This window comes from Rhodobacter capsulatus, from assembly GCF_052363185.1.
GTDB classification, from domain to species: domain Bacteria; phylum Pseudomonadota; class Alphaproteobacteria; order Rhodobacterales; family Rhodobacteraceae; genus Rhodobacter; species Rhodobacter capsulatus_E.
Window position 1 is genome coordinate 1 of the sequence record NZ_CP198955.1, and the last position, 57088, is coordinate 57088.

The 57088-nt window shown below is 65.3% G+C and carries 48 protein-coding genes; 23 read left to right on the top strand and 25 right to left on the bottom strand.

Translation table 11 applies throughout. The features are described 5' to 3' along the window. Positions 1-350 precede the first annotated feature (350 nt). The 14 genes from dnaA to ACTTAG_RS00070 all read left to right on the top strand — a co-directional run bounded on the left by dnaA (position 351) and on the right by ACTTAG_RS00070 (position 16433). The gene (dnaA, locus tag ACTTAG_RS00005) at positions 351-1724 is read left to right on the top strand and encodes a chromosomal replication initiator protein DnaA (RefSeq protein ID WP_444463601.1); all 1374 of its coding nucleotides are present in this window, start codon (positions 351-353) and stop codon (positions 1722-1724) included. A gap of 103 nt (positions 1725-1827) precedes the next feature. Continuing rightward, on the top strand, positions 1828-2946 hold the full coding sequence (dnaN, locus tag ACTTAG_RS00010; protein WP_444463602.1) for a DNA polymerase III subunit beta: 1119 nt from the start codon (positions 1828-1830) through the stop codon (positions 2944-2946). 46 nt (positions 2947-2992) lie between these two features. Further along, positions 2993-4051 (top strand): DNA replication/repair protein RecF, encoded by a 1059-nt coding sequence (gene recF, locus ACTTAG_RS00015; RefSeq protein ID WP_444463603.1) that lies wholly within the window; start codon positions 2993-2995, stop codon positions 4049-4051. 81 nt (positions 4052-4132) lie between these two features. Beyond that, positions 4133-6583 (top strand): DNA topoisomerase (ATP-hydrolyzing) subunit B, encoded by a 2451-nt coding sequence (gyrB, locus tag ACTTAG_RS00020; RefSeq protein WP_444463604.1) that lies wholly within the window; start codon positions 4133-4135, stop codon positions 6581-6583. A 33-nt stretch (positions 6584-6616) separates the two neighbouring features. After that, positions 6617-7159, top strand: a complete 543-nt coding sequence (locus ACTTAG_RS00025) for a flavin reductase family protein (protein WP_444463605.1) — start codon at positions 6617-6619, stop codon at positions 7157-7159. A 98-nt stretch (positions 7160-7257) separates the two neighbouring features. Then, on the top strand, positions 7258-8109 hold the full coding sequence (locus tag ACTTAG_RS00030; RefSeq protein WP_444463606.1) for a flagellar motor protein MotB: 852 nt from the start codon (positions 7258-7260) through the stop codon (positions 8107-8109). A gap of 137 nt (positions 8110-8246) precedes the next feature. Next, positions 8247-9605, top strand: a complete 1359-nt coding sequence (locus tag ACTTAG_RS00035) for a flagellar hook protein FlgE (protein WP_444463607.1) — start codon at positions 8247-8249, stop codon at positions 9603-9605. A 31-nt stretch (positions 9606-9636) separates the two neighbouring features. Beyond that, a complete protein-coding gene (gene flgK, locus ACTTAG_RS00040) occupies positions 9637-11091 on the top strand; it encodes a flagellar hook-associated protein FlgK (RefSeq protein WP_444463608.1) in 1455 nt (484 codons plus the stop codon). A 1-nt stretch (position 11092) separates the two neighbouring features. Continuing rightward, complete coding sequence (locus ACTTAG_RS00045; protein ID WP_444463609.1) at positions 11093-12106, top strand: flagellin; 1014 nt, start codon at positions 11093-11095, stop codon at positions 12104-12106. After that, positions 12106-13203 carry a flagellar basal body P-ring protein FlgI gene (locus tag ACTTAG_RS00050; protein ID WP_444463610.1) on the top strand — a complete coding sequence of 366 codons (1098 nt, stop codon included), beginning with the start codon at positions 12106-12108 and terminating at the stop codon, positions 13201-13203. The genes ACTTAG_RS00045 and ACTTAG_RS00050 overlap by 1 nt, the downstream gene beginning before the upstream one ends. A 233-nt stretch (positions 13204-13436) precedes the next feature. Next, positions 13437-13865, top strand: coding sequence for a hypothetical protein (locus ACTTAG_RS00055; RefSeq protein WP_444463611.1), 429 nt, complete (start codon positions 13437-13439; stop codon positions 13863-13865). 2 nt (positions 13866-13867) lie between these two features. Next, the gene (locus ACTTAG_RS00060) at positions 13868-14386 is read left to right on the top strand and encodes an HlyD family secretion protein (protein ID WP_444463612.1); all 519 of its coding nucleotides are present in this window, start codon (positions 13868-13870) and stop codon (positions 14384-14386) included. Next, complete coding sequence (locus ACTTAG_RS00065; protein ID WP_444463613.1) at positions 14383-15300, top strand: ABC transporter ATP-binding protein; 918 nt, start codon at positions 14383-14385, stop codon at positions 15298-15300. The genes ACTTAG_RS00060 and ACTTAG_RS00065 overlap by 4 nt, the downstream gene beginning before the upstream one ends. Beyond that, positions 15297-16433: an ABC transporter permease gene (locus ACTTAG_RS00070; protein ID WP_444463614.1), complete on the top strand. Its 1137-nt coding sequence runs from the start codon at positions 15297-15299 to the stop codon at positions 16431-16433. The genes ACTTAG_RS00065 and ACTTAG_RS00070 overlap by 4 nt, the downstream gene beginning before the upstream one ends. Positions 16434-16463: 30 nt before the next feature. On the opposite strand, the gene xylA is transcribed toward ACTTAG_RS00070, so the two are convergent. The 5 genes from xylA to xylF form a co-directional block, all read right to left on the bottom strand. Further along, positions 16464-17765 carry a xylose isomerase gene (gene xylA, locus ACTTAG_RS00075; RefSeq protein ID WP_444463615.1) on the bottom strand — a complete coding sequence of 434 codons (1302 nt, stop codon included), beginning with the start codon at positions 17763-17765 and terminating at the stop codon, positions 16464-16466. Continuing rightward, positions 17762-19198 carry a xylulokinase gene (gene xylB / locus ACTTAG_RS00080; RefSeq protein WP_444463616.1) on the bottom strand — a complete coding sequence of 479 codons (1437 nt, stop codon included), beginning with the start codon at positions 19196-19198 and terminating at the stop codon, positions 17762-17764. The genes xylA and xylB overlap by 4 nt, the downstream gene beginning before the upstream one ends. Continuing rightward, entirely contained in the window at positions 19198-19959 is a 762-nt protein-coding gene (locus ACTTAG_RS00085; protein ID WP_444463617.1) for an ATP-binding cassette domain-containing protein, read from the bottom strand. The genes xylB and ACTTAG_RS00085 overlap by 1 nt, the downstream gene beginning before the upstream one ends. After that, positions 19956-21245, bottom strand: coding sequence for a sugar ABC transporter permease (locus ACTTAG_RS00090; protein ID WP_444463618.1), 1290 nt, complete (start codon positions 21243-21245; stop codon positions 19956-19958). The genes ACTTAG_RS00085 and ACTTAG_RS00090 overlap by 4 nt, the downstream gene beginning before the upstream one ends. Positions 21246-21343: 98 nt before the next feature. Continuing rightward, a complete protein-coding gene (gene xylF, locus ACTTAG_RS00095) occupies positions 21344-22363 on the bottom strand; it encodes a D-xylose ABC transporter substrate-binding protein (RefSeq protein WP_444463619.1) in 1020 nt (339 codons plus the stop codon). Positions 22364-22582: 219 nt separating this feature from the next. Here xylF and ACTTAG_RS00100 point away from each other — a divergent pair, with 219 nt between their 5' ends. Next, the gene (locus ACTTAG_RS00100; RefSeq protein WP_444463620.1) at positions 22583-23851 is read left to right on the top strand and encodes an ROK family protein; all 1269 of its coding nucleotides are present in this window, start codon (positions 22583-22585) and stop codon (positions 23849-23851) included. After that, positions 23848-25350: a CRTAC1 family protein gene (locus ACTTAG_RS00105; protein ID WP_444463621.1), complete on the top strand. Its 1503-nt coding sequence runs from the start codon at positions 23848-23850 to the stop codon at positions 25348-25350. Before ACTTAG_RS00100 ends, ACTTAG_RS00105 begins: the two co-directional genes overlap by 4 nt. Here the strand turns inward: ACTTAG_RS00105 and ACTTAG_RS00110 are convergent. Together ACTTAG_RS00110 and mgrA are read right to left on the bottom strand one after the other, a co-directional pair. Next, entirely contained in the window at positions 25347-26684 is a 1338-nt protein-coding gene (locus tag ACTTAG_RS00110; protein WP_444463622.1) for a cytochrome-c peroxidase, read from the bottom strand. The genes ACTTAG_RS00105 and ACTTAG_RS00110 overlap by 4 nt on opposite strands. Further along, positions 26657-27685 carry an L-glyceraldehyde 3-phosphate reductase gene (gene mgrA / locus ACTTAG_RS00115; protein WP_444463623.1) on the bottom strand — a complete coding sequence of 343 codons (1029 nt, stop codon included), beginning with the start codon at positions 27683-27685 and terminating at the stop codon, positions 26657-26659. Before mgrA ends, ACTTAG_RS00110 begins: the two co-directional genes overlap by 28 nt. 97 nt (positions 27686-27782) lie before the next feature. Here mgrA and ACTTAG_RS00120 point away from each other — a divergent pair, with 97 nt between their 5' ends. Further along, entirely contained in the window at positions 27783-28592 is an 810-nt protein-coding gene (locus ACTTAG_RS00120) for a YihY/virulence factor BrkB family protein (protein ID WP_444463624.1), read from the top strand. Here the strand turns inward: ACTTAG_RS00120 and ACTTAG_RS00125 are convergent. Continuing rightward, complete coding sequence (locus ACTTAG_RS00125) at positions 28586-29806, bottom strand: acyl-CoA dehydrogenase (protein ID WP_444463625.1); 1221 nt, start codon at positions 29804-29806, stop codon at positions 28586-28588. The genes ACTTAG_RS00120 and ACTTAG_RS00125 overlap by 7 nt on opposite strands. A gap of 78 nt (positions 29807-29884) precedes the next feature. Here ACTTAG_RS00125 and ACTTAG_RS00130 point away from each other — a divergent pair, with 78 nt between their 5' ends. Continuing rightward, positions 29885-30772 (top strand): LysR family transcriptional regulator, encoded by an 888-nt coding sequence (locus ACTTAG_RS00130; protein WP_444463626.1) that lies wholly within the window; start codon positions 29885-29887, stop codon positions 30770-30772. On the opposite strand, the gene ACTTAG_RS00135 is transcribed toward ACTTAG_RS00130, so the two are convergent. From ACTTAG_RS00135 to ACTTAG_RS00155, 5 genes are all read right to left on the bottom strand, one after another. Beyond that, positions 30769-34275, bottom strand: coding sequence for a translocation/assembly module TamB domain-containing protein (locus tag ACTTAG_RS00135; protein WP_444463627.1), 3507 nt, complete (start codon positions 34273-34275; stop codon positions 30769-30771). The two genes, ACTTAG_RS00130 and ACTTAG_RS00135, sit on opposite strands and share 4 nt — an antisense overlap. Then, positions 34275-36071 (bottom strand): autotransporter assembly complex protein TamA, encoded by a 1797-nt coding sequence (locus ACTTAG_RS00140; protein WP_444463628.1) that lies wholly within the window; start codon positions 36069-36071, stop codon positions 34275-34277. The genes ACTTAG_RS00135 and ACTTAG_RS00140 overlap by 1 nt, the downstream gene beginning before the upstream one ends. 120 nt (positions 36072-36191) lie before the next feature. Beyond that, on the bottom strand, positions 36192-36722 hold the full coding sequence (locus tag ACTTAG_RS00145) for an isopentenyl-diphosphate Delta-isomerase (protein ID WP_444463629.1): 531 nt from the start codon (positions 36720-36722) through the stop codon (positions 36192-36194). A gap of 127 nt (positions 36723-36849) precedes the next feature. Further along, positions 36850-37344: a protein-export chaperone SecB gene (gene secB, locus ACTTAG_RS00150; RefSeq protein WP_444463630.1), complete on the bottom strand. Its 495-nt coding sequence runs from the start codon at positions 37342-37344 to the stop codon at positions 36850-36852. Positions 37345-37393: 49 nt separating this feature from the next. Then, positions 37394-37873: an FxsA family protein gene (locus tag ACTTAG_RS00155; RefSeq protein ID WP_444463631.1), complete on the bottom strand. Its 480-nt coding sequence runs from the start codon at positions 37871-37873 to the stop codon at positions 37394-37396. A 110-nt stretch (positions 37874-37983) separates the two neighbouring features. Here ACTTAG_RS00155 and ACTTAG_RS00160 point away from each other — a divergent pair, with 110 nt between their 5' ends. Next, positions 37984-38643, top strand: coding sequence for a Tim44/TimA family putative adaptor protein (locus ACTTAG_RS00160; protein WP_444463632.1), 660 nt, complete (start codon positions 37984-37986; stop codon positions 38641-38643). 15 nt (positions 38644-38658) lie between these two features. Further along, positions 38659-39258, top strand: a complete 600-nt coding sequence (locus ACTTAG_RS00165) for a Smr/MutS family protein (RefSeq protein ID WP_444463633.1) — start codon at positions 38659-38661, stop codon at positions 39256-39258. Here the strand turns inward: ACTTAG_RS00165 and ACTTAG_RS00170 are convergent. From ACTTAG_RS00170 to regB, 11 genes are all read right to left on the bottom strand, one after another. After that, complete coding sequence (locus tag ACTTAG_RS00170; RefSeq protein ID WP_444463634.1) at positions 39255-40298, bottom strand: alpha/beta hydrolase; 1044 nt, start codon at positions 40296-40298, stop codon at positions 39255-39257. The two genes, ACTTAG_RS00165 and ACTTAG_RS00170, sit on opposite strands and share 4 nt — an antisense overlap. A gap of 105 nt (positions 40299-40403) precedes the next feature. Next, entirely contained in the window at positions 40404-41705 is a 1302-nt protein-coding gene (hslU, locus tag ACTTAG_RS00175; protein ID WP_444463635.1) for an ATP-dependent protease ATPase subunit HslU, read from the bottom strand. After that, entirely contained in the window at positions 41702-42259 is a 558-nt protein-coding gene (gene hslV / locus ACTTAG_RS00180) for an ATP-dependent protease subunit HslV (protein ID WP_444463636.1), read from the bottom strand. The genes hslU and hslV overlap by 4 nt, the downstream gene beginning before the upstream one ends. 112 nt (positions 42260-42371) lie before the next feature. Beyond that, positions 42372-42692 carry a thioredoxin gene (gene trxA, locus ACTTAG_RS00185; protein WP_444463637.1) on the bottom strand — a complete coding sequence of 107 codons (321 nt, stop codon included), beginning with the start codon at positions 42690-42692 and terminating at the stop codon, positions 42372-42374. Between the two features lie 52 nt (positions 42693-42744). Further along, positions 42745-46110: a double-strand break repair helicase AddA gene (gene addA / locus ACTTAG_RS00190; protein ID WP_444463638.1), complete on the bottom strand. Its 3366-nt coding sequence runs from the start codon at positions 46108-46110 to the stop codon at positions 42745-42747. After that, positions 46107-49046, bottom strand: coding sequence for a double-strand break repair protein AddB (gene addB / locus ACTTAG_RS00195; protein WP_444463639.1), 2940 nt, complete (start codon positions 49044-49046; stop codon positions 46107-46109). The genes addA and addB overlap by 4 nt, the downstream gene beginning before the upstream one ends. Next, positions 49033-49725 carry a nucleotidyltransferase family protein gene (locus tag ACTTAG_RS00200; RefSeq protein WP_444463640.1) on the bottom strand — a complete coding sequence of 231 codons (693 nt, stop codon included), beginning with the start codon at positions 49723-49725 and terminating at the stop codon, positions 49033-49035. Before ACTTAG_RS00200 ends, addB begins: the two co-directional genes overlap by 14 nt. Beyond that, complete coding sequence (locus ACTTAG_RS00205) at positions 49701-50702, bottom strand: aminoglycoside phosphotransferase family protein (RefSeq protein ID WP_444463641.1); 1002 nt, start codon at positions 50700-50702, stop codon at positions 49701-49703. Before ACTTAG_RS00205 ends, ACTTAG_RS00200 begins: the two co-directional genes overlap by 25 nt. Before the next feature lies 1 nt (position 50703). Then, positions 50704-51180 carry a tRNA (adenosine(37)-N6)-threonylcarbamoyltransferase complex ATPase subunit type 1 TsaE gene (gene tsaE / locus ACTTAG_RS00210; protein WP_444463642.1) on the bottom strand — a complete coding sequence of 159 codons (477 nt, stop codon included), beginning with the start codon at positions 51178-51180 and terminating at the stop codon, positions 50704-50706. Between the two features lie 39 nt (positions 51181-51219). After that, positions 51220-52827 (bottom strand): PAS-domain containing protein, encoded by a 1608-nt coding sequence (locus tag ACTTAG_RS00215; protein ID WP_444463643.1) that lies wholly within the window; start codon positions 52825-52827, stop codon positions 51220-51222. A gap of 84 nt (positions 52828-52911) precedes the next feature. Continuing rightward, positions 52912-54270, bottom strand: a complete 1359-nt coding sequence (gene regB, locus ACTTAG_RS00220; protein ID WP_444463644.1) for a sensor histidine kinase RegB — start codon at positions 54268-54270, stop codon at positions 52912-52914. Between the two features lie 129 nt (positions 54271-54399). Here regB and senC point away from each other — a divergent pair, with 129 nt between their 5' ends. The 3 genes from senC (at position 54400) to hvrA (ending at position 56047) form a co-directional block, all read left to right on the top strand. Then, the gene (gene senC / locus ACTTAG_RS00225) at positions 54400-55065 is read left to right on the top strand and encodes a cbb3 -type cytochrome c oxidase assembly copper chaperone SenC (protein WP_444463645.1); all 666 of its coding nucleotides are present in this window, start codon (positions 54400-54402) and stop codon (positions 55063-55065) included. Positions 55066-55117: 52 nt separating this feature from the next. Then, a complete protein-coding gene (locus ACTTAG_RS00230) occupies positions 55118-55672 on the top strand; it encodes an ActR/PrrA/RegA family redox response regulator transcription factor (protein ID WP_013065792.1) in 555 nt (184 codons plus the stop codon). 66 nt (positions 55673-55738) lie between these two features. Next, a complete protein-coding gene (gene hvrA, locus ACTTAG_RS00235; RefSeq protein ID WP_444463646.1) occupies positions 55739-56047 on the top strand; it encodes a trans-acting regulatory protein HvrA in 309 nt (102 codons plus the stop codon). On the opposite strand, the gene ACTTAG_RS00240 is transcribed toward hvrA, so the two are convergent. Beyond that, on the bottom strand, positions 56048-56926 hold the full coding sequence (locus tag ACTTAG_RS00240; protein ID WP_444463647.1) for a LysR family transcriptional regulator: 879 nt from the start codon (positions 56924-56926) through the stop codon (positions 56048-56050). It abuts the gene before it with no gap. Between the last annotated feature and the right edge of the window lie 162 nt (positions 56927-57088).

Genomic DNA, 57088 nt, shown 5'->3' on the forward strand with positions numbered 1-57088 from the left:
GCAAAGGGGCGACAGATTCGATTTGGGCAAAGTGGGCGTCAAGCGCGAAGTTCGGTTGCAGAAGCCCTCGCCGCCTTGCTAGCGTCACGGGGCGATTCACGTCGTCTTGGGGGACAAGACGCATCCGAAAGGTCGAAGCGGGGCCCTGTGCTGCCGTAACATAAGAAGCCGTGAGCTTCGATCTGGGGATGTGATCCGTTTCAAATGGGAGCCGTTGCTCCGGTTTGGCAGGTGATGCCGCCACCGGTTTTGCCGGGGGTTCGGCATGTCTTCATTTCCCGATTCTGCCGCAAGGCGGGACCGATGTGACGGGTAACCAGTGCCGGTATGCAACGCGGATGGAAAAAGACATGACGAACGAACTCTGGGGGCAGGTGTGCAATGAACTTCAACGGACCGTTGGCCGGACCAATTTCAACACCTGGATTGCGCCCCTTCAGCTGATCGAGCTGGCGGACGGCATCGTCTCTTTCGAAGCGCCGACGCGATTCATGTGCGACTGGGTGTCGCGCAATTACGGCGAGCCGATTCTGCGTGAGCTGCGCAAGACCGGCCTGCCGGTCGAACGCGTCGCGATCCGCGTGCCCGAGGGCCGCCCCATGGCCGCCCCCGAAAGCCGTCCCGCGGCCGAAAAGGCCCCGGTCGCGCCGCGCAGGCCGCAGCGGATGCACGACGAACAGGAGCTTCCCGCCGCGCCGCTCGACGCCCGTTTCACCTTCGACAGCTTCGTTGTCGGCAAGCCGAACGAGCTGGCCCATGCCGCCGCGCGCCGCGTGGCCGAGGGCGGTCCGGTGACCTTCAACCCGCTGTTCCTTTATGGCGGCGTCGGGCTGGGCAAGACCCACCTGATGCATGCGATCGCGCATGAGCTGCAAAACCAGCATGGCGAGCTGCGGGTTCTGTATCTTTCGGCCGAGCAGTTCATGTATCGCTTCGTGCAGGCTTTGCGCGACCGGCAGATCATGGATTTCAAGGAGCTGTTCCGCTCGGTCGACGTGCTGATGGTCGATGACGTGCAGTTCATCGCGGGCAAGGACAGCACGCAGGAAGAATTCTTCCATACGTTCAATGCTTTGGTCGATCAGGGCAAGCAGATCGTGATTTCCGCCGACCGCGCGCCGGGCGAGATCAAGGATCTGGAGGAGCGGATCAAGAGCCGGTTGCAATGCGGTCTGGTCGTCGATCTGCATCCGACCGATTACGAATTGCGTCTGGGCATCCTGCAGACCAAGACCGAAATCCATGCCGCCCGCAACCCGGGGCTTCTGGTGGCGCCGGGTGTGCTGGAATTTCTGGCGCATCGGATCACCACGAACGTGCGCGTGCTGGAAGGCGCGCTGACGCGGCTTTTCGCCTTTGCCTCGCTGGTCGGGCGGGAGATCACGCTGGATCTGGCGCAGGAATGTCTGGCCGATATCCTGCGCGCCTCGGATCGGCGCGTGACGATCGAGGAGATCCAGCGCAAGGTGGCCGAACATTACAATGTCCGGCTGTCGGACATGATCGGGCCGAAGCGGCTGCGCACCATTGCCCGGCCGCGGCAGGTGGCGATGTATCTGTCGAAACATCTGACCACCCGCTCGCTGCCCGACATCGGGCGGCGCTTTGGCGGGCGCGATCACACGACGATCATGCATGGCATCCGCAAGATCGACGAGCTGATGGCGACCGATCGGCAACTGGCCGAGGATATCGGGCTGCTGAAGCGGCTGATGGAATCCTGAAACCCTTGACGCCCCGCGCAAAGCGGCGGAATGTCCGGAAAAATCTTGTTCCGGCGCGGCGGCATGTTACCTTGCCGCCCCCGGGAACCGGCGAGGAATGGATATGAAGATCAGCATCGAACGCGCCGCCCTTCTCAAGGCGGTGTCTCAGGCCCAGTCGGTTGTGGAGCGGCGCAACACCATTCCGATCCTGGCGAATGTGCTGATCGAGGCCGAGGGTTCGACCGTTTCCTTCCGCGCCACCGACCTTGACATCGAGGTGGTGGACAAGGCCCCGGCGCAGGTCGAACGCGCGGGGGCGACGACGGTTTCCGCGGTGATGCTGCATGAGATCGTACGCAAGCTGCCCGATGGCGCGCTGGTGCAGCTGTCGGATGATGCGGCGGCGGGGCGGCTGTCGGTCATGGCCGGGCGGTCAAGCTTCAACCTGGCGACCTTGCCGCGCGAAGATTTCCCGGTGATGGCCTCGTCGGAATACAGCGCGAATTTCTCGGCCAAGGCGGGCGTGCTGAAGCGGCTCTTCGACAAGTCGAAATTCGCCATCTCGACCGAGGAGACGCGCTATTACCTGAACGGCGTCTATATGCATGTGGCGACCGGCGAAGACGGCCCTGCCCTGCGCTGCGTCGCGACCGACGGGCACCGGCTGGCGCGGATCGACGCGGTGCTGCCCGAAGGCGCCAACGGCATGCCGGGCGTGATCGTGCCGCGCAAGACGGTGAACGAGCTGCGCAAGCTGCTCGATGATGACGAGGCGCAGATTGCGGTTTCGGTCAGCGAAACCAAGGTGCGCTTTGCCACGCCGGAAATCACGCTGACCTCGAAGGTGATCGACGGCACTTTCCCCGATTACACCCGCGTCATTCCGATGGGGAACACCCGGCGGCTGGAGGTCGACGCGGCGGAATTTGCGAAGGCGGTGGACCGGGTGGCCACGGTGTCTTCGGAACGCTCGCGCGCGGTGAAGCTGAGCCTGGACGAAGACCGGCTGGTGCTCTCAGTCAATGCCCCCGATGCGGGCGCGGCCGAGGAAGAGCTGGCCGTGGCCTATGGCGACGAGCGGCTGGAGATCGGCTTCAACGCGAAATATCTGCTGGAGATCGCCTCTCAGGTGGACCGCGAGAATGCGGTGTTCCTGTTCAACTCCTCGGGCGATCCGACGCTGATGCGCGAGGGCAATGACACTTCGGCGGTCTATGTCGTGATGCCGATGCGCGTGTGACCGGGCGCGCAAGGGCGTATTTGGACCAAGAAGAAACGGGGCTGCGATGCTGCGGGATCTGACGCTTTTGCAGTTCCGCTCGCATCGGCGCGCGGTTCTGGCGGTGGATGCCCGGCCGGTGGCGCTTTACGGGCCGAACGGGGCGGGCAAGACTTCGGTGCTGGAGGCAGTGTCGCTTTTGTCCCCCGGGCGGGGGCTGCGCCGCGCCTCGGCCGAGGAATTGATCCGGCGGCAGGAGCAGGTCGGCTGGAAGATCCGCGCGACGCTGTCGGATTACGAGATCGAGACCTCGGCCCTGCCCGGATCCTCGCGCGAGGTGCTGATTGACGACAAGGCCGCCGCGCAGGTGGCTTTGGGGCGGCTGTTGCGGGTGCTGTGGCTGGTGCCCGCGATGGATCGGCTCTGGATCGAGGCGGCCGAGGGGCGGCGGCGGTTTCTGGACCGGATGACGCTGTCGTTCTTTCCGACCCATGCCGAAGCCGTGCTGGCCTATGAAAAGGCGATGCGCGAGCGCAACCGGCTGTTGAAGGACGAGATCCGGGATGCGGCCTGGTATGGCGCGCTGGAGGCCCGGATGGCCGAGGCAGGCGCCCTGATGACCGCGCATCGGCGGCAGGCTTTGGCGCAGATTGCGACGGCGCAGGCGGGGGCGGCGACGGCCTTTCCGGCGGCCGATCTGGGCCTGACGGCCGAGGGGCCGGAGGATCTGGCCGCGGCGCTGGCCGAGGGGCGACGGCGCGACATGGCCGCCGGGCGGACGCTTGAAGGCCCGCATCGGGTCGATCTGACGGCTGTTTATGCCGAAAAGGCGATCCCGGCCGATCAATGCTCGACCGGCGAGCAAAAGGCGCTTCTGATTTCGCTGCTGCTCGCCAATGCCCGGGCGCTTGCCGGGGAAAACACCGTGCTGCTTCTGGATGAGGTTGCGGCACATCTGGATGCCGGGCGTCGGGCGGCGCTTTATGATGAAATCTGCGCCCTGCCCGCGCAGGTGCTGATGACCGGCACCGGGGCCGAGCTTTTCGACGCCCTTGGCGACCGCGGGCGGTATTGGCAGGTGACCGAGGTCGCGGGAACCTCGGAACTGGTGGAAAGCCACCCCTGAACCGCTGAATATTGTGGCCAAGGCGTGACATTGCCTGCCCGAAACTCTATAAGTCCGCAACGATCAGCAGGATAGGCGCGGATGACCGAAACCCCGAAGAACAAAGCCGAATATGGCGCGGAGTCGATCAAGGTCCTGAAGGGCCTCGAAGCGGTGCGCAAACGCCCCGGCATGTATATCGGCGACACCGACGACGGCTCGGGCCTGCATCACATGGTCTATGAGGTTGTCGACAACGGCATCGACGAGGCCCTGGCGGGCCATGCGAATTATGTGGCGGTGAAGATCCACGCCGACAGCTCGGTTTCGGTGCGCGACAACGGCCGCGGCATCCCGGTAGACATCCACCCCGAAGAAGGCGTCTCGGCGGCCGAGGTCATCATGACCCAGCTGCATGCGGGCGGCAAATTCAACAACACCGATGACAGCGGCAATGCCTACAAGGTTTCGGGCGGCTTGCACGGCGTCGGTGTGTCGGTGGTGAACGCGCTCTCCGATTGGCTGGAACTCAAGGTCTGGCGCAATGACAAGGTCTATTTCGCCCGGTTCGAGAAGGGCGATTGCGTCGAACATGTGCGCGAAATCGGCGATGCCCCCGGCGAAAAGGGCACCGAGGTCCGGTTCATGGCCTCCTCCAAGACCAATGATCCCGAGGGGACCTTCTCGAACCTCGATTTCAGCTTCAAGACGCTGGAGACCCGGCTGCGGGAACTGGCCTTCCTGAACTCGGGCGTGCGGATCATTCTGGAAGACGAACGCCCCGCCGAACCGCTGCGCAGCGAGTTGCATTACGAAGGCGGCGTGCGCGAATTCGTCAAATATCTCGACCGCTCGAAAACCGCGGTGATGCCCGATCCGATCTACATGGTCGGCGAAGTCCGCGGTATCGGCGTCGAAGTGGCGATGTGGTGGAACGACAGCTACCACGAGACCGTGCTGCCCTTCACCAACAACATTCCGCAGCGCGACGGCGGCACCCATCTTGCGGGCTTCCGCGGTGCGCTGACCCGCACGATCACCAAATACGCGCAAGACAGCGGCATCGCGAAACGCGAAAAAGTCGATTTCACCGGCGATGATGCCCGCGAAGGGCTGACCTGCGTTTTGTCGGTCAAGGTTCCCGATCCGAAATTCTCCAGCCAGACCAAGGACAAGCTTGTCTCCTCGGAGGTCCGTCCGGCGGTCGAGAATCTGGTGAACGAAAAGCTCGCGGAATGGTTCGAGGAACATCCGACCGAGGCGAAGGGGATCGTCGGCAAGATCATCGAAGCCGCACTGGCCCGCGAAGCCGCGCGCAAGGCCCGCGAACTGACCCGGCGCAAGACCGCGATGGATGTGGCCAGCCTGCCCGGCAAGCTGGCCGATTGTCAGGAAAAGGACCCGGCGCTGAGCGAGGTTTTCCTGGTCGAAGGGGATTCGGCCGGTGGCTCGGCCAAGCAGGGGCGCGAGCGGAAAAATCAGGCCGTGCTGCCCTTGCGGGGCAAGATCCTGAACGTGGAACGGGCGCGGTTCGACCGGATGCTGTCCTCGGACCAGATCGGCACGCTGATCACCGCGCTGGGCACCGGGATTGGCCGCGACGAGTTCAACATCGCCAAGCTGCGCTATCACAAGATCGTCATCATGACCGATGCCGACGTGGACGGCGCCCATATCCGCACGCTGCTGCTGACCTTCTTCTTCCGGCAGATGCCGGAGCTGATCGAGCACGGCTATCTCTATATTGCCCAGCCGCCGCTTTACAAAGTTGCCCGCGGCAAGTCCGAGGTTTACCTGAAGGATCAGGCCGCCTTGGAAGATTACCTTGTGCATCAAGGGGTTGAGGGGGCGATTCTGCGGCTGGGCGACGGCACCGACATCATCGGCGCCGATCTGACGCGGCTGGTCGAGGAAGCCCGGCAGGTGCGCCGCATCCTGCAGGCCTTCCCGACGCATTATCCGCAACGCATCCTGGAACAGGCGGCGATTGCCGGGGCGCTGCTGCCCGGCCGGATCGACGCCGATGCGCAGGGCGTGGCCGACGAGCTTTCGGCGCGGCTTGACCTGATCGCTCTGGAATATGAACGCGGCTGGATGGGGCGACCTACGCAGGACCACGGGCTGCGGATGTCGCGCATCCTGCGTGGTGTCGAAGAGGTGCGCACGCTGGACGGCCCGGTGCTGCGCTCGGGCGAGGCGCGGCGGCTGTCGCACTTCACCACCAGCCTGCAGGAAAGCTACCGCACCCCGGCCCGGCTGATCCGCAAGGACCGCGAGCAGTTCATCCATGGTCCGCTTGATCTGCTGAATGCGATCCTGCAGGAGGGCGAAAAGGGCCTGACGCTGCAGCGCTACAAGGGGCTCGGCGAGATGAACCCGGAACAGCTGTGGGAAACCACGCTCGATCCCGCGGCGCGGACGCTGTTGCAGGTGCGGGTCGATGACGTGGCCGAGGCCGAGGACATCTTCTCGAAACTGATGGGCGATGTGGTGGAACCGCGGCGCGAATTCATCCAGCAAAACGCGCTGAGCGTGGAAAACCTCGATTTCTGAGGCCCGCTTGGGCCGCGACGGAAGGGGAAGAGCATGAGCGAAAGCGACGGGACCAGCCCTGCCGAGACGCTGGCTGGCGGCCATCGGCCCGATCCCGCGGACCCGCGGCTGTTGCGCGATGCGCTGGGGCGCTTTGCCACCGGGGTGGCACTGGTCACCGCCCGCGACGCCGATGACGGCAGTCCGATCGCCATCGTGATCAATTCCTTCGCCTCGGTCTCGCTCGATCCGCCGCTGGTGCTGTGGTCGGTCGCCCGCAGCTCGATGCGGCATCGCCATTTCACCGCCGCCCCGGCCTTTGCCATTCATGTGCTGGCCGAGGGGCAACGGGATCTGACCTCCCGGTTTTCGCGCTCGGGCCCCGGGTTCGAGGGGCTGGCCCTTGCCCGCAACGGGGAGGGCGTGCCGGTGCTGCCCGAGGCGCTCGCCCGATTCGATTGCGTGACCGAAGCGCAGCACGAGGGCGGCGATCACACCATCCTTCTGGGCCGCGTCACCCGCTTCGATCTTGCCCGCACCGGCCTGCCGCTGTGTTTCTTCGGCGGCGGTTTCGGGGGCTTCACGCCGCAGATCTGAGGGGGAACAGCCAATGATTGCTTGGGATTTTATCCGTTAAGCCGGCTTTAAGCGGCCTTTGCTACCTCTGGTTCCGGGTGAAATAGAGGTGGTGGGATATGGGCGCACACGATGGTGTCGCACCAGTCATCATCAAGCGCAAGAAGGTCGTCGGCGACGGCGGACACCACGGTGGGGCGTGGAAAGTTGCTTATGCCGACTTCGTCACAGCCATGATGGCCTTCTTTCTGCTGATGTGGCTGCTGAACGCGACAACGGAAAAGCAACGCAAGGGGATTGCGGATTATTTCAATCCGACGATTCCGATCAACCGGATTTCGGGCGGCGGCGAAGGCGCTTTTGGTGGCGATTCCGTCTTTTCCGAAGACAAGGTGGCGCAGAACGGCACCGGGGCTTCGGGGCAGGCGCCGACCGAGGAACGCCAGGCCCGCGGTGACAGCGGCATGGTCAAGCAGGAACAGAAGCCCGATCAGGCCGAATTCGACCGCATGGCCAAGGAAATCGAAAAGGCGCTTTCGGCAAGCTCCGGCGAATCGATGGTCAGCGAACAGCTGGCCCGGCATATCGTCACCAAGGTGACGGACGAAGGGCTGATCGTCGAATTCTTCGATCTCGAGAACGAGCCGCTTTTCGTGCCCGATACCGCCGAGCCCGAGCCGATTCTGGGCGAAATCGCGGGCATGCTGGTGCGGGTCTTCGGCCTGACGAAGAACAGTGTCGCGATCAACGGCCACACGCGGTCCTATCCCTCGATGCTGCGCACGAATCCGGTCTGGGACCTGTCCTCGGAACGGGCGCAACGGATGCGGGTCCTGATGGAAACGGCGGGATTCGACGCCACGCGGCTGCAGCGCGTCTCGGGCTTTGCCGATCGCAAACCGGCCGTCGAAGCGCGGATGTCGGTGCGCAACAACCGGCTTGAGCTGATCTTGCTGCGCAACGGGGTTTGATCCGGGGGGGCTGATCCGGAGGGGTCTGATCCGGGCGAAGAAGAAATCCGCGGCATTTTATGCGTTAGGCCGATCTTAACGGCGACTGCCGCAAGGTGGACTTCGACCGAGGGACACAGCAGCAGAAAGGCGCTTACATGTCCATTTCTTCTTCGCTCAACGCGGGTGTGGCGGGCCTTGCCGCCAACGCGACGCGCTTGGCAACGATTTCCGACAACATCGCCAACTCCGGCACCTATGGCTACAAGCGGGCGACGGCGGATTTCGAAAGCATGGTGCTGACGCAGGCGCGCAGTTCCGGGACCTATTCGGCCGGTGGCGTGCGCGCCTCTTCGGGGCGCCTGATCGACCAGCGCGGCTCGCTCGTCTCGACCTCGAACGCCATGGATATCGCGATTTCGGGCCGGGGCTTCCTGCCGGTGGCGACCACTGCCTCGCTCGCCAACGGCCTTGGCGATCAACCGCTGACCATGACCTCGACCGGGTCCTTCCACACCGACAAGGACGGCGTGCTGCGGACCGATTCGGGGCTTGTTCTGCTGGGCTGGGCGGCGCTCGCCGATGGCACGATCCCGGTCAATGCGCGTGACACGGTCACCGGCCTTCAGCCGGTCGTGATCAACGCCAACCAGACCGCGGGCGACCCGACGACGGCGATGAACTGGGGCATCAACCTGCCCGCCAGCGAAACCGCGGACACTGCGGGCGGGGAAACGCTGACCTCGTCGATCGAATATTTCGGCAACCTCGGCAATTCGAACACGCTGCAGGTCGCCTTCACGCCGACGATCCCGGCGGCGGGCGATCCGGACTCGAACCAGTGGACGATGACGATCACCGATTCGGCGACCACCACCGACCCCTATGGTCTCGGCGTCGGAGTCGTCGGGCAATATACGCTCGACTTCGACAATACCGGCACGAATGGCGGCACGCTGAGCAACGTCACCACCATCCAGGGCCCGGCTTGGGATTCGACCGAGGGCACGCTCAACTTCACCGACGCCTCGGGCTTCGCCCTTGCCGACGGTCTGCAGGACATCACCATCACCATCGGCAAACAGGGCGACACCAACGGTCTGACCCAGCTTGCCAGCGATTTCGCCCCGACCTCGATCAACAAGGACGGCTCGCCGGTGGGCAACCTGACCTCGGTCGAAATCGACGAAAACGGGTTCATCAAGGCGACCTACGACACCGGCTTCATCCGCACCGTCTATCAGGTGCCGCTGGTTGACGTGTCGAACATCAACGGGCTGAACGCGCTCGACAACCAGACCTTCCAGGTCTCCTCGACCTCGGGGTCGTTCTATCTGTGGGACGCCGGTGACGGCCCGACCGGTGCCGTCGAAGGCTATGCCCGCGAAGGCTCCGCCGTCGATGTGGCGCAGGAACTGACCAACCTGATCCAGACCCAACGCGCCTATTCGTCGAATGCGAAGGTGATCCAGACCGTCGACGAGATGCTGCAGGAGACGACGAACATCAAGCGCTGAGCCTGATGATCGCACAAGGAGGAGATGACCCATGAGCATCGCTAGTGCCTTCAACTTCGCCCTGTCGGGGCTGACGGCATCGTCCCGGATGGCCGAGGTCGTCTCTTCCAACATCGCCAATGCGATGACCGACGGCTATGCGCGGCGCGAACTGTCGATCGCCTCGCAGACGCTGGGGGGAACCGGGGGGGGCGTGCGCATCCTCGGCGTCAACCGCGTGGTGAACCAGGTGGTGACGCAGGACCGGCTGCTGGCGAATGCCGCAGCAGCGAACACAACCGCCAAGAGCGATTTCTACAGCCGTCTGGAGACGCAGATCGGCGATCCGGAAGCCGTCGGGTCGCTGTCCGCCACGATGTCGGATTTCGAAAGCGCCCTGCTCACCGCCGCGAGCATGCCCGACAGCACGGCCCGGCTGACGGCGGCCGTCGGGGCGGCGTCGACGGTGGCCGACAAGCTCAACAGCGTGTCCCGGGACCTGCAGGCGACGCGGCTGACCGCCGACAAGTCGATCGCCAGGCAAGTTCGGACGCTGAACGAAACCCTGGTGCAGCTGCAGGAGCTGAACCGGACGATCACCACGCAGATCTCGATCGGCAACGATGCCGCCGGTCTGATGGACGAACGTCAGTCCCTGGTGAACCAGATTTCGGAAATCGTTCCCGTGCGGGTGGTGCAGCGCGACAACAATCAGATTGCGCTGTTCACGACCGGCGGCGCCATCTTGCTGGACGGATCCGCCAGCGAAATCGGATTCGATGGCGCAGGTGTGATGGCGGCGCATCTGACTCTGGATTCGGGCGCGCTGTCGGGGCTCACGATCAATGGCTATCCCGTATCCACCGCAGATGACGGGCCGCTTGGCGGCGGCACGCTGGGGGCCGCCTTCGCCATCCGCGACGAGCTTGCCCCGGAAGCGCAAAGTCAGCTTGACGCTTTCGCCCGCGATCTGATGACCCGGTTCGAAGATCCGACGGTCGACAGCACGCTGAGCGCGGGCGATCCGGGCCTGTTCACCGATAGCGGCGCCGTCTTCGACGCCGCGAACGAAGTCGGGCTTGCGGGACGGCTGCAGCTGAACGCGCTGGTCGATCCCGAGCAGGGCGGGGCGGTCTGGCATCTGCGCGACGGGCTGATGGCGGGCGCGCCGGGCGCGGTCAGCGATGCCACGATCCTGAACGCGCTTTCCGGTGCCCTGACCAAGGAAGCGGCGCCCGCTTCGGGGAATTACGGAGCGACGCTGCGCACGGCCTCGGGGCTGGCGGCCGATCTGCTGTCCTTTGCCTCCTCCGGCCGGCAATCCGCCGCCCTGAGCCAAAGCTATGCCACCGCCCGGCAGGAAACCCTGACCGAAATGGCGCTCGCCGACGGGGTCGACACCGACTACGAAATGCAAAGCCTTCTTGTCGTCGAGAAGGCCTATGCCGCGAATGCGAAGGTCATTCAGACGATCGACGCCATGCTGCAGGAACTCCTGGATATCTGACATGAAATACATCTCCGTCGGTGACATGTCGCAGACCTATCTGATGCGACGTCACAATGTGCAGCTGAAGACAACGATGTCCCGCCTCTCGGAAGAGCTAGTCACCGGCATCAGTCAGGATCTCGGCACCAAGGTCGGCGGTGATTTCACCGCCCTTGCGGGGATCAACCGGTCCTTGGCGCGCGCGGAGGCCTACAAACAGGTCGCGACGGAAACCGATCTTCTGGCCGGCACGCAGCAAGACGCGCTGGAAACGATTCAGGGGCACGCCAAGGCCATCGGCACCACGCTCATCTCGGCGTCTTTCACCGCCTCCCCGATCATGGTCGATTCCGGCGCGCAAAACGCGGCGGAGCGGTTCGAGGCGATCATCGACGCGCTCAATGTCAATGTTGCCGGTCGCTATGCCTTTTCGGGCACGACGACCGATACCAAGCCGGTCGCCTCGGCAGATGCCATCATGACCGAACTCGAAACACTGGTGAGCGGCATGACCGTCGCGGCCGACATCATCGCCGCGGTCGATGACTGGTTCGAGGCCGACCCGGGCGGGGGCGGCTTCCTCGATCTGTCCTATCTGGGCAGCGCCACCAGCCTGGCGCCGGTGCGTTTGTCCGAAACCGACACGACGCAACTGACCATCACCGCCGCCGATGCGACGCTTCGCGACACCTTGAAAGGCTTCGCCCTTGGCACGCTCCTCGACCGCAATCTGGTGCCCGCGGACGACAGCACCCGTTCGCTGCTGATCCGTGCCGCGGGCGAACGCATCGCCTCGGCCGAGGGCGAAATCACCACCCTGCGCTCCGGTCTGGGCACGGCCGAAGCGATCATTGCGGATGCGCAGACCCGCAATTCCGCGCAGCAGACCTCGCTTGAGATTGCCCGCAAGGAACTGATCGGCGTGGATGACTACACGGCCGCGACCGCCCTTGAAGCGGCGCAGTCGCAGATGGAAACGCTTTACACCCTGACGTCGCGCCTGACGCAACTCTCCTTGACGGATTATCTGTGATGAAACTCGCGGCCTTCCTGCTGATGCTTCTGCTGCCGACGCTTTGCGTTGCCGCCCCGATCCGGATCAAGGATCTTGTCGAGTTCGATGGCGTGCGGGGCAACGACCTCGTGGGATACGGTCTCGTGGTCGGTTTGAACGGAACCGGCGACGGCATCCGCAACTCTCCCTTCACCGAAGAAATCATGGCCAATATCCTGGAACGGCTCGGCGTTAACGTTACCGGCGAGCAATTCCGGCCGAAGAACGTGGCAGCGGTGATGGTGACCGCCTCGCTGCCGCCCTTTGCCCGGGCCGGGGGGAAGATCGACGTCTCGGTTTCCGCGATCGGCGATGCCAAGAGCCTGCTCGGCGGGACGCTGATCATGACGCCCCTCAACGCGGCGGATGGCGAGATCTATGCCGTGGCGCAGGGCGCGGTGATCGCGGGCGGTGTCTCGGCCCAGGGGCAGGCAGCCTCGGTCGTGCAGGGGGTGCCGACCTCGGGCACGATCCCCTCGGGCGCCCATGTCGAACGCGAAATCGGCTTCAAGCTCGACAGCCTTTCGGATGTCCGTCTGGCGCTGCGCACGCCGGATTTCACCACGGCGGCGCGGATCGAAAAGGCGATCAACCGGGAATTCGGCGCCCGCATCGCGGCGATGGAGGATTCGGGCACCGTCTCGGTCAGCATCGCCAATGCCAGGATGCGCTCGGCGGCCCATGTGCTCGAACGGCTGGAAAACCTGACGGTCGAACCCGAACAACGCGCCCGGGTGGTGGTGGATCAGCGCTCCGGCACGATCGTGATGGGCGAGGACGTGCGCATTTCCCGCGTGGCGGTCAGCCAGGGCAACCTGACGCTGCGGGTGCAGGAAGCCCCGATCGCGGTGCAGCCCAACCCCTTCGCCCGCGGCGAAACGGTCGTCGTGCCGCGCACCGAGGCCTCGATCCAGGAAGATTCGGGGCTGAAAATGGCCGAGGTTGGCGAAACCAGTTCGCTTTCGGATGTCGTCGCCGGGCTGAATGCGCTCGGGGTCAGTCCGCGCGACATGATCGACATTCTGAAGAGCATCAATGCCGCCGGGGCGCTGCATGCCGAATTTCTGGTGAACTGAGCCTCCCGGCACAGGATCATGCCGTCCCGGACGCGCCGCGTCCGGGCGGCTTTCGCACTTATTCCCGTCATCCCGATATTTTGCATTTGACGTTTCAACCCTGTGATTGAACTCTCTGCGCAGCGGCAAGACCGCCTGCGGCCTTGGCCGTCGCGGCTCACATGGCTCCGGATCGGCGCCGTGACGAAGGCCGGGCCCTTGCCGCGGATCGCCGCAGGACGGAGGTTGCCCGCATGACCCTGTGTTCGCTGCCACTCATCGCCGCGTTTCTTGGCGCCTGTGCCGCGCCGGAGCCGATTGCAACCGGCTATGTCGAGGGCGAACATGTGATGATCGCCCCGGTTTCCGTGGCCGAAGTCGCCCGCCTGTCGGTCGCGCGCGGGCAGAGGGTGCGGGCGGGCGCACCGCTCGCCACGCAGGAAGACCGCGATGCGCGGATCGCCGTCGATCAGGCGACCGCCACCCTGGGCCCAGGCGGAAAGCCAGCTGGAAAACCTGCGTCAGGGCAAGCGACCCGAAGAAATCCGCGTCATCGAGGCCGCACTGGCCTCGGCACGGGCTCAGGCGACCGAAATCCGAGCGAACGGCCCTGCGGCTTGCGGCGCTGGAAGCCCGGGGCGCGGCGAGTTCGGCGCAGCGCGCGGATGCGCAAACCGCGCTGACCGTGGCGCAGGCGAAAGTGGCCGAGATCGAGGCCAATCTGGCCGTGGCTGGCCTGCCCGCCCGCAAGGCCGAGATCACCGCCGCCGAAGCCGCCGTCCGCGCCGGTCGCGCCGGGCTTGAACAGGCGCAATGGGTGCTGGACAAGCGCCGCCTGACCGCCCCGGTCGACGGGGTGATCTCGGATCTGTTGCGGCGGCCGGGGGAGATCTCGGGGCCGACGGCGCCGATCCTGACGATGCTGCCCGATCATGCGGTGAAACTGCGGCTGTATCTGCCTGAATCGCGGCTGGCGCAGGTGCACACCGGCACAAGGCTGCAGGTGCATTGCGACGCCTGCGCCCCGGGTCTGACGGCGACGGTGTCCTATGTCGCCGACGGGCCGGAATTCACCCCGCCGGTGATCTATTCGCTGCAAAGCCGACAGAAACTGGTGTTCATGGTCGAGGCCCGGCCAGAGGACGCGACCGCCCTCAAACCCGGGCAGATCGTCGATGTGACCCTGGCCGAGGCGACGCGATGACCGCTCCCGCCATCGCCGTGACCGATCTGACGAAGCGTTTCGGCAAGCGGGTGGTGGTGGATCAGGTGTCGATCACGGTGCAACCGGGGGAAATCGTCGGCTTTCTGGGCCCGAACGGATCAGGCAAGACGACGACGATCCGGATGATGTGCGGCTTGCTGACACCAGATGCGGGCGAGGGCCGTGTTCTGGGCCACGACATCTTGCGGAACCAGACCGCGATCAAACGCGAGGTCGGCTACATGACCCAGCGCTTCAGCTTCTACGAAGACCTGACCATCGCGGAAAATCTGGGCTTCGTCGCCGGTGTCTATGGCCTGCCCGCCAGCGCCGTCCCCGACACTTTGGAGGATCTCGGCCTGACCAGCCGCCGCGCGCAGCTGGCCGGATCGCTTTCGGGCGGCTGGAAGCAGCGGCTCGCGCTGGCCGCCTGCCTGATGCACCGCCCGAAACTGCTGATGCTGGACGAGCCCACCGCGGGCGTTGACCCGAAAGCGCGGCGGGACTTCTGGGATGAAATCCACGCCCGCGCCGCCACCGGCCTGACCGTCCTCGTCTCCACCCATTACATGGACGAGGCGGAACGCTGCCACCGCATCAACTACATTTCCTACGGCAAGCTGATTTCGCAAGGCACGGTGGCCGAGGTGATCGCCGCCGCCGGTCTGGTCACGCTGATCCTGCGCGGCGGCCGCACCGCCGAGGCGCAAGCGCAATTGACCGGCCGCCCGGGCGTCGATCAGGTCGCCCATTGGGGCGCCGACCTGCATGTGATCGGCCGCGACGGTGCCGCCCTGCACCGGGCCGCTTCCGAGGTTGCGACAGCCACCGGGGCCCAGGTGATCGCGGCCGAGACCAGCCTTGAAGACGTATTCATCCAGCTCATGGGCGCATCACGGGACAACATGGCATGACCCGTTTCCTGTCTTTCCGCCGCCTCTTCACCATCATCCGCAAGGAAGCGCTGCAGATGCGCCGCGACCGGATCACCTTTGCGATGATGCTGGGCGTGCCCTTGATGCAATTGATGCTTTTCGGCTTTGCGATCAACAACGACCCCAAGGGCCTGCCCGCCGCCCTCGTCGCACCCGCACAGGATCGCTATTCCCGGGCGCTGGTTTCCGCGCTGGAACTGACCGGCTATTACCGCTTCACCCATCCGCAGGTCACCGCGACCGAGGCCGAACGGCTGATCGCCACCGGGCAGGTCAGTTTCGTCGTCACCGTGCCCTCGGATTTCGGCCGCAAGGTCATTCGCGGCGAGCATCCGCAGATCTTGATCGAGGCCGACGCGACCGACCCGGCCGTGGCCTCGGGCGCCATCGGCACCCTTGGCACGGTCGCCGCACAGGCGCTTTTGCGCGAAAGCGGCACCGAGGCCGAGGCGGCGGCCAGCGCGGCGCAAAAGCTCGAGGTCGTCGTGCACCGCCGCTACAACCCCGAGGGCATCACGCAATACAACATCGTCCCCGGGCTTCTGGGGGTGATCTTGCAGATGACGATGGTGATGATGACCGCGATGGCCCTGACCCGCGAGATCGAACGGGGGACGATGGAAAACCTGCTTTCGATGCCGGTCACGCCGATCGAGGTGATGCTGGGCAAGGTGCTGCCCTTTTTCATCGTCGGCGCGGTGCAGGTGAGCGTGGTGCTGACGGCGGCCAGAACGATCTTCGGCGTGCCCTTTGTCGGCAGCCTTTGGCTTTTGATGCTGGGCGTGCTTGTTTTCGTGATGGCGCTGGTGGTGCTGGGCTATGTCTTTTCGACGCTTGCCCGCACGCAGATGCAGGCGATGCAGTTGACCTTCTTTTACTTCCTGCCGTCGATCCTGCTGTCGGGCTTCATGTTCCCGTTTCGCGGCATGCCGACCTGGGCGCAGTGGATCGGCGAAACGCTTCCCCTCACGCATTTCCTGCGCCTGATCCGCGGGGTGATGCTGAAAGGGGCGACTTTGGCCGATATCGCGCAGCCGCTTTTGACGCTGACCGGCTTTGCCGTCTTCTTTTCGCTTCTGGCGCTCAGCCGGTTTCGCCAGACGCTCGATTGAAAAGGGCCGCTTGCGCGGCCCTTTTTGGGTTCAGACGAACCGGTTCCACAGATTTTCCAGCCGCTCCTGTCGCCCCGATTTCGGCTGCGGGTTGATGCCCTTGGCCCGCACCAGCGCCTCGATGCTGGCCAGATCCGAGCCGAGCATCGCTTTCGCCTCGGCCGTATCCCAGCCCGCATAGCGCGCCTTGCGATTGGCCTCCAAGCTACCGTCCTCCAACAGCGCGGCGGCGGCTTTCAGCGCCCGGGCACACACGTCCATCGCGCCGACATGGCCGAGGATCAGATCCTCGGGGTCGATCGACTGACGGCGGATCTTCGCGTCGAAGTTGGTGCCGCCGGTGGTGAAGCCACCCGCTTTCAGCACCTCGTAATAGGCCCGCGCCATTTCCGGCACCGAATCCGGGAACTGATCGGTGTCCCAGCCCGACTGGTAGTCGTTGCGGTTCATGTCGATCGAGCCAAGGATGCCAAGGCTGGCCGCCAGCGCCAGTTCATGCTCGAAACTGTGACCGGCCAGGATCGCGTGACCCTGTTCGATGTTCAGCTTCACCTCGTTTTCAAGCCCGAAACGCTTCAGGAAGCCGTAAACGGTGGCAACGTCATAATCGTATTGATGCTTCGACGGCTCCTGCGGTTTCGGCTCGATCAGGATCGTGCCCTTGAAGCCGATCTTGTGCTTGTACTCGACCACCATCTGCAGGAAGCGGCCCGCCTGTTCGGCCTCGCGGGTCAGGTCGGTGTTCAGAAGCGTCTCATAGCCCTCGCGGCCGCCCCAGAGCACATAGTTCTGACCACCCAGCTTGTGCGTGGCGTCCATGCAGGTCTTCACCGTCGCGGCAGACCAGGCGAAAACCTCCGGATCGGGGTTCGTCGCCGCGCCCGACATGAAGCGGCGGTGACTGAACAGGTTCGCCGTGCCCCACAGAAGTTTGGTGTTCGAGCCCGCCATCTTCTCGCCGATGTAATCGACGATGGTTTCCAGATTGCGGGTGTTTTCCGCGAAATCCCTACCCTCGGGGCGGATGTCTGCATCGTGGAAGCAGAAGAACGGCGCGCCAAGGATGTCGAACATCTCAAACGCCACATCGGCTTTCAGCTTCGCCAGATCAAGCGTGTCGCCAAACCACGGGCGTTCAAAGGTCTGACCGCCGAACGGGTCGCCGCCCGGCCAGGCGAAGCTGTGCCACCAGGCGATGGCAAAGCGCAGATGCTCGGCCATCGTCTTGCCCATCACCACTTCCGTGGGGTTGTAGTGCCGGAAGGCGAATTCGTTGGTCGAATTCGGACCCTCATAGCGGATTTGCGGAATACCCTTGAAGAAGTCGGTCATGTCAGTCCCCGGATTGCGGCCTGCGCCGCGCGGTAGCGGGCATGGCCTTCGTCGAATGCCGCGGCAAGGCCCGAAAAAGGCTCTATCACGGCTGAAATCACCGGTTGCGCGGCCACTTCGGCCCCTGCCCCGGTCGCGGCCATCAAGGCCAGTCGCGCGGCGCCAAAGGCCCCGCCGAAATCCCCTGCCACCGGCAGGGAAACAGGCGTGCCCAGCGCGGTCGCTATGGCTTGGCACCAATAGGTCGATTTCGAACCGCCACCGACAGCGAGCAGGCTGTCGATCTTGGTTCCCGTCGCGGCCAGGGCATCGCGGCAATCGCGAATGGCAAAGGTCACGCCTTCCAGAACCGCCCGCGTCGCGGCCTCGCGGTCGGTCGCATGTTCGAGCCCTATGAAGGCGCCCCGGATCGCGGCATCGTTCAAGGGCGTGCGCTCGCCGCCCAGATAAGGCAGGAATCGAGTCTTTCCGGGCGCCTGAAGCGCCCCCAGCGCCGAGGTCAGATCCTTGGGCGAGGCCCCCGCAAGACGAGAAAACCAGTTCAGCGCATCGGTGGCGGCAAGGATCACCCCCATCTGATGCCAGGTCCCCGGCAGCGCATGGCAGAATGTGTGCACGGCCGTCTCGGCATCGGGCTGATAGCCGTCATTCGCCGCAAAAAGCACCCCCGAGGTGCCCAACGACACGAAAGCCTGACCGGCCTTCACCACGCCGACCCCAATGCCCGAGGCGGCGTTATCCCCCCCGCCCCCGGCCACTACGACGCCCGCGGGCATCCCGAAGCGCTCGGCCAATTCGGCTCTAACCTTGCCGGAAACCTCTGACCCCTCGACCAGACGCGGCATCTGATCGCGCCGCATCCCCGAGGCTTTCAGAAGCGCCTCGGACCAGTCGCGCTTGCCGACATCAAGCCAAGACGTCCCCGCCGCATCGGACATTTCCGCCACATGCTCGCCGGTCAGCCAAAGCCGCAGATAGTCTTTCGGCAAAAGCACCTTCGCCACGCGGGCGAAAATCTCGGGTTCATGCCGCGCCACCCAGCACAGTTTCGGGGCGGTGAAGCCCGGAAAGACGATATTGCCCGAAAGCGCCCGAAAGATCGGGTTGGCATCCAGTTCGGCGGCCTCGACATGGGACCGGGTGTCGTTCCACAGGATGCAGGGCCGCAGCACGTCGTCCGACGCATCAAGCAGCGTCGCCCCGTGCATCTGCCCGGAAAGCCCGATGCCGCGCAGCTGACCCAGCCCGAAGCCCGCCAATTCCGCCAGCACCTTTTCCGCAGCCCCGATCCAGTCGGCGGGCGCCTGTTCCGACCAGCCCTCCTGCGGGCGGGAAACGGTCAGCGGCGCCGTCGCCTCGGCCAGCACCTTCTGATCCCCGTCGATCAGGATCCCCTTGAGCCCCGAGGTGCCCAGATCCAGTCCCAGATACATCAGACGGTCCCCCCCTCGGGTTTCTTGCCCAGAATGATCATGCCAAGGATATCTTCGTCGGTGACCTCGTTCACATTCACGGTGCCGACCAGCTGGCCGTTCTTCATCACCGAGGCGCGGTCGCACAGCCGCATGACGTTGTGGATGTCATGCTCGATGAGAAAAATGCCCAGCCCCTGCGCCTTCAGCTCCTCGATCAGCTCCGCCACCATCTGGGTTTCATGCGGGCCCAGCGCGGCGGTGGGTTCATCCATGATCAGGATTTTCGCGTTGAAATAGACCGCCCGGGCGATGGCCACCGATTGCCGCTGCCCGCCCGACAGCGCCTTCACCGGCTCCTTGAATTTGCGGAAGTTCGGGTTCAGCCGCCCCATGATCTTGCGGGTCTCGGCCTCCATCTGCGCATCGTCGACGAAGCCGAAGGGCGTCACCAATTCACGGCCAAGGAACAGGTTCGAGGCCGCATCAAGGTTGTCCGCCAGCGCCAGCGTCTGATAGATCGTCTCGATGTTATAGGCCCGGGCATCGCGCGGATTGCGGATCTCGGCCTTTTCGCCGTTGATGTAGATGGCGCCGCTGTCCATTTGGTAAGCGCCCGAAAGGCACTTGATCAGGGTCGATTTGCCCGCACCATTATGGCCCAGCAGACCGACGACCTCGCCCGGATACAGGTCGATGGTGACGTGATCCACCGCCTTGATGCCGCCAAAGGCAATCGAGATGTCGCGCATCTCGACCAGAGGGGTTCCGCGGGTGCTCATACCTTTTCCCCCGTGCGCTTGCGGTATTGGATGTCGATCCAGACGGCCAGAACCAGCACGCCGCCGACGACGATGTTCTGGAACGGCGCATCGACGCCGACCATCGCCATGCCCGATTGCAGCGATTGCATGATCACCGCGCCCAGAACGGCGCCATAGATCGTGCCGATGCCCCCGGCCAAGGCCGTGCCGCCGATGACCGCTGCGGCGATGACGCGCAATTCATCGAGCGAGCCGATGTCGTTGGTGTGGTTGGCCAGACGCGCCTGCGCCACCATCGCCGAAATCGCACACAGGACGCCCATCAGGGTGAAGATCTTCACCGTCAGCATCCGGGTGTTGATGCCGGACAGTTCCGCCGCATCCGGGTTGCCGCCAGCGGCAAAGATATAGCGGCCAAGCCGGGTCTTGCGGGCGATCAGCGTCATCACCACGACGATGACGACCAGCATCAGCACCGAAATCGGCAGGCCGAAGTAATCGACATAGCCCTCGGGCATCACCTCGCCGCGGGCGTCGAATTCGCGTTTCAGGCGGCCGACCGGGATCGCATAGCTGTTCAGGATCGCGACAAAGCCCAGGATCGACACGACGGCGGTGGCCATCAGCGCGCCTTCTGCCCAGAGCGGTTTCACCGGGAATTCATGCCGGATCTTTGCCTGACGCGCCCGCCAAAGGCCGAAAACAGCCAGAACAGAGAAGAAAACCGCCAAAGCCCAGGAGAGCGCCGAGCCGACCGTCCCCTCGACGCCGCCAAACAGCATGAAGGTCTGATCCAGCGGGCCGACGGTCTGCCCGTCGGTCAGATACCAGCCGACGTTGCGCCAGATCAGCAGGCCGCCCAGCGTCACGATGAAGGCCGGAATGCGCTGATAGCCGATCAGCCAGCCGTTCAGCGCGCCAATGGCGGCGCCGGTCAGCAGCCCCGCGATCACCGTCAGCGGCATCACCAGCGGATGGCCGATGCCGAAGAATTGCGGCAGCAGCTGCACCTGCATCACCCCCATCACCGAGGAGCAGATCGCCAGCACCGCGCCGACCGAAAGGTCGATATGCCGGGTGACGATCACGAAGACCATCCCGGTGGCCATGATCGCCACGGAAACGGTCTGGATCGACAGGTTGAAGATGTTGCGGGGCGTCAGGAAGCGCCCGTCGGTGATCACGTTGAAGACAAGGCAGATCACGACGAAGGCGCCGATCATGCCCAGAAGCCGTGTGTCCAACTCGAGCGACTGCAAAAGCGACCGCTTCTGCCCGCCGTCCTGCGGGGCCGGTTTGTTCATGGGGTGTCCGATCGAAAAAGGGCGCCGCGGCGCTCTTTGGAAGGGGGGCGGCCGCGAAGCCGCCCCGGTTCAGATCATGTCAGATCAGTTGCACGAGATCAGTTGCACGGGGCCGGGCCGGCAGTCACGCCCTGGCACAGCGCGTCCTTGGTGATCCAGCCCGCATCGACGACGGTCGCAAGGTTGTCCTTGGTGATCGGCATCGGCGTCAGGAACTTGGCGGTCATCTTGGTCCCCGCGGGCGAGGTCCATTCGGTGGCCCCCGCGACCGACTTCATGTCGGCGCCGCCCGCCAGAGCCACGGCGATTTCCGCGGCGTTCTTGCCCAGTTCACGCGCGTCCTTCCATACGGAAACGGTCTGCGTGCCCAGCGCCACCCGGTTCAGCGCCGCATGATCGCCATCCTGACCCGAGACCGGAACCACCAGCCCCTGCGCGGAAAGCGCGGCCACGGCGCCCCCGGCGGTGCCGTCGTTCGAAGCCACGACCGCATCGACCTTGTTGTCATTCGCGGTCAGGATCTGTTCCATGTTGCGCTGCGCGTTCGCGGGCAGCCAGCCGTCGGTATAGGCCTCGCCGACGATCTTCACATCCCCGGCGTCAATCGCGGCTTGCAGCACCTCTTGCTGACCACCGCGCAGGAAATCGGCGTTCGGATCGGTGGGCGAACCCTTGATCATCACGTAATTGCCCTTGGGCGCCGCGGCCAGAACCGCCCGCGCCTGCATCCGGCCCACTTCGGCATTGTCGAAGGTCAGGTAAAAGGCCCGCGGATCCTCGATCAGGCGGTCATAGGCGATGACCGGAATGCCCTCGTCGGCGGCGGCCTGAACGGCGGGCCCGATGGCCTCTGTGTCCTGCGCCAGAACGATCAGCGCATTCACCCCCTGCGCCATCAGCGATTCGATATCCGAGAGCTGCTTGGCCGAAGACGATTGCGCATCGGCCGAGACATATTTCGCACCGGCGGCTTCCAGCGCAGCCTTGATCGCGGCCTCGTCGGTTTTCCAGCGCTCCTCCTGGAAGTTCGACCAGGACACGCCCACGGTCATGTCGGCAAAGGCCGTGGTGGCAAGGCCGGCCGTCAGCGCGACGGCGGCGAAAAGGGTTTTATACATGTTCTCCTCCCGAGATGTGGCCCGACGGACCGACCCGACAGATTCGCCGGGATGCGGAAAGGATGAGTCTAATAATTTTAGTTGTCAAAATAAAAATGGGGCGCAAGAATGAAGGTGACCAACAAAACGGCGGAAAAACGCTGCGTCGCGGCAAGAATGGTCGCTGCAATGCGTTGATGTGGCTTCGTTTTGTTAACCCGCTGAATGAAAGATGCCGCGATGAAGAAGATCTCCCAGATCGGCAAGGCCTCTCTCGGCTGCGGTCCGCTGATTCAACCGCTGTCGGAAACCGCCCGCCCGCTGCGCCAGCAGATCTTCGAACGGGTCCGGGCCGCCGGTCAGATGGCCCGGGTGCAGCTGGCGAAAGAGCTGTGCATCAGCCCGGCCTCGGTCACCACGATCACCTCGGAGCTGATCGACACCGGCTTGCTGGAGGAGGTGCAGACCACGCGCGAAGGCGAAGGCGGCCGCGGTCGGCCCGCCGTCGCCCTGCGGGTGCGCCCGAACACCCGGCATGTGGTCGGCATCAAGCTGTCGGACCGCGAACATACCGCCGTTCTGGTCGATTTCGCCGGCAACATGATCGCGGGCGAGGCGATCCCGCGCAGCCCCGGGGCGATGGGGCTTGACGGCATCCTGGAGGCGGCCGAGCGGCTTTTGCACCGCGTCTGTGCCAAGGGCGGCGTCGAGCGCGAGGCGATTCTGGCGCTGGGTCTGGGCGTGCCCGGCTTTGTCGATTGCGAGGCCGGGGTGGTGCATTGGTCGCCCGTCCTCTCGGACCGTCACGTTGCGCTGCAGGCGGCCTTGCGGGAACGGCTGGGCCTGACGGTCTTCATCGACAACGACGCCAATCTGGTGACGCTGGCCGAGTTGTGGTTCGGCGCCGGTCGCAAGCTTTCGGATTTCGCCGTGGTGACGATCGAACACGGTCTGGGCATGGGCTTCGTGATCAACCACCGCATCTATCGCGGCGCCCGCGGCATGGGGATGGAACTGGGCCATACCAAGGTGCAGCTGGATGGGGCGCTGTGCCGCTGCGGCCAGCGCGGCTGTCTTGAGGCCTATGTGGCGGATTATGCGTTGGTGCGCGAGGCCCGGACGGCGCTGAACCTGCCCTTGGGCGATACCCAGCCGGTGGGGGTGATGCTGGAAAGCCTTTTCGATCATGCCAAGGCGGGCAATGCCGCCGCGCGCTCGATCTTTCGCCGGGCGGGGCGGTATCTGGCGGTTGGGCTGTCGAATATCGTCAATCTCTTCGATCCGGCGCTGATCATCCTCTCGGGCGAGCGGATGCGCTACGACTATCTTTACGCGACCGAGACCCTGGCCGAGATGCACGAATTGATGCTGGACACCGGCCGCGACGGGCCGCGGATCGAGACCCATGCCTGGGGGGACCTGCTTTGGGCGCATGGGGCGGCGGCCCTGGCGCTGCATGAACTGACCGAGCAGCTGCTGGGGACGACACGGGAGATGGCCGCGCAATGAAACGGGTTCTGCTCTGTCTGATCGCCTTTCCCGCGACCGCTTTTCCAGCCGGTGCAGAGCCGCTTTTTGTCGATGATGCCGCCGGTCTGCCGCACCGGCAGATCTATGCGGGCGGATGGGAACATTTCGTCGGTGGCGGGGTTGCGGTCTTTGATTGCAACGGCGACCGGCGGCCGGATCTGTTTGCGGCAGGCGGAGAAAACCCGGCGGCGCTCTTCGTGAATGCCTCGGACAAGGGGGGCGCGTTGCGGTTTACCGATGGCGGCTTGGCCGATCTGCGCCATGTCACCGGGGCCTATCCGCTCGACATTGATTCGGACGGACAGATGGATCTGGCGGTGCTGCGCGCCGGGCCGAACAGGCTTTTGCGGGGTCTGGGGGATTGCCGTTTCGAAGATGCGACGGAAACCTGGGCCCTGCCCACGCGCGACGACTGGACCACCTCCTTCACCGCCACTTGGGAAAAGGGGCAGGACTTGCCCACGCTCTTCTTCGGCAATTACGTCGACCGGGCGAACCCCGATGGCCCGTTCATGGCCTGCGATGACAGCGCGCTCTTCCGCCCGAAAGGCCGGGTTTATGCCGAAACAGAGACGATTTCACCCGGCTATTGCACGCTCTCCGCGCTGATCTCCGACTGGCAGCGCAGGGGCACGCCGGAACTGCGGCTGTCGAACGACCGGCATTATTACGTCCGTGGCGGCTATGAGCAGATGTTCCGCCTTAACCCGCTGGCAGAGCGGGTGGATTGGCCGCATGTCTCGCTTTGGGGGATGGGGATCGCCAGCCGCGACATCACCGGCGACGGCTTGCCCGAGGTGATGATGACCTCGATGGGCGATCAGCTGTTGCAGATCAACAGGGGCGATGGTTTCGCGGACGCGCCCTATTCCATCGGCACTTTCGCGCAGCGGCCCTTCATCGGCGATGACGGACGCCCCTCGACCGGCTGGCATCCGGAATTTGGCGATATCGACAATGACGGGCGGGATGATCTGTTCATCTCCAAGGGTAATGTCGATCAGATGCCCGGCCTTGCCTCGCATGATCCGAACAACCTGCTGATGCAGGGACCCGAGGGCAGTTTCCACGAAATGGCGGACAAGGCCGGGATGGCGACGCGGGAACGGTCTCGGGGCGCGGCGCTGGCGGATCTGAACGGCGACGGGCTGCTGGATCTGGTGGTGATGAACCGCCGCGCGCCGATGGAGCTTTGGCGCAATGCGACGGCACAAACCGGGAATTGGGCCGAAATAGAGCCTGTTCAACCCGCGCCGAACCAGCAGGCCGTGGGCGCCTGGGTCGAGGTGAAAACCGCTGCAGGCGTGAAATCGCAGGAAATCACCGTGGGCGGCGGCCATGCCGGGGGCAAGGCGGGGCCGCTGCATTTCGGGCTGGGGGCAGAGACGTCGGCGCAGGTGCGGGTGATCTGGCCCGATGGCACGGCGGGCGATTGGCAGCCCGTCACGGTGAACGGGCTGACCGAGATCCGCCGTTAACGATCCACCGGCAGACCGCTGGGCACGGTTTCGGGCACGCCCAACCGACCCGTCAAAGCGACCGGATCGGAGAGCGTCTGCAAAAACGCCACGATCTGCTTCACCTGATCCGGCGTCAGCGTCCCGGGGGCGACGGCTGCGGCCTTGATCGCGGCCACCTCCGCGGGCGTGTCCAGCACCGTCCAGTCCGGCTTCGTCTGCGGCAGCACCGGCAGCACGGCCTGCGTCCGGTCGTAATCGGCCAGTTGATCGCCGCTGCGCGCATGATCGGCGACGAAAGCGGCCAGATCCTTGTGGCTGCCCGCATGGCCCCAGGGCCCGGTCTGGGCGACATTGCGCAGGCTCGGCGTGCGGAAGGCGAAGATATCGGCGGGGTTGTTCGTCACCCGAAACCGGCCCTCGTCACGGGAATGGCGCTCGAACCGCTCCGCCTTGCCGGGGCCAAGCTGCGGCTCGCCCATCGCATGAAAGGCATGATCGGTCAGGAACGGCCCGGAATGGCAGGTCGCACAGCCCGCCGCGCCATAGAAAAGATCCGCCCCCTTGGCCGCTTCGGGCTGGAACAGAGCCTGTTTTCGCAAGACCGCATCAAAGGGGCTGTCATCGGATCGCCACTCGAAGGCGACGAATTGCGCGATGGCGTTCGAGATATCGGTGAAGGCAATGGGCCGCCCGGCGGCGATCTCGGGATAGGCTTGCTCGAAGGCCGCCCTGTAGGCGGGAATCCCCGCCACCCGCGCCGAGATCCGGGCCCAGGCGCCATCCGGCCCGGTGATGAAGCCTTCGCGCACCGCCTTGGAAATCTCGTTTTCATTGTAATGCCCGGCCATCTCGTCGGGCGAAAGCACCGGAAACATCGTCTGCGCCGAGAGGATCGAGGCAAAACCGGTCACCATTTCCTCTTCCATCGGCGTGCGCAGCCCCGAGGGGCGGGTCGGGTCAACCTCGATCCGGCCGTCGTGAAACAGCACCTTGAACTGTGTCGCCCCCAGATTGAACAAAGCCGGGGCGTTGCGGGGAATGCGCTGTTCAGGCAGATTCGTCTCTGTCACATGCCGATCCGGGCCCAGCCCCACCGCGCCTTCCCCCAGACCGAGGCTCAGCCCGTCGCCGGTGCCGAACCGCGGATGATGACAGGTGGCGCAAGAGATGTTGCGATTGCCCGACAGGATCGGATCATAGAACAGATCCCGGCCAAGCCGCACTTCGGCCATGCTCAAGGCGCCGTAATCGGCCTCGGTGATCGGGGGGGGAAGGTCGGCGGCCAGCGCCATCCCCCCCGAAAGCAGCCAGAACAGAGCCTGTTTCAGCGATTTTCCGACGAACGTGCCCATAGGTTGATCGCCTCATCCTGTGCGTGGGTGTCGATTTCCGCCAGTTCTGCGGCGGTAAAGCTCAGATTGCCCAGCGCCCCCACGCAATCGACCACCTGTTCGGGCTTCGAGGCCCCGATCAGCGCCGAGGTGATGCCGCCCCGCAGCACCCAGGCCAGCGCCATCTGCGCCAATGTCTGCCCGCGCCGCTCGGCAATCGCGTTCAGCGCGCGGATTTTCTCCAGCGCCTGCGGCGTCAGCGTGCCGGGATCAAGCGACTTGCCCTGCCCCGCGCGGGCCCCCGACGGAATGCCGTTCAGGTATTTCGAACTCAGCAGACCCTGCGCCAGCGGGGTGAAGGCGATCGAGCCGACGCCCAGACCCGCAAGCGTGTCCACCAGCCCGTCACGCTCGATCCAGCGGTTGAGCATGTTGTAGCTCGGCTGATGGATCAGCAGCGGCACGCCAAGCCCGCGCAGGATCGCCGCGGCTTCCCGGGTGCGCTCGGAATTGTAGGACGAAATCCCGATGTAAAGAGCCTTGCCGGACCGCCAGATCTGTTCCAGCGCGCCCATGGTTTCCTCGAGCGGCGTTTCCGGGTCGAAGCGGTGCGAATAGAAGATATCGACGTAATCCAGCCCCATCCGCTTCAGCGACGCATCGCAGGACGCGATCAGATATTTCCGGCTGCCCCATTCGCCATAGGGGCCGGGCCACATGTCATAGCCCGCCTTTGACGAGATGATCAGCTCGTCGCGCAGCCCGGCGAAATCGGTCTTCAGGATCTCGCCGAAGGCCTCCTCGGCCGAACCGGGCGGCGGGCCATAGTTGTTCGCCAGATCGAAATGGGTGATCCCCAGATCAAAAGCGGTCCGGCAGATCGCCTGTTTCACCCGATGCGGCGTGTCGTGGCCGAAGTTGTGCCACAGGCCCAGCGAGATCGCGGGCAGTTTCAGCCCAGAGGCCCCGCATTTGCGGTAAATCATTCGGGAATAGCGGTTTTCGGCGGGGGTATAGGTCATCACGTCCTCCAGACTGCGTCAGAAGACCACAGGCCGCGCCGTCACGCAAGTTGTGCCCCGCGCCACAATCGGCAATGCTGGCCGCAGCGAGGGCGGCATGCGTTTTCTTTTCCGACTGCGGGACCGGTTGTCCCAGACCAATATCTTTCTGATCTCGGCCGGGGTGGCGTTTTACGCCATGCTGGCGGTCTTTCCGGGCCTGACCGCGACGATCTCGATCTGGAGCACGGTGGCCGATCCGGTCGTCATCCGCACCTATCTGGAGGTGGCGCAGAATTTCATCCCGCCCGAGGCCTATGCGATCCTCGATGCGCAGGTCAGCATGCTGCTGGCGGGTCCGCGCGGGGTGATCGGCTGGGGGACGCTGGTCTCGGTCCTTTTCGCGCTCTTCTCGGCGCGGGCGGGGGTGGATGCGCTGATACAGGGTCTGAACGTGATCCACGGGTCAGAGCCGCGCACCACCATCTTCGGCTTCCTTTTCGGCTATCTGATGACGGTGGCGCTGGTCGGCGTGATGCTGATGGCGATGGCCACCATCGTCGCCGTGCCGATCGTGGCGAATTTCCTGCCCTTTCACGCGGTGACGACCGTGCTGCTCTCGGGCCTGCCCTGGATCGCCATGGTGGCGCTGATGCTGACGGTGCTGGGCGTGCTCTACCGCTTTGCCCCCTATCGCCCGCGCCGCCGTGATCCGATCTTTTCGCTGGGCTCGGTGGTGGCAACGCTGGTCTGGGGCGGGGCCTCGCTCGGCCTTACCACCTATCTTGCGAATTTCGGCACCTACAACAAGGTCTATGGCTCGCTTGGGGCGGTCATCGCGCTTCTGATGTGGCTCTATCTTGGCGCCTTTTCGGTCCTGTTCGGCGCTGCCCTGAACGCCGAACTGGCCGACCGGGACCGTCAGTAAAAGGCCTGCAGCCCGGTCACCGCCCGCCCAAGGATCAGCGCATGCACATCATGCGTGCCCTCGTAAGTGTTCACCGTTTCCAAGTTGACCATGTGCCGGATCACCTGAAAGGCTTCGGAAATCCCGTTGCCGCCGTGCATGTCGCGGGCATTCCGTGCCGCCTCCAGCGCCTTGCCGCAGTTGTTGCGCTTGATCAGCGAGATCATCTCGGGCGCGGCATTGGCCTCATCCATCAGCCGCCCGACCTGCAAGGCAGCCTGCAGGCCCAGCGTGATGTCGGTCAGCATATTGGCCAGTTTCAGCTGATAAAGCTGCGTCTGCGCCAACGGCTTGTCGAATTGCTTGCGGTCGAGCCCGTATTGCCGCGCCGCATGGAAACAGAACTCGGCCGCGCCCATCACGCCCCAGGCAATGCCATAGCGTGCCCGGTTCAGACAGCCGAACGGCCCCTTCAGCCCCTCGACGCCAGGCAACAGCGCGTCTTCGCCGACCTCGACCCCCTCCATCACGATCTCGCCGGTGATCGAGGCCCGCAGCGACAGCTTGCCCGCGATCTTCGGCGCCGAGAGCCCTTTCAGACCCTTTTCCAGCACAAAACCCTTGATCTTGCCACCATGCGCCTCGGATTTCGCCCAGACGACGAAGACATCCGCAATCGGCGCATTCGAGATCCACATCTTGGACCCCGTCAGCACATAGCCATTCGCCGTCTTCTTCGCGACCGTCTTCAGGCTGGAGGGATCAGAGCCCGCATCGGGTTCGGTGAGGCCGAAACAGCCGATCCACTCGCCCGAAGCAAGCTTCGGCAGATATTTCCGCCGCTGTTCCTCGGAGCCATAGGCATAGATCGGATACATGACGAGGCTCGATTGCACCGACATCATCGAGCGATAGCCGCTATCAACCCGCTCGATTTCGCGCGCCACCAGACCATAGGCGACATAAGACGCGCCCAGCCCGCCGTATTCCTCGGGGATGGTCACTCCCAAAAGCCCCATCGCCCCCATTTCGCGGAAAATCGCTGGATCGGTCTCCTCCTCGGCAAAGGCGCGGATCACGCGGGGGGCAAGCTTTTCCTGCGCATAGGCCCGGGCCGCATCGCGCAGCATCCGTTCCTCTTCGGTCAGCTGGCCGTTCAGGCGCAGCGGGTCATCCCAGTCAAACCGGGCAAGATCGGGGGCATCCTTGGGTTTCAGGGCCATCTGGTCCTCCATGCGTTCGATGCTTTATGCGCGAGGAAAATACGCTAATCTACCGCTATTCCGGCTTATGTCGATGCACGGAGCACATACATGACCCTGCCCAGACGCTACATTCCCTCGGTCTCGCTGCTGGCCGCCTTCGAGGCGGTCTGTCGCCTTGGCTCGACCGCCGCCGCCGCGCGGGAGCTGTCGCTGACGCAGGGCGCGGTCAGCCGGCTGGTTCAGAACCTTGAGGGGCAGTTGGGCGTGCAGCTCTTTCGGCGCGAGGGGCGGCGGCTGATGCCGACCGAGGCGGCGCAGGCCTATGCCCGCGACGTGCGCAAGGCGCTGGAACTGATCGCGCGGGCCTCGCTGGGGCTGCGGGCCAATCCGGGCGGTGGGGTGTTGAACCTGGCGATCCTGCCCACCTTCGGCACGCGCTGGTTGGCGCCGCGTCTGGCCGGGTTTCTGGCGGAAAATCCGGGCGTGACGCTGAACCTGGGCACGCGGCTGCGGCCCTTCGATTTCGCGACCGAGACCTTTGATGCGGCCATTCATTTCGGCGTGCGGCACTGGCCCGATGCCGAGCACATGCTGCTGTTCGAGGAACGGATCATCGCCGCCTGTTCCGAGGATTTCGCCAAAAGCCATCCGATGCAAAGCCCCGCGGATCTGCTCGATCAGTCTCTGTTGCAGCTGGAATCGCGTCCGAATGCCTGGACGGCCTGGTTCGCGCATCACGGGCTGCAGGCCCCCGCGACGCGCGGGATCATGTTCGACCAATTCGCGCCGATGATGCAGGCCGCGGCACATGGCGTCGGCATCGCGCTGCTGCCCGAGTTCCTGGCCCTGCCCGAAATCGCCGAGGGGCGGTTGATCCGCACCCCGGGCGAGGCCGTCTCCGGCGTTGGCGCCTATTATCTGGTCTGGCCCGAGGGCGTCACCCCCTCGCCCGCGCTGGTGGCGTTTCGCGACTGGATCGCCCGCGCCGCGGCTTAATAATCCTTTTCGAAAAACACCCCAAGCGCGCTGCTGCCGGTCGAGCCGACGGTGGCCTTGGCGGTGATCTGCTTGGTGATATCCAGGTTCAAGGTCACCGCAGCCTGACCGGAACTGTCCACCGACACATCCGAATAAACGTTCTTTGCCAGATATTTGCCCGCTTTCACCGTGGCATTGCCGCTGTCATCGGTGCCGACATCGAGATCATCCAGGCCAAAGCCCTGCCGCAGCTTCGACACGATCCCGTCGCCGCCCTTGCCCGCCAGCGTCGCCACCGCCGAGGCCAGCTGCGCCGCCTGCAAGGGCGAAAGGTTGGTCAGCCCCTTGTTGAACAAAAGCCGGGCCAGCACCTCTTCCTCGGGCAGATCGGGCGAGGAGGTGATGGTCAGGCTGGGTTCGGTCGCCGCGCCCTCCAGCGTCAGGGTGATATCCAGATCTTCCTGCGCCGTCGTCGCCTTGAACAGCACCCAGGGCAGCAGCGCGCCTTGCAGCGCCACCTGCCCCTCGGTCAGATCGAAGCGCTTGCCCAGCACGTCCAGCCGGCCCCGGATCAGGCCGAACTGGCCCACCGGCACGATCTGCGCCGTCGTGCCCGTGACCCGCAGCTGTCCGCCCAGCTCGGCATCCAGCCCGCGGCCGCGCACGAAGATCTGTTGCGGCGCCGAAACCGTCACATCCAGCGCAATCGCGCGACGGCTCCCCGTCGCGGCGGCCTTGCCGGTCTCGATCAGCCCGGCGCGCAGCCGGGTCTGATGCACCGCGGCGGGCTCGTGCAGATGCGTCATCGGGGGAATCGCCCCGGCGCCGCCCAGCCCCCCCGCGGGAATGCGCAATTCGGTATCGTCGAGCGTCAGCGCCCCGCCGATGCGCAGCCCCCCGGTCAGCCCGCCAGTGATCGCCAGATCGCCGCTGACCCGGGTGTCATAAAGCTCGGGGTCGCGCAGCCGCGCCCGGTTCAGCCCAAGCGCCAGCCGCGCCGGGAAAGGCGCCGCAAGCTGCACCGGACCGGAAAGCTCCAGCGTCCCGCCGCCCTCGAAACTGGCCTGCCCGGCGATCTGCGCCGTGCCATTCGTCAGCCGCGCCTGCAGATCGACATCGCTGAGCGCCTGCCCCAGCGTCGGCGCCGACAGCCGCAGGTTCGACCCGACGATCTGCCCGGACAGGGCGGCAAGCCCGGGCTTGCCCTTCAGCGCCAGATCGAAGGTCAGCGGCCCGCGCAGCGATTGCGGCTCAAGGAAGCTGTTCGCCAGCGCCGTCTCGGCACGACCCGAAATCGTCAGATCGACGCTGGCGCCATCGGCCGCAACCGTGCCCTTGACCGTCGCCTGACTGCCGCCCGGCCCGGTGCCGCGCAGATCGAGCCCGTAACGGGCGCCCTGATCGGTCACGCTGCCCGCGACCGCGAGCGGCCCCGGAAAGCCGGGGGCAAGCAGCGCGACATTCGAAAGTTGCGTCGACAGATCGAAAGCCCTCGGCTGGTCCTTGCGCGGCTTCGCCGAGGCGGACAACTGCGGCGTCGAAAGCGTCAGATCGGCAAGATGAAAGGCGCCATCGCTTTGGCGCAAGGACAGCGCAAATTGGCTCTGTCCCGCCAGAATCCGGTTCAGATCGGCCTGCGGCAGCGCCATGTTCCGCCCCGTGCCGCGAACCGTGATGGCCCGCGCATTCAGCGGCCCGGTCAGCACCGCCTCGAACCCGAGCGCGCCACCGTAGCCTGCGCCAAGACGCCCGAGGTTCGGTGCCTCGAGCCGGGCCGCAAGCGTGCTTTCCGCGCTGTTGAGCACCCCGGAAGCCCGCAGCGATGCCCCGCCCGCAGCGGCGGAAAGCCCGCGCAGGGTGAAGCCCGTGTCATCGCGCAGCGCCGAAAGGGTGATCTGCGCCCGCCCGGCCAGCAGCGCATCGGCCTGCGCCTGATCAAGGTGCAGATCGGTCGCATCAAGCTTGGCTTCGGCCTCAAAAGCGCCGCTCGACAGACGATAGCTGCCCTCAAGATCAGCCGAAACAGAGCCGGAAAGGGCGCGGCCCGCCAGCGCGGACAGGCTGGCAAGCTTGCGGTGATCGGCTTCAAGATGACCCGAAATCGCCAGATCCTCGGCCAGAGCAAGGCGGCCAAGGGCGGTGAAATCGCGGGTGCCAAGGGTCAGGTTCGGCACCGTCAGCGGGCGCCCCTTTTGCCAGAAGAAGCGCAGCTTGCCCGACGCAAAGGGGCCCAACGCCTCGGCCAGCGCCGGATCAGCAGGCGCAAGCCCGGTGGCGATCAGGTTCAGCGTGCCGCCGACCGTCGCCCCGGCACCGATCCGGCCCGACCCGGTCAGGCTGAGCCGGTCCAGCGCATCGGCCCCCCGCGCAAGCCCGGTCAGATCGGCCAGCAGGCTCCAGCCTTCGCCGCGGGCGCGGTCATAGCTCAGCTTCACCTGCCCGGCCCGCAGGCTGATCGGCGCTCCGGAGAGCGGCAGGATCACCGGCTGCCCCTCGGCAAGACCCATCTGCGCCGCCAGATCGAAGCGGTCCGGCAGGCCATCGGGGCGCAGATCAAGCCCGCCCGTCAGACGGACCGCCTGCCCCTGCAGATCCAGCGTGCGAAGCCGCATCATCCCGGTTCCGCTGCGCTCTCCGGCAAGGGTCAGCCGGACATCAGGGCCGAAGAAAGGGCGATACTCGGCCGGAAGCAGCTGCGACAGATCCCCGCCGAAGCTTGCCTCGAAACCCCGGGCGCCATCCTTGCCAGAGAGCGCGACCGTGCCGGTCACCCGCGACACCCCGGCGGTGCCCAAAAGCACATCGGCCTTGAAATCGTCGAGCGAACCGAGCCCGCTCATCGACAGCGTCAGAGAGGGCCGCCCGGGCAAGCCGATCAGCCCCGCGGCGATGCCGTCCTTCGCCTCGGTCAGCAGCAGATCCAGCAAGATCGCCCGGCTGTCCCCGGCATAGCTCGCCTTGAGCGCAAACCGACCCTTCGGCCCGTCAAGGCGCGTCGCGGTCAGGTCGGTTTCGCCGTCCCCGCCAGAGAGACGCAGGGACCCGTCCAGCCGAAATTCCGCCGCCTGCCCCAGAACCGGTGCGCCCAGAACCACCTTTTCGGCCTTAACAGAGCCGATTTCAACCGCGACAGGCAGTTGCGGCAACGAAAACGGTTTCGCCTCGGGCGCGGTCTCCTGCGGTGGCGCCACCGGCAGGCGCGGCAGTTCGATTTCCGCGGCCGACAGCTCCTCGACCGCGACCTTGCCCAGAAGCAGCGCCGCCCGGTCCCAGGTCATCGCGCCCTTGCGCAGGGTCAGCCAGACGCCCTGATCGTCGGCGATGGTCAGCGTGTCGAAACTGGCGCGCGAGGACAGCGCGCCCTTGAACCCCTCCAGCCGGATTTCACGTCCCGCCCCCGAGAGATTGTCCTCGATCAGCCCGGTCAGATAGGACCGGTCGCGCTCGGTCTGGGCGGTGTCACTGTCCTGCGCCAAAGCGGGCAGCGGCAGCAGAAGAAGGAAAAGAACCAGCCACCGCATCAGAACGCCTGCCCTATGCCAAGGTAAATCTGCGGGCCGTCGCCCGTGCTGCCATCGACCGGGGCGGCGACATCCAGCCGGATCGGCCCGATCGGGGTCTTGTAGCGCAGCCCCAGACCGGCACCGGAATGCCAGTCGCCATCGCCGTCGAAAAAGTCCGAGGCACCGACGAAGCCGGTGTCGTAAAAGGCGACGACGCCGATCTTTTCCGTCACCCCCGCGCGCAATTCGGCTGAAAGTCCGACGAAGCGGGTGCCGCCCGTGTGCAGCGTGCCCCCCTCCAGCTTGGCGACATCGAGCGACTGATAGGGCTGGCCCCGCACGGTGCCGCCACCGCCCGAATAGAACAGGTAATCACGCGGCGTTTCGGCCAGATCAGAGCCGAAAATGCCGCCGATCTGCGCCCGTCCGGCCAGCACGAAGCGGTCGTTCTGGCCAAAGCCGCGATAGGCGCGGAAATCGCCCTGCAGCCGCGCCCCCGACCCGGTGGTGCCCAGCCCGTAAAAGGGCATCAGATCAAGCTTGGCCCAGGTGCCACGGCTGGCATCGGCCGGGATGTTGCGGTTTTCCCAGATCGCCGACATCGGAAAGGTCATCTGCCGATAGATCAGCTCGCCCGAGGCATCCTCGATCTTCGCCCATTCATAGCCGATCCCGGCCTCGGCCGAGAGTTTCGGGCTGAAGATATGGCTGAGCCCGAAGCCCAGTTCGTAACCGCTCAGGCTGTAATCGGTCTCGTGCTTGCGCCCGATCCCGGTTTTCAGAAAGGCGGCGGTATCGGGCGAGAAGGTGGCGGGGCGGTCCAGCCGGGCGCCGAAGCTGTAATCGGTGCCGCCGGTGCTGCCGCCGATCCCCGCAACCTCGGCATCAAGGCGCAGTTTCTCGCCGCCGCCCAACAGGTTGCGATGCAGCCAATAGCCCGAGAGCTTGGCCCCGTCCGAGGTCGAGACCTCGGCACCGAAGCCAAGACGGCGCAGCTTCGCCTCGACCACGGTCAGCTCGCCATCCAGAAGACGCCCGTCGCGCAGGGTCTCCGCCTCGGTCAGGGTCACGGCGCTGAAGATGCCGGTGCGGCGCAGCCGGTTGCGGACCTCCTCGAGCGCGGCGGGCGAAAAAGGCTCGCCCGAGGGGAAACCGGCGATCTTTTCCAGCCGCGCGGCGCGCAACCGCGCATTGCCGGTCATCTGCAGCGTGCCGAACCAGGTCGGCGGCCCGGGGTCCAGCGTGATCTGGGCGGAAAGCTCCTGCTGGCGATGATCGGCGGTGATCGCTTGCCGCGCCACCGCCGCCTTGGCATGGCCCGCATCGCGCCAGGCGGAAACGCCATTGCCCGCGGCCTCGGCCAGGATCGAGGACCGCGCCACCTCGGTCAGGCGAAAGCTGGGGGGAAGCTGCGTCGCCGGGGCGAGCGGCCCGATCTCGGCGCGCGAAAACCGGAACACCGGCCCGGGATCGACGCGGATTTCCACCCGGTCGATCCGCCCGGGCGCATCCATCGGCGCGATCACCGCCGCCTCGCGCCCGTCGAGCAGGATCGAGACCGACCCGCCATAGCGGCCCTCGTCGTAAAGCGCGGCGGTCAGGCGGGCGTAATCGGCCCGCGCCGCCCCGAACAGATCCTGCGCATCCGATTCCTTGTTCGCCGCCGCCCCGCGCGTCAGCGAGGCCTGTTCAAGGGTCTTCGCCAGCGCCGCATCGGGGGCGGAAAGCTGAAGCTGAAACTGCGTCTCGGCCGACGCCGGAACGGCGCAGCTTGCGACAAGAACGATCACGCTTGCGGAAAGACGCGCAGACACCCATCACCCCCCGGTCAAACACGGTGAATGATGCAGGTTTGCGCGCAGATTGCCAGAGGTCGAAGCCGGAGAACGGGGGCTTTCCGCGGATTTCGGCGCAGCCGCCTGGGCCGCCGCCGTTCAGCCGCGCAGGATCGAACCGAAAATGCGGTCCAGATGGCTTGAAAGATAGATGTTGAGCCATTTCGAAAAGCGCTCGGGGTGACGCCCGGCCTCGGCGGCAAGGTCGTAAAGCCCGATCCAGCGCACCTCGGCGACCTCGTGTGGGTCGGGGGTGATGCGCATATGCGGCTTGGCATAGGCCAGATAGATATCGACCACCTCATGCTCGATCATGCCGCCGCCGACATCGGCGCGGTATTCCAGACGGTCGGCATGGGCGGGATAAAGCCCGGTGATCCCCAGTTCCTCGCGCAGGCGCCGCACCGCGCATTCCTCGGGGCGTTCGTTCCAGCCCGGATGGGTGCAGCAGGTATTGGCCCAAAGCCCGGGCGAATGATATTTTTCCTCGGAGCGGCGCTGGATCAGCACGTTTTCGCCATCCATGACGAAAACAGACACCGCCTTGTGGCGGAGCCCTTTCAGATGCACCTCCATCTTGTCCACCGGAACCAGTCTGTCACCGACCCAGGCGGGTATCTCTTCACGCATGTGACCGACCCGAAAGCAAAAGCCATCACATTTTGAACGTGATGGCTTTCGAAGTCAGCAGGTCACCTTGTCCCTGAGGCAGGTTGCCGCGTTGGAATTTTCCACCCAGGGTTGCGTCCGTTGCGGCTCAGGACAGCACCACATCCGCCGGTTTCTGCGCCTCGGCGCGGCGGGCAAGCTCGGCACGATAGAGCGCGACGAAATCGACCGGGTCGAGGTTGAAGGGCGGGAAGCCGCCGTCGCGCGTCACATCCGAGACGATCCGCCGCACATAGGGGAAAAGCTGGCGCGGGCATTCGATCAGCAGGAAGGGATGCAGCTGATCCTCGGGCACGCCCTCGATGTGGAAGATGCCGCCGTAATCGACCTCCAGCAGGTAAAGCGCCGAATTCGTCGCCTTGTTGGTCGAGGTGATCTTGAATTTCGTGATCACCTCATACTGATGCTCGGCCGGGCGCTTGCGGGCGTCAAGGCTGACCTGCACCTGCATTTCCGGTTGCACTTCGGGGCTTTGCAGCCCTTTCAGCGCCACCGCATTCTCAAAGGACATGTCGCGCACGAATTGCGCGAGAATGCTCATCTTCATCTGCGGCTGGGCCGCCTCGGTCGGGACATCGGTCATGGGTCACTCCAGAATGATGGCGACCTTCTACCACTCCGAAAGCCCTGTCTCAATGGCGTGTCCAGCCCGAGGTCCCGCGGATCGAGGGGTTTTTCGGGTCGATTTCCTGAAACTCGCCGTCGATCACCCCGGGTTCGGCCGGATCGGGCCGCGCGGCCTGCGGCGCCATCCCGAAGCGCTGCACCACCACCCGCCGCGACAGACGCGCGATCAAAAGCCGGCGCAGCGGCGGCAGCAAAAGCAGCAGGCCCAGCGCATCGGCGAAAAGCCCGGGCAGGATCAAAAGACCGCCGGCGACAAGCATCAGCGCCTCCTCGGCCAGCGGCGCGGCCGGATTGCCGAAGCCCTCCATCGCCTGGCGCAGCCTAAGCTGAGCCCGCGCGCTCTGGGCGCGCAGCACCGCGATGCCCAGCGCCGCCGTGCCCAGAACCAGCCCCAGCACCGGCCACATACCCAGCCGCCCGCCGATTTCGACGAACAGACCGATCTCGATCAGCGGCCAGGCGATCAGCAGGATCAGAAACCACATTGTGACCTCCTCGGGTGGGACAAGGGCGTCCATGGACTTGAACGCATCGCTCCCTTACATAAGTGGGAGTGTGAACCGTTCCAATCGTCAACTTCGCCGCGGAAAAACCCATGAGCCCAGCCATCTTCCAGTTGATCGTTCTTGCTGCGATCGCGATCTTCCTGATCTTGCGGCTCAAGAGCGTTCTGGGAACCCGTGACGGTTACGAGGATGACCCCGTGCCGCTTGAGCGCCCCGGCCCGCGCAAGCTGGACACGTTCGAGGTGATCGAGGGCGGTCCCGATCATGACATCATCGACCATGTGCCCGAGGGGTCGGATGCCGCGGTGGCGCTGGCGCAGATGAAGCGGGTTGAGCCCGCCTTCAATGTCGGCAGCTTCCTGCAGGGCTCGAAGGCGGCTTATGAAATGATCCTGATGGCCTTCGAGCGCGGCGATCTGGCGCCGGTGCGGCGGTTTCTGGCGCCCGAGGTGCTGGACGCCTTTGAAACCGCCGTCGAAGAGCGCAATCGGCAGGGGCTGACGGTGGAGGCGAATTTCCTTGGCCTGCGCGAACTGGTGCTGACCGATGCCAGCTTCGACGAACGCTCGCGCGAGGCAGAGGTGACGGTGCGGTTCGGCGGCGAGCTGATCTCGGTGGCGCGCGATGCGAACGGTCAGGTGGTCGAGGGCGATCCCAAAGCCCCGCGCAAGCAGCGCGACAGCTGGACCTTTGCGCGCGTCATGGGCAGTTCCGATCCGAACTGGCAGCTTGTCGCCACCGGCGGCTGAGCGGGCCATGCGGGGATGAGACGGCGCAGGCTGCTTTCGGCAGAGGATCGGGAACTTTGGGAAAAGGTCGCCCTGACCACCCATGCGCTGCATCGGCATGCGCCGATTTCGGCCGAAACAGAGCCTGAAGCGGCCCACACGCCCCACCACCCGCCAAAGAAGCCGCGCTTCGAGATGAAGGAATTCCGGATCGGCCAGCAGGCGCCGGACCTGGCCTGGCGGCTGGATCTGGCGCCGTCGATTTCGGAACAGCTGCACCGCCAGCCGGTGGTGATGGACCGCAAGACCCACCGCGAGATGAGCCGCGGCAAGCTGGAGCCCGAAGCGCGGATCGACCTGCACGGCATGACGCTGTCGCAGGCGCATCCCGAACTGATTCACTTTCTGCTGTCGGCGCAGGACCGCGGTTGCCGTCTGGTGCTGGTGATCACCGGCAAGGGCAAGCGGGGTCTGGACGACGGGCCGATTCCGCAGCGTCAGGGCGTGTTGCGCCATCAGGTGCCGCAATGGCTGCGCCTGCCGCCGCTGGGCCCGGTGGTGATGCAGGTGACCGAGGCGCATCTGAAACACGGCGGTTCGGGCGCCTATTACGTCTATCTGCGCCGGATGCGCTAATTCGCGCCGCCCAGCGCGCTGATCGGCGACAGCACGATCCGCGTGGCATTCTGTACCGTCAGCACCACCCCGGTCGCCAGATTGCCCTTGCCGGTCTGTTCGCCCTCCAGCATCTTCGCCAGCTGCCCGGTGCGGCCCAGCATGCGGATCAGCGCCGGGTTGTTGGCGACGTTGAAATGCCCGTCGGCCGTATTGAAGGCGCCGGTGTCGATCATCGTCACCTTCAGATCGGCCACCCGGCGCAGATCCTGCAGCGTGCCCAACCGGTCCCTTTCCCCCGCAATCTTCGAAGACAGCCGCAAGGCCTTGTCCTTTTGCGAGGTGAAAATCACGAAGGGCTGCGGCAGAGGACCGATGGTGCGGGCCTGTTCGCGGAACATGTCCACGTCGATGTCGGGCGAGATCAGCAGCACCCCGGACAGCCGCGCCATCGTCTCTGTTTCGCCCGAAAGGGCGATGTCGCGCAGGGTTTCCATCGTCACCGAAGAGCCCATCGAATGCCCGACGAGCAAGATGCGCTGCGCCCCCGCCTGCCGCAATTCGCGCAGGGTCTGGCGCAGGCCATCGCGGGCGAAAACCGCGGAATCGCGGTCATAGGCATAGCCCAGCACATGCCCGCGCGAGGGCCAGGCATAATAGACCATCGTCTTCGGCAGGTCGAAATCGACGCCCATCTGCGTCAGGCGATAAAGCCCCTCGGCAAAGGTGTTGTTGAAACCGTGCACGAAAATGACAGCCTCGCCGCCGCTGGCCTTCAGACTTTGCCGCAGATCGGCCTGAAACGCCGCCGGATCGGGGTAGTTTTTCGACCCGGCCAGAAGGAAATCCTTTTGCGGATCGACCTTGCGGCCCTTGAGCGGATACTGCAGCTGCCCCGTCTTGTGATCGGGCGGAACAGAGACATCGAACCGGGCGCGTTGCAGCGTCTCGCTGCGGGTAAAGCCGAAAGCGGCCCCGGTCTCGGGGTCAAGTCCGCGGGTCGAGCCGACGAAAACCGGCCGGATATCGGTCACCGGAGCCGGACCGGGCGCATAGGCCAACTCTCCCCGCGGGGAGCAGCTGATCACAGCGACAAAAACAGTCAGAAAAAGAAAACGCATCCGCATGTCGGGGAGGATAGCACAAGCCTCCCCGACTGCCAGAGGTCAAAGCACGTAGCGGCTCAGATCGGCCGATTGCGCCAGACTGCCCAGATGGCGTTCGACAAAGCCCGCATCCACCGTGACCTGATCGCCCGAACGATCCGGCGCGGTGAAGGAGAGTTCCTCGAACACCCGCTCCATCACCGTGTAAAGCCGCCGCGCGCCGATATTCTCGACCGAGCGATTCACCTCGGCGGCGATCCGGGCCAAGGCCGCGATGCCGTCGGGGGTGAAGCTCACCGTGACCTCCTCGGTCGCCATCAGCGCGGTATATTGGCGCGTCAGGGCATTGTCGGTCTCGGTCAGGATGCGGACGAAATCCTCCTCGGTCAGCGGGCGCAATTCGACCCGGATCGGCAGACGCCCCTGCAATTCCGGCAACAGATCCGAGGGTTTGGCGATATGAAACGCCCCCGAGGCGATGAACAGGATGTGATCCGTCTTCACCGGGCCGTATTTGGTCGAAACCGTCGTGCCCTCGATCAGCGGCAGAAGATCGCGCTGCACGCCTTCGCGGCTGACATCGGCACCGCGGGTTTCGGCGCGGGCGGCGACCTTGTCGATCTCGTCCAGAAAGACGATGCCCGACTGGCTGACCGCTTCCAAAGCCGCGGTCTTCACCGCCTCGTCATCCAGAAGCTTGTCGGCTTCCTCGGAGATCAGCACCTCGTAGCTTTCCGCCACGTTCATCTTGCGCCGGGTCTTGCGGGCGCCGCCAAAGGCCTTGAACAGATCCTGCAGCCCCTGCATCTGCATTTCCATGCCGGGATTGCCCATCATCATCTGCGGCGCCGAGGCGGTCTCGGCCACCTCGATCTCGATCTGCTTGTCATCGAGTTCCCCATCGCGCAGCTTGCGGCGGAACATCTCGCGCGTCTGTTCGCGGGCATCGGTGCCGGCCAGAACCTCGATCACCCGATCCTCGGCGGCCTTGTGGGCGCGGGCCTTGACCTCCTCGCGCATCCGTTCGCGGGTTTCGACCATCGCGACATCAACCAGATCGCGGATGATCTGTTCCACGTCGCGGCCGACATAGCCGACTTCGGTGAATTTCGTCGCCTCGACCTTCAGGAAGGGCGCCTTGGCCAGTTTCGCCAGACGGCGGCTGATCTCGGTCTTGCCGACACCGGTCGGCCCGATCATCAGGATGTTCTTGGGGTAAACCTCTTCGCGCATCTCGGGCGACAGGCGTTGCCGCCGCCAGCGGTTGCGCAGGGCCACGGCGACGGCGCGTTTCGCCTCGGCCTGGCCGATGATGAAGCGGTCAAGTTCCGACACGATCTCGCGGGGGGTAAGGCTCGTCATTTCGAGATGCTCTCCACGGTCAGGTTGCCGTTGGTGTAAACGCAGATATCGGCGGCAATCGCCATCGCCTTGCGGGCAATCCCTTCGGCATCAAGATCGGTGTCCATCAGGGCCCGCGCCGCCGCCAGCGCGTAATTCCCGCCCGAGCCGATCGCCGTCACGTCATGTTCGGGTTCCAGCACGTCGCCCGCCCCGGTGATGACGTAAAGATCGGCGCCATCGGTGACGATCAGCATCGCTTCCAGATTGCGCAGATACTTGTCCATGCGCCAGTCTTTCGCCAGCTCGACACAGGCGCGGGCCAGCTGCCCCGGCGCCGCCTCAAGCTTCTTCTCCAGCCGTTCGAGCAGGGTAAAGGCATCCGCCGTCGATCCGGCAAAGCCCGCCACCACCTCGCGCCCGCCGGGGGAAAGCCTGCGCACCTTGCGCGCCGTGCCCTTGATCACGGTCTGGCCCAGACTCACCTGGCCGTCACCGGCCACCACCACGCGGCCGCCCTTGCGCACGCCGATAATCGTCGTGCCATGCCAGCCGGGAAATTTCTCGTCGGTCATCTTGCCCTCCGTTTGCGCAGATATGTGCGGGGGGCGGGCCGCTTGCAAGATGACCGATTGCGCGCATGCAAAAGGGCGCCCGAAGGCGCCCTTGCTGTTGCGGGCGCGGGGATCAGAGCGAGGCTTCGATCCAGGCCTGCAGCGCGGCTTTCGGCGCAGCGCCAACCTTGTTCGACACGACTTGACCATCCTTGAACAGGAACAGCGCCGGAATGCCGCGCACGCCCAGCGTGGCGGGGCTGTCGGGGTTGTCATCGACATTGACCTTGACGATCTTCACCTTGCCGGCCAGTTCGGTCGACAGCTCTTCCAGCGACGGGCCGATCATCTTGCACGGACCGCACCATTCCGCCCAGAAATCGACGACGACGGGCAGGTCGGATTGGCGCACTTCGGCGTCAAAGGTGGCATCGGTGACGGCGACGGTAGCCATGGGAATCTCCAGCTTGAGGGATGCCGGAAGCTAGGTCCGGGGCGGCCTCGCGTCAAGATGCTGTGGCGGAAAGCAGGGCATCCTCCAACAGAGTGTCACCCAACGGCATGATCTCGCCGGTTGCGGTCCAAAGCAGATAACTCTCGATCGCGCGGCCCGGATAGATCTGCCGCAGCGCCGCGCGATAGGCCGCCATCTGCCGCAAGAGGCCCAGCGGAACCTCGCTCTCGGAGCTCGGCACGATGGCATTCGACTTGTAATCCAGCACCCGGATGCAATCGGGCAAGATCTGCAACCGGTCGAGGATGCCATGCAGCCGCTGCCCGCCCAGCTCCGGAAGCTCCGCCGTCAATTCCACCTCGGCCAGGGTGTCGGGGCCAAGGAAACCCGCCTTTTCCACCGCCTGCAGCACCCTGCGCGCCTGCTCCAGCAGCGCGTCGATTTCCTGCGGAAAGGCTCTGTCCTGGCCGAAACCCAGCAGGGATTGCGCCAGATCGGGCCAGGTTTCGGGCGGGGATTGCGGCAGATGTTCCAGCAAAAGGTGCAACTGCCGCCCGCGCCGCATCGCCGCTTCGGTGGAAAGTTCGGCGGTTTCCCCGGGCAGGGCCTTCGGTCCGCCCAGATCCGAGGCCGAGAGGGTTTTCGGCCCGGGCGGCACCGGCGCAACGCGGTGGCACGTCCAATCGGGCAGAGCGACCGGCTCGCGCACCGCGGCGCGTCCCGGCGTGCCGTTTTCCGGCCAGTCGCCATGGGAAAAGCGCGCCACCGGGCCCAGCGCCTGCAGCGGTTCCGACAGCGCTGAAACAGTCTCTGTTCCGGCAGCTTTCATGCCCTCGGAGATCAGCGCATGCCAGCTTTCGCCACTCTCGTCCTCGTCGCCCGCCGTCGCGACGATCAGCCATTTCTCGGCCCGGGTCATCGCCACATAGAGCAGACGCAGCCTTTCGTGGCGCTGGCGCTCCAAAGCCTCGGCCTCGGCTTCGGCCAAGGCGGGCGGCAGCGTCGCGGCGGCGGATTTCCAGAACGGGAGACCCTCGGCCATCAGCACCTCGCCGCGCTGCGCATTGCGCAGCTTCGCGGTGTCGGGCAGGATCACGATCGGCGCTTCAAGCCCTTTCGCGCCATGCACCGTCATCACCCGCAGCGCCGCGCCCGTGCTGTCGGATTGCCGCTTGATCTCGATCTCGTCGGCGCCGAGCCAGACCAGAAAACCGGTCAGGCTGGGCACTTCGGTCTGTTCATAGGCCAGCGCCTGGGCGATCAGCGCGTCGATCCCCTCCTCGGCTTCGGCGCCAAGCCGCGCCACCAACCGCTTGCGGCCCTCGTGCCGGGTCAGAAGCCGCTCGATCAGGTCATGGGGCCGCAGGAAATCGGCCTGATCCAGCAGATCGCGCAGTTGGCTCAGCGTGGCCTCGTCGCCCGTCTCGCGCAGCGCCGCCCAAAGATAGCCCTTGCGCGGCTGCGCCAGACGATAAAGCCGGTCCTCGCTCCAGCCGAAGAGCGGCGAGCGCAACGCCTCGGCCAGGGACAGATCGTCCTCGGGCGTGGCCAGAAAGGCCAGAACAGAGACGATATCCTTGACCGCAAGCTCGCCCCCCAGCTTCAGCCGATCCGCCCCCGCCACCTCCAGATCGACCGCCTTGCAAGCGCGGATGATTTCGTAAAACAGCCCCGAACGGCGCTGCACGAGGATCAGGAAATCCCCCGCCGTCACCGGCCGCGGCCCGTCACGGCCCGGCAGCTGCACCCCGGCATCGACCATCGCCCGGATTTCGGCGGCGATCGCGCGGGCCAGAACCACCGGCGCGGTATCGGCGCCCGGCCGATCGACCGGATCATCCCAGGCTTCGGGTTCGGTCTTGTCGGGCTTTGGAACCGCGGGCCAAAGATCGACGCGCCCGGGCAGGGTCTGGTGAAAGGCCAGATGCTCGGGGGCACCCCCAAGGGCCATCGCCGCCGCGCCGCGGAAAGTCAGATCGACCAGCCGCAAGATCGCCAGCGACGAGCGGAAGGAATGCAGCAGGGCGGCATCCTGCAGGGGCCGCGACACCGCGGCGAATTTCGCCGAAAACAGGCTCTTTACCGCCTCGAAATGGCTCAGATCGGCGCCCTGAAAGGAATAGATCGACTGCTTGCGGTCGCCGACGACAAAGATCGTCCGCCGATTGTCCCGCGCCCCGTCGCCTGCGGTGAATTCATCGGCCAGCCGCTCGATCACCCGCCATTGCCCGGGCGAGGTATCCTGCGCCTCGTCCACCAGAATGTGATCAATCCCGCCATCCAGCCGGAACAGAACCCATTGCGCCACCGACGGGTCCGAGAGCAGCGCCCCAGCCCGTTCGATCAGATCGTCGAAATCGAGCCAGCCGCCCTGCGCCTTCTTCTGTGCCAGCGCCGGCAGCAACAGCCGCGCAAAACCATGCAAGGCCAGCGTCCGATCCAGGATCGCAAAGGCGTTTTCCTGCCCGCGCGCCCAAAGCACCCGCTCCGCCAGGGCCAGAAATTCCTCGGTCAGATCCGGCCCGAAAGCCTCGACGGCGCCCTTGGTCAGCAGCTTCGACGACACCCGGCTGCCATCCTTCAGCAGGCACAGCCCCGCGAGCTGCGCCAGATCCTGCGGCCCGGGATCGACAAGGTTCAGCAAGGAAAGCGCGCCCGCCAGTGTCTTCATCGTCGCCGATTGCGTTTTCAGAAGCGGAATCGCATCGGCAATCACCCGTTCGGTGCCGGGCAAAAAGACCTCGTCGACGATCGACTCGCGGCGCAGATGCGGCGCAAGACCCAGCGCCCGGCGCAAATCCGCCTCTGTCGGATCTTGCGAAAAACTGTCTCTGTTCTGGCTGATCTCGGCGATCATCGCGGTCAGATCCGCGCCGCTGAACACCTGCAGGAACCGATCCAGAACCGGCCGCCCCGGCCCGGAGGCGATCTCTTCAAGCACCTCCTCGCGCATCCGTGTCGCCGTGCGGTCATCGATCTCGGCAAAACCGTGTGCGACCCCGGCCTCCAGCGGAAAGCGGCGCAGCAGCGCCCCGCAAAAGGCGTGAATCGTCTGGATCTTCAGGCCTCCGGGCGTCTCGATCGCCTGCGCGAACAGCCGCCGCGCCCGGGCCAGCGTGTCGGCGTCAACCGCGCCGATCTCGCCCAGCGCCGTCAGCTGCGCCCGCAACGCCGGGTCGGGCAGCATCGCCCAATCGCCCAATCGTTTCAAAAGCCGGTTCTGCATCTCGGCCGCAGCGGCTTTGGTATAGGTGAGACACAGGATCTTTTGCGGCTCTGTTCCAGCCAAAAGCAGCCTTGCGACCCGATCGGTCAGCACCTTGGTCTTGCCCGATCCGGCATTTGCGGCAAGCCAGGTCGAGGCCAGAGGATCGGCGGCCTGAACCTGGCGTTCGGTGGCGGCGTCACGCGGGTTCATCCGACATCCTCCGGCACCGGCAGATCGGTAATGTCCCATTCCCCGAAGCGCGACAGATGATCATAGTCACTTGGATCGCGGCTCAACTGCATCGCGCGACGGGCGGCAAAGGCCTGTTGCGGCGCAAGATAGCGGGCGATCAGCCCCTGCAGCCGGGTCCAGGTCTCCTCGACCTCCTCGGGACCGAAGCCAAGCGTCCGGCTTTCGCCGGTTCCACCCAGATGGATGTAGGTCATGGCCGCTACCGAGCGCGGGCCGATATCGTCAAAGGCACCGCGCCGGATCATCGCCGCCTCCAGCAGAAGTTGCTTGTCGAAATGCCGGACCTCGGCCTCTTTCGGCGGCGTCCCGGACTTGTAGTCATAGACGACCGCCGTGCCATCCTCGCGCAGGTCGATCCGGTCGGGGCGCGCGGTAAGGGTGAAGCCCTGCACCCCAAGATCAAGCTTGGCGGTCTTTTCGATCACCGCCGGCACCGCCTCGGACCGGCGTTGCGCTTCCTGCGCCACCATCTGCGGCGCGATCTTGAGCAGGCGAAACAGCCACAGACGTTGCGTCGAGGGCCAGGGGATCATCTCTTCCAGCACGGTTTCGGCAAGATCGGCAAAGCGTTTCTGGCTGGACTCGAGACTGTTCGAAGGGTCGAAATCGCGCACGAACAGCTCGACGATCCGATGCAGCGCTTCGCCGCGCAGGCGCGGATCGGGACCGGGCTTGAGCGGATCGAGCGGCCGAAGCCGAAGAATCCGACCCGCATAGATCGCATAGGGATCGCGGATCAGGGTCTTGATCGCGGTGACGGGCAGTTGCCGCGGTCGCGCGGCGGCGGGCGGCCGCGGCGCCGGACGGGGCACCGGCGGCAGGATCTGCGCGGGACGGTCGAGTTCCGCAGCCAGCGTCAGGTAATGGGCGCCCCGGGCCCGCATCTGTGCCAATGCCTCGGGCCCCTGCGCGGCGGAAAGGCCACCGGCCAGATTGAGCAGCCGGTTGAGCCAGCGCGAGGGCACCGTTTCGGCCTCGCTGTCGCGACGCGCCCGCGACAGCACCACCTCGGGCGCTGCAATCGCCTGCTGGAAGTCATGCGCCGAAAGGCCGATCTGCCGTTCCGGCAACAACAGACCCGCATCAAGCCGCATCTTGCGGCTGAGCCACGGATCGGGGGTCGGCGCCTCGGGCCAGCTTTTCTCGTTCAGCCCGGCCAGAATGACGGTCTCGGCCCCATGGGCCCGGGCCTCGAGCGTGCCCAGAAAGCTGACCAGAGGATGCGACACAAGCGACGCACGCACCTGCCCCTCCTGCAGGAGCGACTCGATCAGATCGGCGAAATTCGCGGCGCTGACCAAAAGCCCCGTATCCTCTTGCGCGGCCAGATCGGAGAGGGTCCGCAACGCCGCCTGCCCCGCCTCTCCAAGCCAGAGTTCACTGGCCGAAACCACGCCGGAGGGACCGGATCCGAACCCCTCCAGCAGCTTGAAAAGCGTCTCTAACCAGGCTGAAATCGTCTGTTCTTGCGCCGGTCCAAGCTGCTCCAGCAGGTCGGCAAGCCAGTGCGCCCAGGCGATCTGGTCTGGATCGCCCGTCGCCCCCCAGGCGCGCAGCGCGGCGGCATCGGGGAAAGCGGGGCCCTTGCGGCGCAGCGTCAGTTCGAATTCGCGGGTCAGCCGCAGATGCGCGCCGCGCAGGGTCGAGCCGGTGGCGACCAGCGGATGCTTGAGCAGCACAAGCAGGCTCTCCATCGTCACCCTGCGCCCCAGAAGACGGGCCAGATGCCGGATCAGACGGCCGGGCGCGGTTTGCGGCAGGGGTTGGCCCGCCGAATCATCCGGAACGATGCCCCAACGGTCCAAAGCCGCGGCCACCCGGCGCGTCAGCATCCGATCCGGGCTGATCAGCGCCGCCCTGCGCCCCCGTGCCACCGCCCCGCGCAGAACCAATGCGACGGCAAGCGCCTCCTGACGCGGATCGGCAGCTTCGATCAGCGTCATCCCGGCACAGACGGCGGGCAGATCGGCGAAGGCCGTGCCCTCCTGCATCCATTGATCGGTGACCGGCGCGGGCCGAAGCGCCAGCGAGACGAGCGCATTGCGCGCAGGCGCCGCGGGCGGCGTCTCGCTCCAGCGCGGCACCTGATGCGGGGCGATCTCCAGCGCGTCAAGCAGGGCGCGAAACCGGAATTGCGGATGGTCCTCGATCGGAAATGGGCCGGAACAGAGACTGTTCCACGCCGTCTCGGTCATGTCGAAATCAAACCCCGGCAGCACCAGCGCGCCCCGTGGCAGCCGCGCGACCGCCTGCATCAAGAGCCGCGTCGCCCCGCGCGACCCGGTCGACCCGGCAAGGATGATCCGCTCCGGGGTCGGGGTTTCGGCCCAGATCCGGGCCATCCTCTCGGCCACATGGCGTTGCCGGCCCTCGGGGTCGAGGGCGGCGCCCGCCTCGAAATAGCGCGCGACGATACGAATGAAATCAAGGCTTTGCCGCCAGTGCTCCGCATGCGAGGCCTGAATGTCGAGATGCTCGAGCGCCTCGGGATGCACGCCTTCGCTTTGCATCTCGGCCATCAGGGCCTGAAGGCTGTCGGTCAGGCTGAAGATGCCGGAGCCGGTCTCGAAGGCAGGCAGGCCGCGGGCGAGCCGGTCCACCAGACAGGCGAGGTCCAGCTTGCGCTGCAGCGGCGACACCGGCGGGGCAAGGCCGGGGATCGGCAGGCGTGCCAGATCCGAAACCAGCTCGATCCGCGGCAGGAAGCGGGTGCCGAGCCGATCGAATTCCTCGCGCACGCGGCGGCTCATCCGCCCGGCGTTGAGGATCAGCCGCAGCCGGGCCATCGCCTCGGGCGGTTCGTCCTGCAGACGCGCGACGAGCCCCTCGACCAGAGCGCGGGCGAAATCGACCCCGGGCGGCAGGGCGAAGACCTTGGGGTCAGTGCCGGTCATGGCGCACCAGGCTTTCGGCAAGGGCGATACACTCCGGTCGGCCGACATCGCACCAGCCGCCGGGATGCACGACACCATAGGCGCGGCCCTCGGCAAGGATCCGGTTCCACAGCAGGTTCAGCGAGAAAACCGGCTCTGAAATCGTCTCTATTCCGGCCGGATCAAGGATCTGTGCCCCGGTGTAGACATAGCCTTCGCCGCGCGTGATCCGGCCATCGGGCAAAAGGGCGAAATCCCCGGCCCCCGCATAGCCCAGCGCCGCCGCGCGCGGAACCAGCGCCAGAAGCGCCGACATCCGCGCCGGGTCCCAGGCCTGCCGCAGCGTGGCCAGCACATTCGGACCGGTCCAGACGGCATCGCTGTTCAGGGTGAAAACCGGACCCGGACCCAGAAGCGGCAAGGCCTTGCGCAGACCGCCCCCGGTTTCCAGAACGACATCGCTTTCGTCGGACAGGACCACCCCGGTCCCGGCCAGATGCGCCCTGATCTGCGCGGCGTGGTAATGGGCATTGGCAACGATCCGGGTCACCCCGCCCGCCCGCGCCAGATCAAGCGCATGATCGATAAGCGGCTTGCCCGCGACCTCGATCAGCGGTTTCGGCCGGTGCAGGGTCAAGTCCTTCATCCGCGTGCCCAGACCGGCCGCGAAAAGCATCAGCGCATCGGGTGCTGTCCGCATTGCTGTCTCATCCTTTCCAGCAGCGCCGTATCGGGCGGAAGCAGGGCTTGTGTCACCATCTGGCGCAGCGGCGCAAGGCTGTCCTGCGCCAGATTGTGCTGCAGCTGCTGCCAGACCCGCGGGATCAGCGCAACATAGGACGGCTTGCCCAGGCACAGGCAAAGCCGCGCGAAAATACCCAGAATGCGCAGCGCCCGCTGCGCCCCGATCAGCGCGAAGGCCCGGTCGAGTTCCTGCGGATCAAGCCCCCGCAGCCGGGCATAGCGGGCCTTTTCCGCAGCAATGACGGAGGCCGAGACATCGCGGCGGGCATCTTGCAGCGCCGAGACAAGATCATAGACCGGATGGGTGGCCACCGCGTCCTGAAAGTCGAGCAGGCCAAGGCGGGCAGAGCCGGAGCGCCCGGGCAGCCAGATGACGTTTTCGGCGTGGAAATCACGCAGCGATAGCACCGGGGGCAGCGGCGCAAGACCCTGGCAAAGCCGGGTGACAAGGGGGGCAAGCGCCTCGGCCGCCGCGGCGTCGCGCAGCGGATACCAGTCGCGCGTGATCGTGACGAGCGCGCCCAATCCCTCGGCATCAAGCCGGGGAACGAATTCGGGCGGCGGCAGGCGGTGCAGATCGCAGAGGAAATCGGTGATCGCGGCGTAATAGCGGGCCTCGTCCGCGGGGGCGCGGTGGAGAAGTCGCGCCAGTTGGTCATCGCCGAAATCTTCAAGCAGCATCAGCCCGGCATCGGCCTCCAGCGCCAGAATGCGCGGCGCGGAAAAGCCCTGCGCCAGAAGCCAGGCGTCGATGCGCTGAAACCGGGTCATTTCCTCGCCCGGGGGGGCGATCATCAGCACCGCTGTCGTCGTCTCCCCCTGCAGCCGGTCGTATCGCCGCGCCGAAGCATCGCCCGCAAGCGGGGACCGCTGCGCCGCGGACCAGCCGTGGCGGTGCAGGAAAGCCGCGATCTCGGGTTCGGTCGCGGCCATGTCAGACCTGCCCGAAGGCGGCAAGCCGCTGCGCCCAATCCCCACCGCCGCGCAGCACAACCTGCCGCGCTTCGCCGGAGTTCGTCAGCGAAAACTGCAATGTCAGAGCCGTTTCGGGCAGCAGATCGCCCAGCCGCTCGGGCCATTCGATCAGACAGATCGCGGTGTGAAAGGCCTCGTCCAGACCCAGTTCGATCGCCTCGTCGGGATGGGTCAGGCGATAGAGGTCGGCATGCCAGATCTCGGGCTCGGCGCCATAGACCTGCACCAGGGTAAAGCTGGGCGAGGGCACCTCTTCCTGCACCCCCAGCCGGGCGCGGATCAGGGCGCGGGCGAAATGGGTCTTGCCCGCGCCGATCGGACCATCGAGCAAGAGCACATCGCCAGCCCGCAACAGCGGGGCCATCGCGACGCCGAAACATTCGGTGGCATCGGCGTCGGGCAGATCGAGAGACAGAAGGACGGGCGGCTTTTGCATGGCCGCACTCTAGCGGCCCTGCCCCCCGCGGCAAGCCCCTTAACTGGCCAGAACCTTGACCGGACGATCCTCGTCAAACATCGCCCGGCTGGGCGGGTCCAGCGTCACGACGCCCTTGGGCAGAAAGCTGGCCATCATCGCGCCCCCGGTCATCGGCGCAAAGCGGCAGCCGATCATCATGCCATCCTCGCGGCGGCGCACGGTGCCCTCGATCAGCGTGCGCTGACCGATGCGGTTGTTGAAGCCGCGCGCCGTGGCCCAGATGTCGGAGGCATCGCATTTGCCCTGCCACAGCCGCACCGCGTCCAGAATGGTGGTGCGGCGCAGCGAGGTATCGGTTTCCACGCCCCAAAGCTTGTCATAGGCCGCATTCGAAGCGGTCAGTTCACCCGAGGGCTGGAACACCGCCACCGCCTCGCTCATCATGTCGAGGATTTCCTGACCCTGCTCCAGCTCGGCACGGAAACGGCGGGTCAGCGACACTTCCGAGGAAATATCCTCGAACAGGAAGGCCACGGCGCCATCGGGATGCGGACGGCCGGTGACCCGATAGGTCTGGCCCGAGGGCAGCATCCAAGTTTCGGAATGGAAGCCCGCGGCGGCGGCCTGTTCCAGTTCCGTCATCTTCAGCCGCCAGCTGCGATAATCCTTGGGTTCGGGCATCATCCGCGCCTCGCGCAGCCGGTCAAGGAAAGCGTAAAGCGTCGGCCGGTTCGACAGGAAATCGGTGCCAAGCTGGGTCAGGTCGATCAGCGCCGGGTTGAACAGTTGCAATTGCCGCGACCGGTCGAAGATCGCCAGACCGATCGGCAGATCGGCGAAGGTCTTGGTCAGGGTCTGGACGAAATCGCGCAGCGCCTTTTCCGCCCGCACCGTCGAGTCGGCCGGCAGGGCGAAATGCAGCGCGCCCTTGTCCATCGGGAAGGAATGGCAGTCGAACCAGGCCGCCCGTTCGTCGCCGTCATCCAGCCGCAGCCGACGCGGACCGGTCAGCCGGGCGTTTTCTTCCATGTGGAACAGGCGCGGCAGCGGCCAGACCATCGCCTCTTCGGTTTCGGAAAAGGCACCCGAGCGCAGCACATAGGCGCGGTTCGCCCAGGTGATCCTGCCGGTCTCGTCCTCGCGCCAGACCAAGGTCGGCGCGCGGTCCAGCGTCAGCCGCAGCAGATCCAGCTCTTCTTCCAGCGCCCGTTGCGACAGGCCATCGACCAGAACGCCGCGGCCCTCGGCCTCGGGGTCGATCAGGGTGATTCGCGCCAGGCCGTTGACATCCTCGGCAATCAGCCGGATCTGCGTGCGCCGCCCCTCCTCGGGTTTCGAGACCAGTTCGATCCGGCCCAGTTCGGCCAGTTTGCGCATCGAGGCTTCGAATCCGTCAAACCGCGGACCGACAAAGGCGGAGAGCCGCGCCCAGTCCGACAGCGCCATCGGCGCGGCATCCAGCAACGCCTGGGCAGGCCCGGTCGCATCGACCATGTCCTGATCGTCGAACAGGAACACCGTCTGTTCAAGCGTCGGATGCGTGGCCACACGCGCCACGGCCCCGGACTTGCGCGAGAGAACCGCGCTCAGCAACAGCAGCGCCAGCAGCGCCGAACCAACCGAGGTCACCACGATCAGAATCGCCTGGAAAATCTCAATCTGCATGACTGCAGCCCTCTCGCCTGTCCTGCGGTCATGATTGAGGAATAAAGGTTAATGTGCCGTTAAGTTAATGAACGATTGTGATCATCAGGCGGTGATCGGAAGATTCTCGCCCAGCGGGCCGGTCTCGGGGGCGATGAGCCGCCCGATATGCCAGCGCAGTTCGACCACCGCGCCCGAGCGCCGCGGCACCGGGGCGTTCTTCTGATAGGGCTCGGCGCCATTGGCGAATCGCAGCTTCGCCCCGGTGCGTTCCAGCAGCGTCTTGGCGATGAAAAGCCCCAGCCCCAGCCCCATGCCTTCGTATTCCTTGCGCTCGGCCGAGCGGGTCGAGATGAAGGGATCGCCAATGCGGTTGATGACGCTTGGCGAATAGCCGCGGCCGTCGTCGGTGACGCGCACGATGATGCTGCGCTCGGTCCATTCGGCATCGACCCAGACCGTGGTCTGGGCGAAATCGACCGCGTTCTGGATCAGGTTGCGCAGCGCATGCACCAGTTCGGGATAGCGATAGATCGTCGGTTGCCGCTCGGTGCCGCCTTCGCCGGGCAGGACGTCGAAATAGATCATCTTGCCGCGGTCCAGATGCGGCTCGGCGGCCTCGCGCAGAACGGCCAGCAGCGGCGCGGTGCGCAGATGCACGTCATCCTTGCCCGCCCGCCCCATCGAGCGCAGGATGTCGCGGCAGCGTTCCGCCTGTTCGCGGATCAGCACCGCATCGTCATGCAGTTCCGGATCGTCGATCAGCTCTTCGGCCAGTTCGGTCGAGACCAGCTTGATCGTCGCCAAAGGCGTGCCCAGCTCATGCGCCGCAGCGGCCACCACCCCGCCCAGATCGGTCAGCTTCTGTTCGCGCGACAATGCCATCTGCGTGGCGAAAAGCGCATCCGACATCGAATGGATTTCCTGCGCGATCCGGTGCGCATAGGCGCCCAGAAAGATCACCCCGATCACGATCGCCACCCAGGAGCCGAATTCGATCATCGGCGGCACGTCGATGTTCTGGCCGGTTTGGGTGCGCAACGGCTCGTTGAAGACGGCGACAAAGGTGATCATCGCGATCGTCGCCCCGCCCAGCAGCAGCGTCGGACGCAGGTTCAGCGCAGTTGCGGCAATGGTGACCGGAACCAGGATCAGCAGCGCAAAGGGGTTGGTCAGCCCCCCGGTCAGCGACAGCAACAGCGCCAGCTGCGCGGTGTCGAACAGCAGCGTCGCCGTCACCTCGGCCTGCGACAGCCGCCGGGATTCCGGATACAGATAGATCGCGGCAATGTTGGCGGCGACGGCGAACCCGATCGTGCCGATGCACATCGGCAGGTTCAGCGCGATGTCGTAATAGCCGTAAGCGGCGATCAGCGCCGCCATCTGACCGACGACCGCCGCCCAGCGCAACAGGATCAAGGTCCGCAGACGGACCCATTCCTGATGGCTCAAACTTGCCGACATATCGAATTCCGGCCGGTCGACAGCCCTCGTCATATCCGCCATCGTCGTCCCCACCGTCTCACCCTCACCGCAACCCCTTGATATTCCCGTTGCGCTGCGCAATCAATCACCAGCACCGAAGGAGAAGCGATGAACGTTTCGAGCAAGACCGCCGCGCTGGCTGCCACTGCAGCCGTCGTCGTCGTGGTTGGCATCTCTGCCGCAGTGTCCTTCAGCACCTCGAAGGCGGACCGCTTCGCGCAATGCCGCAAGGGCGTGGGCAGCGCCTCGGCGCAGATCGGCGGCCCGTTCACGCTGGTCTCGGAAACCGGCGCCACCGTCACCGACCGCGAGGTGATCACCCGGCCCAGCCTGATCTATTTCGGCTATACCTTCTGCCCCGATGTCTGCCCGATCGACAGCACCCGCAACGCCGCCGCTGTCGATCTGCTGGCCGAACGCGGCCATGAGGTGACGCCGATCCTGATTTCGGTCGATCCGGCCCGCGACACGCCCGCGGCGCTGGTCGATTTCACCGATCTGATGAGCCCGAAGATGATCGGCCTGACCGGCAGCGTCGAACAGATCGACGCGGCGGTGCGGGCCTATCGGGCCTACTACCGGATTCAGACCCCCGGTGATCCGACGACATTGGTCGATCATTCGACCCAGACCTATCTGATGGACCCGAAGCTTGGCTTTCTCGATTTCTATGATCGCGACGCCACACCGGAAATGGTGGCCGACAGTGTCGGATGCTTCCTGGATGCGCTGGCAGCCCCCGGGGAAAGCCCCGCGGCGGGCAACGGAAATTGACCAGCGCCAAATATAGCTTTAGAACCGGAAAAGAGGGTGAAAGGGGGGAGCCATGGCCGAAGAAGAATTCGCCGAACTCGGAAGCGACAGGTCGCTGCTTCTGGTCGATGACGATAATGCGTTCCTGACCCGCCTTGCGCGCGCGATGGAAAAGCGCGGGTTTCAGACGGAAATTGCCGAAACGGTGTCCGCCGGCAAGGCAATCGTGCAGAACCGGGCGCCCGCCTATGCGGTGATCGACCTGCGTCTGGAAGACGGCAACGGGCTGGAAGTGGTCGAAGCCCTGCGCGAACGCCGCCCCGAGGCCCGGATCGTCGTTCTGACCGGTTATGGCGCCATTGCCACCGCCGTGGCCGCGGTGAAAATGGGCGCGACGGATTATCTGTCGAAACCGGCCGATGCGAATGACATCACCAATGCGCTTCTGGCCAAGGGCGAAGCCCTGCCGCCGCCGCCGGAAAATCCGATGAGTGCGGACCGCGTGCGCTGGGAACATATCCAGCGGGTTTACGAGCTGTGCGATCGCAACGTTTCGGAAACCGCCCGCAGGCTGAATATGCACCGCCGCACCCTGCAGCGGATTTTGGCCAAACGCAGCCCGCGATAACCGAATATATCTTGATTGCGCGAACATAATATTCGATATCCATGAAACCACTCACTGGAGGTTTTCATGGATATCGACGCGCTTTCACTGAACGAACTCAAGGCGCTCCGGTCCAAGGTCGACCGTGCGATCGTGACCTACGAAGAACGGAAGAAAAAGGAAGCTCTTGCAGAGCTTGAAGAGATGGCCCGCCGTATGGGCTATCCGCTGGCCGATCTTCTCGCGATGAGCGCCGTGAAACCGCGCAAGACCGTTGCGGCGAAATATGCGAACCCGGCCGATCCGGCCGAAACCTGGACCGGACGCGGCCGCAAGCCGAAATGGGTCGAAGCCGCGCTGGCTTCCGGCAAGACGCTTGAAGATCTGACGATCTGATCAGGCTTCGGCCTTCAGCCAGTCGATGAATATCTTGGCCGCCGGAGTCAACCGACCCGGCGGCCTGACGATATAATAGCCCAGGCTTTCCTCGGTCAGCTCGTGGATTTTCACCAGCCAGCCCAGTTTCAGATCCTCGACGATCAGCGCCTCGGTTTCCAGATGCAGGCCGATCCCTTCGCGGGCGGCGGCCAATGCCAATTCCTCGTTCGGGAAATCGACAAATTTCAGCGCCGCCGGAACCAGCCCCATGGATTCCAGCAATTGCATCTGCTCGGGCCAATCGCCCTCGCGCACCCAGGGCAGCATCGCCATTTCCCGCAGCGACAGTTTCTTTCGCCCGCCCAGCAATTCCGGCGCCGCCACCACAACCTGAGGGGCAGCGGTCAGAAATTCGGAAATCACCCCGGGCCATTTGCCGACGCCAAAACGAATGCCGATATTCGCCCCGATTTCCTTCAGATCGACCAGCCGCGCATCGGGCAAAAGCGACAGCGGAATATCGGGATGCCGCTTCCAGAACCGCGCCAGTCGCGGCATCAGCCATTCCGAAGCGAAAACCGGGGGCACCGTCACCGAAAGCGCCTTTTCGCTGGTATCCGCCCGCAGCATTTCCGCCGCCGATTGTATCATCGCAAACCCGTCCGCCAGTGCCTTGGCAAAGCGCTCGCCCTCGGGCGTCAGGTGCAGATGCTTGCCGTCGCGCCAGACCAGCGGCACGTCGAGATCGGCCTCCAGCGCGCGGACTTGTTGCGCTATGGCAGCGTGGGTGACATTCAGCTTGCGGGCCGCCGCGCTGAACCCCCCCTCGCTTGCCGTTGCGGCAAAGGCGCGCAGGGCTGTCAGCGGCGGCATGCGCCGCCAGTCGATTTCGCTCATCTGTTAGCCTGCCTATCATCTGTGGAAAAATTCCTGACTCGCCTTGCGGCCCGCGTCAAGGCATTCAAGGAGCATAGAGAGAAAAGGAGATCCGCGATGTTCCGGATTCTTGGAGAAGTGATGGCCCTTGCCATGGGTGGCTATGCTCCCCGCGCCCGCAAC

Excerpts from the sequence above, each read along its gene's own strand:
- ACTTAG_RS00130 (WP_444463626.1), top strand. The coding sequence starts at position 29,885 with ATGACCCTGCCCAGACGCTACATTCCCTCGGTCTCGCTGCTGGCCGCC.
- flgK (WP_444463608.1), top strand. The coding sequence starts at position 9,637 with ATGAGCATCGCTAGTGCCTTCAACTTCGCCCTGTCGGGGCTGACGGCA.
- ACTTAG_RS00160 (WP_444463632.1), top strand. The coding sequence starts at position 37,984 with ATGAGCCCAGCCATCTTCCAGTTGATCGTTCTTGCTGCGATCGCGATC.
- senC (WP_444463645.1), top strand. The coding sequence starts at position 54,400 with ATGAACGTTTCGAGCAAGACCGCCGCGCTGGCTGCCACTGCAGCCGTC.
- ACTTAG_RS00070 (WP_444463614.1), top strand. The coding sequence starts at position 15,297 with ATGACCCGTTTCCTGTCTTTCCGCCGCCTCTTCACCATCATCCGCAAG.
- xylA (WP_444463615.1), bottom strand. The coding sequence starts at position 17,765 with ATGACCGACTTCTTCAAGGGTATTCCGCAAATCCGCTATGAGGGTCCG.
- ACTTAG_RS00035 (WP_444463607.1), top strand. The coding sequence starts at position 8,247 with ATGTCCATTTCTTCTTCGCTCAACGCGGGTGTGGCGGGCCTTGCCGCC.
- hslV (WP_444463636.1), bottom strand. The coding sequence starts at position 42,259 with ATGACCGACGAGAAATTTCCCGGCTGGCATGGCACGACGATTATCGGC.
- secB (WP_444463630.1), bottom strand. The coding sequence starts at position 37,344 with ATGACCGATGTCCCGACCGAGGCGGCCCAGCCGCAGATGAAGATGAGC.
- mgrA (WP_444463623.1), bottom strand. The coding sequence starts at position 27,685 with ATGACCTATACCCCCGCCGAAAACCGCTATTCCCGAATGATTTACCGC.
- ACTTAG_RS00050 (WP_444463610.1), top strand. The coding sequence starts at position 12,106 with ATGAAACTCGCGGCCTTCCTGCTGATGCTTCTGCTGCCGACGCTTTGC.
- xylF (WP_444463619.1), bottom strand. The coding sequence starts at position 22,363 with ATGTATAAAACCCTTTTCGCCGCCGTCGCGCTGACGGCCGGCCTTGCC.
- ACTTAG_RS00165 (WP_444463633.1), top strand. The coding sequence starts at position 38,659 with ATGAGACGGCGCAGGCTGCTTTCGGCAGAGGATCGGGAACTTTGGGAA.
- ACTTAG_RS00125 (WP_444463625.1), bottom strand. The coding sequence starts at position 29,806 with ATGGAGGACCAGATGGCCCTGAAACCCAAGGATGCCCCCGATCTTGCC.
- ACTTAG_RS00135 (WP_444463627.1), bottom strand. The coding sequence starts at position 34,275 with ATGCGGTGGCTGGTTCTTTTCCTTCTTCTGCTGCCGCTGCCCGCTTTG.
- ACTTAG_RS00025 (WP_444463605.1), top strand. The coding sequence starts at position 6,617 with ATGAGCGAAAGCGACGGGACCAGCCCTGCCGAGACGCTGGCTGGCGGC.
- ACTTAG_RS00030 (WP_444463606.1), top strand. The coding sequence starts at position 7,258 with ATGGGCGCACACGATGGTGTCGCACCAGTCATCATCAAGCGCAAGAAG.
- ACTTAG_RS00205 (WP_444463641.1), bottom strand. The coding sequence starts at position 50,702 with ATGGCCGCGACCGAACCCGAGATCGCGGCTTTCCTGCACCGCCACGGC.
- hslU (WP_444463635.1), bottom strand. The coding sequence starts at position 41,705 with ATGACGAGCCTTACCCCCCGCGAGATCGTGTCGGAACTTGACCGCTTC.
- regB (WP_444463644.1), bottom strand. The coding sequence starts at position 54,270 with ATGTCGGCAAGTTTGAGCCATCAGGAATGGGTCCGTCTGCGGACCTTG.
- ACTTAG_RS00045 (WP_444463609.1), top strand. The coding sequence starts at position 11,093 with ATGAAATACATCTCCGTCGGTGACATGTCGCAGACCTATCTGATGCGA.
- hvrA (WP_444463646.1), top strand. The coding sequence starts at position 55,739 with ATGGATATCGACGCGCTTTCACTGAACGAACTCAAGGCGCTCCGGTCC.
- ACTTAG_RS00090 (WP_444463618.1), bottom strand. The coding sequence starts at position 21,245 with ATGAACAAACCGGCCCCGCAGGACGGCGGGCAGAAGCGGTCGCTTTTG.
- ACTTAG_RS00120 (WP_444463624.1), top strand. The coding sequence starts at position 27,783 with ATGCGTTTTCTTTTCCGACTGCGGGACCGGTTGTCCCAGACCAATATC.
- ACTTAG_RS00110 (WP_444463622.1), bottom strand. The coding sequence starts at position 26,684 with ATGGGCACGTTCGTCGGAAAATCGCTGAAACAGGCTCTGTTCTGGCTG.
- ACTTAG_RS00145 (WP_444463629.1), bottom strand. The coding sequence starts at position 36,722 with ATGCGTGAAGAGATACCCGCCTGGGTCGGTGACAGACTGGTTCCGGTG.
- addB (WP_444463639.1), bottom strand. The coding sequence starts at position 49,046 with ATGACCGGCACTGACCCCAAGGTCTTCGCCCTGCCGCCCGGGGTCGAT.
- ACTTAG_RS00055 (WP_444463611.1), top strand. The coding sequence starts at position 13,437 with ATGACCCTGTGTTCGCTGCCACTCATCGCCGCGTTTCTTGGCGCCTGT.
- addA (WP_444463638.1), bottom strand. The coding sequence starts at position 46,110 with ATGAACCCGCGTGACGCCGCCACCGAACGCCAGGTTCAGGCCGCCGAT.
- ACTTAG_RS00155 (WP_444463631.1), bottom strand. The coding sequence starts at position 37,873 with ATGTGGTTTCTGATCCTGCTGATCGCCTGGCCGCTGATCGAGATCGGT.
- ACTTAG_RS00105 (WP_444463621.1), top strand. The coding sequence starts at position 23,848 with ATGAAACGGGTTCTGCTCTGTCTGATCGCCTTTCCCGCGACCGCTTTT.
- trxA (WP_444463637.1), bottom strand. The coding sequence starts at position 42,692 with ATGGCTACCGTCGCCGTCACCGATGCCACCTTTGACGCCGAAGTGCGC.
- ACTTAG_RS00240 (WP_444463647.1), bottom strand. The coding sequence starts at position 56,926 with ATGAGCGAAATCGACTGGCGGCGCATGCCGCCGCTGACAGCCCTGCGC.
- ACTTAG_RS00215 (WP_444463643.1), bottom strand. The coding sequence starts at position 52,827 with ATGCAGATTGAGATTTTCCAGGCGATTCTGATCGTGGTGACCTCGGTT.
- ACTTAG_RS00200 (WP_444463640.1), bottom strand. The coding sequence starts at position 49,725 with ATGCGGACAGCACCCGATGCGCTGATGCTTTTCGCGGCCGGTCTGGGC.
- ACTTAG_RS00065 (WP_444463613.1), top strand. The coding sequence starts at position 14,383 with ATGACCGCTCCCGCCATCGCCGTGACCGATCTGACGAAGCGTTTCGGC.
- gyrB (WP_444463604.1), top strand. The coding sequence starts at position 4,133 with ATGACCGAAACCCCGAAGAACAAAGCCGAATATGGCGCGGAGTCGATC.
- dnaA (WP_444463601.1), top strand. The coding sequence starts at position 351 with ATGACGAACGAACTCTGGGGGCAGGTGTGCAATGAACTTCAACGGACC.
- ACTTAG_RS00100 (WP_444463620.1), top strand. The coding sequence starts at position 22,583 with ATGAAGAAGATCTCCCAGATCGGCAAGGCCTCTCTCGGCTGCGGTCCG.
- ACTTAG_RS00085 (WP_444463617.1), bottom strand. The coding sequence starts at position 19,959 with ATGAGCACCCGCGGAACCCCTCTGGTCGAGATGCGCGACATCTCGATT.
- xylB (WP_444463616.1), bottom strand. The coding sequence starts at position 19,198 with ATGTATCTGGGACTGGATCTGGGCACCTCGGGGCTCAAGGGGATCCTG.
- tsaE (WP_444463642.1), bottom strand. The coding sequence starts at position 51,180 with ATGCAAAAGCCGCCCGTCCTTCTGTCTCTCGATCTGCCCGACGCCGAT.
- recF (WP_444463603.1), top strand. The coding sequence starts at position 2,993 with ATGCTGCGGGATCTGACGCTTTTGCAGTTCCGCTCGCATCGGCGCGCG.
- dnaN (WP_444463602.1), top strand. The coding sequence starts at position 1,828 with ATGAAGATCAGCATCGAACGCGCCGCCCTTCTCAAGGCGGTGTCTCAG.
- ACTTAG_RS00230 (WP_013065792.1), top strand. The coding sequence starts at position 55,118 with ATGGCCGAAGAAGAATTCGCCGAACTCGGAAGCGACAGGTCGCTGCTT.